Below are 57,671 nucleotides of genomic sequence, written 5' to 3' on the forward strand. Positions count from 1 at the left end.
TGCGGCCAGGGTACTGGAGCCGCCCCCATCGAGATTGATCGCTGCATGCGCGCCGAGTTGCTCGAACACGGCGGTGAGCGCGTCCAGTGTCATGCCGGCGCTGTAGCCGGGCTGGCGCCCGTCGGCCACCACCATCCACAGGGTGTGGCCGCTGCGGTCCAGGCCCACGGCGCTGCGCGGTTCGGGGCCATCGTAATAGGCGGCGCGGCTGGCTTCGCGCGGTTGGCGCTTGCCATCGAGCAACAGCAAGGGACCTGCACCCACGCCCAGCCGCGATCCGGCCGGGCAGCTGCCGCGCACGATGCGCACCGCCTCGCGCTGGCTGACGCACAGCGCCGCGTTGACGCGGGGGTCGCTGGTGGCCGCCGCCGAATCTGTGCGGCCGGCCTCGATGGCCAAGCCTTCGGCGGTAACGCCCTGGCCGGCGGCCGGTACGAACGGCTTGTCCAGCAGATGGCCGCCATCGAAGGGCAGGAAGTAGTCGGCATTGATCGCCAAGGCCAGCGCGCCGTCGCGCACGAACGCGGTGGTCGGCGTGGCGCGGAATTCGCCGCCGTCGCTGCGGTCGCCAGGGGTGCCGACCAGCTGCAGGCCCGGCGTGGTGAGGTCGATCTGGGCGATGTGCAGCATCACCGGCTGTGCCCCGCCGATGGCCTGCCGCCAATAACGCACCCCCGGTGCCAGCGTGAGCGGTGCGGTGGGTGCGGGCACCGGCGCCACCAGCGGCTCGATGGTGACGCGCGCACGCGCCTGGGCCTGATCCAGCACCGCCAACACGTTGTCCAGTTGCGCCGGCGGCACGCGCAAGAGCAGGCGCTGGGTGGGCGCCAGCTGCAGCACCTGCAACAGCCCGGCGCAGCGCGCGCCCGTGCAGGGCGTGGCATCCATCCCCACCCGCGCCGGGCCGCGCGCGTCATCGCGCACCTGCAACGCGAGGCGGTTGCCTTCGGCCGCTTTGCAGCGGCTCACCGCCGCCAGCACATCCTGCGGCCACTGGCCCCAGCAGTCGCCGCTGACCACGGTTTCGATCGGCACGAATGGCACGCTGGCAGCGGGCGCGTTGGTCTCGGCACCGGCGGCAGCGCTGATCGGGGTCAGCAGTGCGCATAGCAGCGCAGCGGCACGCGACGGGTCAAAACGCATAGTCCACTCCAAGGTAATAGGCACGGCCGTTGTCGAGCTGCTCGCGCATGAGTTGTTGCTCTGCACCGATCACGCGGGTGAGCCGCGCATTGCTGAGGTTGCGGCCCTGCAGGGTGAGCCGCAGCTGCGCGCTCAGGCGCCAGGCCAGCTGCGCGTCGTAGCTGGTGATGGCGTCGTAATAGCGGTCGTTGACGCGGTTGTCGGTGGCTGCGGAAATCAGCTGCGCGCCGGTGTAGTTGGCGCTGATGCGCGCACTGAACGGGCCCACGTCGTACAGCAATGACGCGTTGGCGCTGCGCTTGGGCGATTCCATCAGCCCGGGCAAGCCGCGCTGGCTGCCATCGGCCATCTGTATCTCGGCCGTGCGCGGGTCGAGCACGGTGAGGTTGAGCATCGCGCCCAGGTTGGACCAACCGCCGGGCAGAAAATCGAAGCGGCTGTCGATGGCGGTGAACTCGATGCCCTGCACCTGCGCGGTGCCGGCATTGATCGCCTGGGTGGTGGTCACCTGGTAGGTGCCGCTCAACCCGCCGGGATCGCGCTGGGTGTCGGTGCTGGTGGTGCGCACGATCTCGTCGTCGATGCGCTTGTGGAACAGCGCCACCGACAGTTGCGAGTCGCGGTCCGGGTACCACTCCAGCGACAGATCCAGGTTGTCCGAGCGGCGCGGGCGCAACTGCGGGTTGGCGATGCTGCGGTTGATGGTGAAGCCGGTGACATCCACCACCGGGCTGCTGTTCTGGCCGATGTCGCCATAGGTGGGCAAGCCAATGGTGCGGCTGCCGGCCATGCGCAGCTTGAGTGCCTGCGTGATGTCCCAGGCGAAGTTCGCCGATGGCAGCAAAAAGCGGCGGTCGCTGTCGGCCGATTGCTGGACGTAGTTGCTGGTGCTGGTCAACGGCTGCGGCACCGCGCTGAGCACGGTGCGTTGCAGGTACTCGTTGCGCAGGCCCAGCGTGGCCTGGGTGCGTGCGCCATGCCAGACACCCATCGCGTAGGCGGCGCCATTGCGCTCGTCGATGCGGAAATCACTGATGGCGCTGTTGCGCGCGTTGGTATTGGCCAGCACGTAGGCGCCAGGTGCAGCGGCGGCGAATGCGGCCACCTTGCCGGGGTCGACCAGCAGCAGGCAGTTGAAATCGGCGAACGGGCAGATGCGCGCGTCATCGGTGCCGACAGTGGCCAGCGTCACGCGCCCGGATGGATTGCGGCGCACTTCGTCCAGGTTGTAGCGCTGTTGCAGATCGCGGTACTGCAGGCCGGTGCGCAGCCCCCAGCCTTGCGCGTCGGCATCGGCGTTCTGGCTGTAGTCCAGCTTGACCGTGGTGGTGTCGGTGCTGCTCTTCTCAGTGCGGGTCAGGAAGTACGACTGCGTGTAGTTGGCAGGGCTGGCGTAATACGCCGGGTCGGCCAGCGTGATGGTGGGCCGCGTGTCGCTGCCCAGCGCATAGCCAAAGCCCAGCCGCGCGGACGCGGCCGCCGCAAAGACGTCTTCGCGGGTGTCCTGCACATAGCGCCCGGTGGCGCGGTTGAGCACAAGGTCCACATGGCCTTCGGGATTGAGCCGGAAGCTGCCGCCAAGCTGGGCGTAACGCAGCGTGCGGGTCTGGTCGAAACGGTTGGCATCCACCTGCGCGCTGCCCTGTGCGAACCGGCCGCTGTCGGCATCGGTTACCGCCGCATTGCCGACACGGTTGATCCACTGCGAACGGCGCTGCTCGTCGTTGCTGTGCTCGAACACGCCGGCGCTGAGCGCAAGTTTCAGACTATCGCCATCGTCGTATTCCAGCTTGCCGAACGCGCTGCGGCGCTGGCGCACATTGTCGTAGCTGAGCGGGCGAAACCGGTCCGGCGCGATCGCCAGACCATCGGTGTCCAGCGCCGGGGTGAGGTCCTGGCGGCGGCCGTTGGCGTAGTAGCTGTAACTGTCGATGGCAGTGTTCAACGACGACGAATCGCGGCGGAAGTAGTCCGCAGACAACACCACGCCGAAGTGGTTGTCCGGCCCGAAGGTCTGGCTGAAACTGCCCTGCACCTGCCCGGACGGCGTGCTGCCCTGCAGCTGCCGGCGGTTTTCCCAATCGGCCACATTGGCCCGCACGGTGGCGAAGCGGCCGTCGTGATCGAAGGCGCTGCGCGTGCGCAACGCAGCCATACCGCCAATGGCATTGCTGTCCATATCGGCATTGAAGGTCTTGTAGATATCCACCTGCTGCGCCAGCGAGGCGGGAATGACGTCCAGCGATTGCACGCGCCGGCTGGTTTCGGTGGACGGCAGCGCCACGCCGTCGATCAGCACCGTGTTGTAGTCGGGATTGAAGCCACGCAGGCTCATGAACTGCGCTTCGCCGCGGCCGTTGTTGACCACCATCGACACGCCGGGCACGCGCTGCAGCGCCTCGCCCAGGCCGAAGTCCGGGATCGAGCCGATGTCATCTGCCGCCACGCCGTCGGAGACCACCGCCGCCTCGCGCTTGGCGCCAATTGCCTGGCGGATGGACAGGTGCTGGCCGGAGACCTGCACGGCATCCAGCTGCACCGGGGCGGTCTCGCCCCCGGCCGCGGCAACCACGGGTTCGGCGGCCTGCGCGCTCAGGCTGGCCGCAACACCCAGCGCCAGCAGACTGCGACAAGGGCAAAGAAAGGTGCTGAAACGTGACATGGCGCAACCAATGAGGGCAGAAGCTGCCAATTTAATAACTTACTGTGAATTAATTATTTCAGCCGCAGCGGCTATGCTTGCGCGTTGCTCCCCCGCCCTGCTCGCCCATGCCGTCCTCGACCGCCTTCGCCGCGCCCGCGCACCGCCAGCCCTTCGAAGGGCTGAGCCTCAATGAGCGCGACATGCTCAACCGCCTGCGCCTGGCCGGCGTGCTGACCCGCGCCGACCTGAGCCGCGGCACCGGGCTGACCGTGCAGACCGCGGTGCGGTTGATCGAAAGCCTGCAGGCGCGCGGCATGGTGCGCATGGGCGAGGGGCTGGCGCGGCCCGGCCGCGGCAAGCCGGGCATCGCCGTGTCGTTGCGCCCCGGCCACGGGCACACGCTTGGGGTCTCGATTGCCACCGACGCGCTGACCCTGGCGCTGATGGACTTCGCCGGGCAGGTGCTCGGCGTGCAGGAGCTGCCGCTCACCGATCCCAGCGCCGCCGGCGTGCTGGCGCAGCTGCAGGCCGGCGATGCTGCGCTGCTGGCCAGCCTGCCGCACGCGCCCGGCCCGCGCCTGGGCATCGGCGTGGCGATGACCGGGTTTTTCACCGGCCAGGACGGGCGCATCAATCCGCCCGACCCGCTGCGTGCGCTGGGCGAGTTCGCCCTCTGCCCGTGGCTGGCGGAGGCCTGCGCGCAGCCGGTGTGGATGGACAACGACGGCAGCGTGGCCGCCGCCGGCGAGGCGATGCTGGGGATAGGCCGGCGTCATCGCGACTTCGCCTACCTGTATCTCAGCTACGGCCTGGGCGGCGGCCTGGTGATCGATGGCCAGGTACTACGCGGCGCACGCGGCAACGCCGGTGAATTCGCCGGCATGCTGCCCGCGCAGCGGCTGGAACGCGCCACGCTGGAATTGCTGCGCGAGCTACTGGCCGAAGACGGCGTGGAGCTGCCGGATATCCGCGCACTGCTGGCCGCCTACGACCCGCGCTGGCCGGCAATCGAACGCTGGCTGGCGCGTAGTGCCCCGGGTGTGTCGCTGATCGTCTCGGCCATCACCGCGGTGTGCGACCCGGAGGCCATCGTGTTCGGCGGCCGCCTGCCGGCAGATCTGGCGCACCGCCTGATTGCCGCGGTCCGCATCGACAACCAGCCACGCCGCGGGCAGGCGCGCCCGATGCCACTGCTGCTGCCGGCCGAAGCACCGGCCGATGCCTGCGCGATCGGTGCGGCGACATTGCCGTTGCAGGCGCGCTATTTCGGTTGAGTGGCTGCACCACGGTTAGGTGCGTCATCTAGGTGCGTCATCGGCTGCGCGACGACAGCAGGCATCGAAGATCTCCCACGCCAGGGTGCGTGCCTGCGCGCCCTGCTGTTCGCTCAAACCGTCGAGCAGTTCCTCCTCGCCTTGCAACGCTGTGGAAGCATCGTGCGATGACCCCGCAGGTTGGCGCGCGGCCAGGCGCCAGGCCGCGGCATACCCCGGGTCAGGCGCACGCAGCAGTGGTGATGCCACCACCTGCGCCAGGCTCTCGATGGCATCGGGCTGCCCCTGCAGCGCCAGCAACTCCAGCGCGCTGACGATCGAGGCCATCTCTCGTTCGTCATTGGGCGCCAGCCGTGCCTGCTGGCCGGCGGGTGTCGCGGCGGCAGTGGCTTGCATCACCTGCGCGGCACGTTGCGCCAACAGATAGCGCTGCGCGGCCAGGTCGCCACGCGCTGCCGCCGTACGCAGCAGCGCGTCGACCTGTTCTGGCGGCATCGCCGTGCACAGCGCCTGTGCAGGCTGCGCGGTTGCGCCACGGGCGATCTGCGCCGTGCGTTGCTGCAGCCGCTCGGTGCAGGCAAGCGCCTGCATCGCAGTGTCGAACAGGTCGCCTGATGTTGCGTGTCGAACGGGCGCACGAGCGGCGACCTTCACCGCCGCTGGTACGGCCACGACGGCTGCAGCACGGCCCGCGGAGTTCGCCGCACCGTGCATGCACCACGCCACCACCAGCGCGGCGACTGCCAACACGGCCGCCAACACCCAGCGTGATCTGCCGACGGCAGCGCGCGCACCGGGGACGGACATCTCCATCGGTTCCTGCCTTTAGCGCAGCGCCGCTTCCAACGCCGCATGATCGAACTGCAACGGGTTGGCCTGCCGCAGTCGCTCCAGCGCGGCCGTCGCCGCCTGCTCACGCAACTGCACCTCGATCTGCCCGCGTGCAGTCTCCAGCGTGGCGGGGATGCGCGCGTCCACACGGATCAGGTGATAGCCCTCTGGCCCACGCACCGGTGCCGATACGTCGCCCACGCCCAGCGCCTGGACCGGGGCAGCGAAGACATCGGCCACGTTGCGCAGGAAGATCGACGACAGCTCGCCGCCCTCTGCGGCCGTGCTGCCATCGTCGGATTCGCGCTTGGCCAGTTCCTCGAACGGCGTGCCGCTGTCCAGCTGACGCTTGAGCTGCTGTGCACGGGCCAATGCCTGCGCATCGCTCAGCGGCGTCCCGCGGCGGGCATCGCCTTGCGGCTGCAGCGCCACGAACACATGGCTCAAGCGGACTTCGTCATAGTCGTGCGGGTGCGCGTTGAATTGCGCCTGCACTTGCGCTGCATCGATGTGGGCCGTGGTGCGTGCGCGCCGCTGCATCGCGTCGGCAAGGATGGCGTCAGTGGCCTGGCGGAGCTGCACAGCGACCACCGGGTCGTCTTGCAGGTGCACCTGACGTGCCTGATCCAGCAGCAGCCGCCTGTCGGCAAACGCGCGGACAAATGCCGGGTCAGCCGCACCGGCCGGGTTGGCGCCCCGCGGCAGATCAGCCAGCGCAAGCGCGCGATATTCCGGTGCAGTAAACGCCTGCTTGCCGATCTGTAACACCGTGGTGACGCTGTGGGATACGCCGGAATCGGCGGTGGCGGCCTGCGCCGACGGCACGCCGGCAATCAGACCCAGCGCAAGCGCGCCGGACAAACAAAGGGACTGCAACATGCAAGAGATCTCCGTGATGACAGGCCCCGACGACGGGCAATGCCGGCGTCGGGGCCACTGGCCCGCATGGGCCGGGAAAGGCACCAGTTAGTCGTGCTTGTGGGCTGCCTGCAGATACCGGATCGCGGCCTTCGGATCATCGGTGGTGATCAGGCCGAAGGCCTGGCTGTGGACGATGTAGTCCAGATTGCCGCGGTTGTCTGCGGTATCGCGGCCACCGGAATAGGAGAAATACAGATCCGACAGGGCGTAGCAGCAGGCGCCGCTGTTCTGATAAAACTTGCCGGCAGACGGGCCGTCCGGAATCGCCTGGAACACGCCGACACGATAACCACGCTCGCGGATGAAATCGGCATCGCTCTGCAGCAAGCCACCGAGTTGCTTGACGTTGATCTCCATCGTCTGGTGACCCGAACTCATCCATGCCGAGATCGTCTGGCGCACATTGATCTTGCCCAGCATGTTGGTCGTGAACACTGGAATGCCGACCATGCCGCTGCATCTGCACGGTAGGCATCGCGACTGGTATACAGCGTCGCATTGACCTTGGCGGCGACGTAGCTTGCGGATGCCACGTCGAACTGGCTCTCGGCGGCCTTGCGCACCGCGCGTACCGTGGCCGCATCCTTGATGTCGAACACCATCGGGGTACGCAAGTTGTGCTGCTTGTAATAGGCGAACAGCTCGTCCACGCGCGGCACGTGATAGCCAGTGGTGGTGCGGCGGTCCGGAGTCAGCAGGAATAACTGGCTGACCTCCGACCATGGGGTGACCAGAATGGATGGATTGACGCCCTGGTTGGTGATCGGGTCGTACTTCACCCCCGGATGGTGCTGCCACACAGTGGTGGTGCGGCCCAGGTTGTAGTCGTGCAGCAGCACCGGCACGCCGTCACTGGTGAGCTTGACGTCAAGCTCCACGCCGTCCATGCATTGGTCGTTGGCAATTTGCAGCGAGCCGCGCGAGTTTTCCGGCATGTCGGCGATACCGGCGTATTTGCCCCACAGGCCGCGGTGTGCCAGCACCACGGTGTTGGAGGAGTTGAACAGGATGCGTTGCATCTTGAGGTCGGAGCTGTCGTTGCAGGCCGCCAACGCCAGCTGCGGCAGTGCAGCCAGCAGGGCCAGTGCGCCGAGCAGGCGGCAGGCGCGGGCCAGCGGATGTGGAGCAAGGATGGTAGGCATGGTCTCTGTGTTCCGGTTCGTAGGTGCAAGAAGGGCAAGGGATGGACGAGAGCCGATGGGTCGACGCAATCGGCGAACTCGCTTGCAGCGCACTCGCCAGCCGGTCGATACCGGGGGAGAGGCCAAGCCGGGCGTGATCAGGGTTCGGCTTGCGGGCCAATTTAGTCACTCTCGATGACTTAATTTCTTCGCTGGTGTTGCCGTTTTCTACGACCACGCAGCAGTGGCGCGAAAAACGAAGTAGATGACGGCATCACCCGAATCGGCGCGAGATGAGGCGACGCCTGACCGCATGCAGATGCGTGCACATCGGGCATCGCGCGCCGACGTCGACGGTCAGGGGTGTGGTGGTCAGGATCGGGACTTTCGGCCTTCGATCCGCAACAGTCGTCAGATACGTGCATCGCGTGCGCGCTGCGCAGACAGTCGGCTTCTGGAGAAGGGTTCGGCTGCGCCTTTGCACAGCGCAGCCGCCGGTGGACGCGCAGGCGCTCATGAACCGATCGACGCGAGGTATCGCAATACGCCGGTAGCGTCGGTCGCTCTCATCTGCCCCAAACGCAAGACGCCGGCACAAGGCCGGCGTCTGCGTGACAGCACTCAGTGATGCGGTGGATCAGTGACCGGAGGCACCGGACGCACCCAGGCCGGTTTCGGCACGGATCTGCTGTGCCTTGAACGCGGCGCGCTCGTTGGCCGCCTGCGGGCTGCGGTCCAGGACCGAGAACAGCCAGATACCGACGAACCCAATCGTCATCGAGAACAGCGCCGGCGAGGTGTACGGGAACGGCGCCGAACCGGCCGCGTTACCCAGCGTGTCCACCCACACCGACGGCGACAGCACCGTGAGCACCAGCGAGGAGATCAGGCCCAGGAAGCCGCCGACCACCGCACCACGCGTGGTGCAGTTCTTCCACAGCAAGGACAGGATCAGCACCGGGAAGTTGGCCGAGGCAGCGATGGCGAAGGCCAGCGACACCATGAAGGCCACGTTCTGCTTCTCGAACACGATGCCCAGCAGCACGGCGATCACGCCCAGCACCAGGGTGGTGGCACGCGAGACCTTCAGCTCCGAACCCGGCGCCGGGTTGCCCTTCTTGATCACCGTGGCGTACAGGTCATGCGACACCGCCGAGGCGCCGGACAGGGTCAAACCTGCGACCACCGCCAGGATGGTGGCGAAGGCCACTGCCGAGATGAAGCCCATGAACACGTTGCCGCCCACCGCATTGCCGACCAGCACCGCCGCCATGTTGGCTGCACCCTTGCCGCCGTGGATGGTGCCGGTGGTGACATCGGCGAACTGCGGGTTGGTCAGCACCAGTGCAATCGCGCCGAAGCCGATGATGAAGATCAGGATGTAGAAGTAGCCGATCCAGGTGGTGGCCCACAGCACCGACTTGCGTGCCTGCTTGGCATCGGGAACGGTGAAGAAGCGCATCAGGATGTGCGGCAGGCCGGCGGTACCGAACATCAGTGCCATGCCGAAGGAGATCGCCGAGATCGGGTCTTTCACGAAGCCGCCCGGCCCCATGATCGACAGGCCCGCCTTGGCTGCATCCTCAGGCGATGCACCGCCATTGGCCGCAATCGCGGTCTTCACCCGCACGCCCTCGGCAAACAACGCCTCGAAGCTGAAGTTGAAGTGCCACATGATCGCCACGGCCATGAAGGTCACGCCGGTCAGCAGCAGCACCGCCTTGATGATCTGCACCCAGGTGGTGGCGGTCATGCCGCCGAACAGCACGTAGATCATCATCAGCACGCCGACCAGGGTGACCGCCACCCAGTAGTCCAGGCCGAACAGCAACTTGATCAACGCACCGGCGCCGACCATCTGTGCAATCAGATAGAACAGCACCACCACCAGCGTGCCCGATGCGGCAAAGCTGCGGATGGCGGTCGGCGCGAAGCGGTAGCCGGCCACGTCGGCGAAGGTGTACTTGCCGAGGTTGCGCAGCCGTTCGGCCATCAGGAAGGTCAGGATGGGCCAACCGACCAGAAAGCCGATCGCGTAGATCAGGCCGTCGTAGCCGTTGGCCATCACCGCCGCGGTGATGCCCAGGAACGAGGCCGCCGACATGAAGTCGCCCGCGATCGCCAGGCCGTTCTGAAAGCCGGTGATGCCACCGCCGGCGGTGTAGAAGTCAGAGGCCGACTTGGTCTTGGCGGCCGCCCATTTGGTGATCCACAAGGTGCCCAGCACGAAGAAGCCGAACATGCCGATCGCCACCCAGTTGGTGGGTTGCTTGTCGACCTGGCCCATGTCGCCGCCGGCAGCCAGCGCGAGGCCGGCCGGCAGCAGGCCGGCCAAAATCAGGAGAAGGCGCGAAGTCTTGCTCATTTGCGGGCTTCCTCCAGGATCTGCGCGGTCAGCTGGTCGTAGGTGTTGTTGGCACGACGCACGTAGATGGCGGTGATGATGATGGTGAACACCATCACCCCGATCGCGATCGGGATGCCGACGGAGGTCACGCCGTCGCCGATGGGTTTGGCCAGGAACGCCTTGTCGAAGGCGATCAACCCGATGTAGCCGTAGTAGGCCAGCAACATCAGCGCAGTGAGGGTCCAGCCCAGCGTGTTGCGCTGGCGCTTGAGGGCGTGGTACTTCGGATTGGCATCGATCTTGGCGATCAGTGCGTCATTCGAGACGGTCATGGTCAGTCTCCAGTGCTGCGGGGGCGGTACGGCCCCTGCCACCGCGGTGGGAGGGGCGACCGATGGGTGAAACTTAGAAGCTGTACTTGGTGGTGAACTGCAGGCGCGAGATGTCGCCGCTGTCGCCGTTTTCGGCTTCGCGGCGGCCATACATCAGCTCTGCGCCCACATCCACCTTGGGCAGTGGCGAATAGAAGACGTTGGCGCGGATGCTCTGCTGCGACTTGCTCGCCAGCGCGCCGGTGTTGGCAATGTCGTGGTCGTAGTTCACGCGCGAATACATGATCGTGCTGCGCAGCTTGGCGTTGTAGTCGTGGCGCCAGGCCACCCAGCCGGCAAGCGTGCTGACGGTCTGGATCTTGCCGTCGATGTCGATCTCCACGTCCGAGCCGTTACCCAGGCCCAGATACCGCCCCAGGCCTTCGCCGTAGCTGAGCTGGTAGCGCAGATCGTTGTTGGCATTGATGATCCAGCGGCCACCGCCGGCGATGGCGCCGCCGAAATCGGTGTCGTTGGTCAGCGCGCTGCGCGTGCGGTACTGGCGCGCAATTGCCGACAGGCCGAAGGTGCCCCAGGTGCCCTTCCAGTTGTAGCGCGCGGTCAGGTCCGGCATGGCGCCGTGGTCCGAGGCCAGGATGGTGTTGCCGCCCTGGTAGGGCGTGGTCAGGGTCTCGGGGTTTTCTGCCGACACGCTGAAGGCGCCGCGGGTGTAGCGGATCTGGGTCTGGCGGCTGAACAGCGCGCCGTCGGTCGGCCCGACGATGTCGGCCGCTTCGGGCAGGATCGTGGCATCGACGAAGTTGGACCAGGTCTGACCGGCCAGCCAGTTGTTCCAGCTCATGTAGGCGTGCCGCAAGGTGCCGCCGTACAGATTGTTGACCTGGTTGGCCAGCGCGTTGCCGAAGAAATCCAGCTCGATGAAGCCGGTGAGCTTGTCGCCGTTCTCGGTGACGGTGTCCACGCCCAGGTTGAAGCGCGAGAACTTGGCATGGAAGTCGGTGTCCGTGCTCGAGGCCTGTCCCCCGACAGGCGTCTGCGTCGGGATATACAGGTACCGCCCCACCGCGCCTTCGGGCAATGCGCCGTCGGAGGTGCGGGTGGTCATGAAGTCGGCCTTGATGAAGCCATCGAAACGAAACGTCGTCCCCGGCAACGCATTCGGCGTAATGCTGGTCAGCTGGATCGGCCGCTTGCCCGCCGGCAGTGCCGGGGCCGCAGGCGCCTGTGCCTGCGCCGCACGCACCTCGCCGACCTGGGTCTGCGTCTGGGTGATCTGGCCCTGCTGTTGCTGCTGGGCGGAGACCAGCATCTGGACCTGGCGTTCCAGATCGGCAATACGTGCTTCCAGCGCCTTTTCCTTGGAGGTCTGCGCGAACGCGACACCCGGCAGGATGGTGGCCACGAACAAAGCGGCAGCCAGCGGTTTGCGCACCAACGGTGCTTTACGGTGTTTCATGGAACCCCCTCCCCGGTGAAGGCATCGCGCATGGACGGCGACGCTAGGCGGAGCGTGCGGCAGGCCACGCTTTGCCGCCTATTCGCCTTTGGTCGTAGCTGCAATGCAGCATTTCGCAAGGCGACCGACTGTCGCAGCGGCAGTTACGACCATGGTCTAAGACTCCGTTGACCGCCGGGACAGAATGGATGCGGCACACTGATTGTCTACGGGGCACGCGCAAGCGGCCCTCTTCCGACAAGTTGATCGCAAGTGAGGGTGCCATGGCTGATGTTTATCCCGTCGATCCCGCGTTCGCCGCCGGTGCGCGCATCACGCGGGAACAGTACGCAACGCTGTACCGCGAATCGATCGAACACCCCGAGCAGTTCTGGGGCAAGGCCGCGCAGCGGCTGGACTGGTTCAAGCAACCCACCCAGATCAAGGACGTCAGCTTCGCGCTGGATGACTTCCACGTGCGCTGGTTCGGCGACGGCGAGCTCAATGCCAGCGTCAACTGCCTGGACCGCCAGCTGGCCACCCGCGGCGACAAGACCGCGCTGCTGTTCGAACCCGACAGCCCGGATTCGCCGTCCTACCCGGTCACCTACCGCGAGCTCTATGAGCGCGTGTGCAAGCTGGGCAACGCGCTGCGCAACCTGGGCGTCAAGAAGGGCGACCGGGTCACCATCTATCTGCCGATGATCGTCGATGCGGCCGTGGCGATGCTCGCCTGCGCGCGCATCGGTGCGGTGCACTCGGTGGTGTTTGGCGGCTTTGCGGCCAACTCCATCGCCGACCGCGTGATCGACTGCCAGAGCAAGCTGATCATCACCGCCGACGAAGGCCTGCGCGGCGGCAAGAAGATCCCGCTCAAGGCGAACGTGGACGCGGCGCTGAAGATCCCCGGCACCAACACGGTCGAAACCGTGCTGGTGGTGCGCCACACCGGCGGTGCAGTGGACATGCAGGCCCCGCGCGACCGCTGGTTCCATGACGTGGTCGATGGCCAGCCGGCCGAGTGCGAACCCGAGCGCATGAACGCGGAAGACCCGTTGTTCATCCTCTACACCTCCGGGTCCACCGGCAAGCCCAAGGGCGTGCTGCACACCACCGCCGGCTACCTGCTGTTTGCCAGCTATACGCATGAAGTGGTGTTCGATCTGCGCGAGGACGACATCTACTGGTGCACCGCCGACGTGGGCTGGGTTACCGGCCACAGCTACATCGTCTACGGCCCGCTGGCCAACGGCGCCACCGCGGTGATGTTCGAAGGCGTGCCGAATTACCCCAACGTCTCGCGTTTCTGGGAAGTGATCGACAAGCACCAGGTCACCATCTTCTACACCGCGCCCACCGCCATCCGCGCGTTGATGCGCGAAGGCGAAGCACCGGTCAAGAAGACCTCGCGCAGCAGCCTGCGCCTACTCGGCAGCGTTGGCGAGCCGATCAATCCCGAAGCCTGGCGCTGGTACTACGAGGTGGTCGGCGACAGCCGCTGCCCGATCGTGGACACCTGGTGGCAGACCGAAACCGGCGGCATCCTGATCTCGCCGCTGGCCGGCGCGGTGGACCTCAAGCCCGGCTCGGCCACCCTGCCGTTCTTCGGCGTGCAGCCGGCGCTGGTCGATGCCGAAGGCAAGATTCTGGAAGGCGCCACCGAGGGCAACCTGGTGCTGCTGGATTCGTGGCCGGGCCAGATGCGCACCGTCTACGGCGACCACCAGCGCTTCATCGACACTTACTTCCGCACCTACCCCGGCAGCTACTTCACCGGTGACGGCTGCCGCCGCGACGCCGATGGCTACTACTGGATCACCGGCCGCGTGGACGACGTGATCAACGTCTCCGGCCACCGCATCGGCACCGCCGAGGTGGAAAGCGCGCTGGTCTCGCACCCGAAGGTGGCTGAAGCGGCCGTGGTCGGCTTCCCGCACGACGTCAAGGGCCAGGGCATCTACGCCTACGTGACCCTGATCGCCGGCGAGACGCCCAGCGAAGAGCTGCACAAGGAACTGGTGAGCTGGGTGCGCAAGGAGATCGGCCCGATCGCCTCGCCGGACCATCTGCAGTGGGCCCCAGGCCTGCCGAAGACCCGCTCGGGCAAGATCATGCGCCGCATCCTGCGCAAGATCGCCGAAAACGCCCCGGATCAGCTGGGCGACACCTCCACGCTGGCCGATCCATCGGTGGTGGATTCGCTGGTCAATGAGCGGCTGACGCGCTGAGGAGCTGGGAGTGGGGAATCGGGAGTGCGGAATCGTGAGAGCGGTTCCCTGGGGGCTGGGGAGTTAGGGCGCGAGGTGGGGATTGGTGAGACGCCGATCCCTGTTCGCGCACCTCCTCTTCGGCGCCCCGCTCCCGCCGCCTTACACGCCCAACGCCAGATCGCACGCCCTTCGCTTTCCGCTGTTGCTTTTGCAATTCCCGATTCCCCACTCCCGATTCCCGGCCCCAAAATGACCACCCTGCTGATTGCCGACGACCATCCCTTGTTCCGTGAAGCCTTGCGCGGGGCGGTGCAGCGGGTGATGCCGGGGGTGGAACTGTTCGAGGCCGACAACGTGGACGCGCTGTATACCCTGGCCGATGCGCAGCCCGATGCCGACCTGTTGCTGATGGATCTCAACATGCCGGGCGCGCAGGGATTCAGCGCGCTGGTGCATATGCGCTCGCTGCATCCGCAGCTGCCGGTGGTGGTTGTGTCTGCACGCGAAGAGCCCACGGTGATGCGGCGTGCGATCGACCATGGCGCGTTCGGATTCATCCCCAAATCCGCCGACTCGGACACTATTGGCCGCGCCCTGGCCACGGTGCTCGATGGCGAACGCTGGATTCCGGCCGAGGCACAGAACCTGCCGCCGACCGACAGCGAAGAACGTGAGGTTGGTCAGCGCCTGCGCGATCTCACCCCGCAACAATTCCGTGTGCTGCAGATGCTGGGCGCCGGCCGCCTCAACAAGCAGATCGCCTACGACCTGGGCGTGTCCGAAGCCACCATCAAGGCACACGTCACCGCGATTTTGCGCAAGCTTGGCGTTACGAATCGCACCCAGGCGGTGCTGATGGCCGGCAAGCTCGCCATCGATGCCGACGGCATCGTGCTGCCGCCGCCGGAAGACGACTGACGCGCGCAAGCGTGCGTGTGCGGCGTTGGGTTGGTCGGGGGAAGCCCTGTCGCGCCCGAGCGCGCTCCTACGTGTGATCCCGCTACCCTTTGCCGTCGTTGTTGTTGGGTTAAACGATAGAGTTGCGATGCCGCACAACGCAACGCCGCACCAGCGCAGGAGCGCACCTGGACGCGATGGGCTTTCTCGGCGAAGCCGCGTGTTGCAGAAGAACCCTGATACGCATTGGCGCGTACGACTGTGGTGGGCGTTACTAGTAAGGCCCCGTCGCGCCCGGGCGCGCCCCTACATGTGATCTCGCTACATTTGCAGTCGCCTTCGTTGCTGGGCAATCGATAGAGTTGCTATGCCGCGCAACGCAACCCGCACCAGCGTAGGAGCGCACCTGGGCGCGAAGGCTTTCTCGGCGAAGCCGCGTGTTGCAGAAAAGCCCTGATGCGCATTGGCGCGTACGACTGTGGTCGGCGTTACCGGTAAAGCTCCGTCGCGCCCGGGTGCGCGCCTACATGTGGAGCTCTGCCGTCTATTCCGGCGCGCGCACGAACAAGATGTTCAGATCGCGCATCGGTACGAAGTTGGCCTGCTTGAACTGGAAGGTCAGCAGGTCGATCTTTTTCAGCTCACCATCGAAGCACAGGCTGAGGATGTCGCTGGCGGCCTGCTTGCGGATGGTCAGCTGGAAGTCCTTGATCGGGCCGTTCCAGTTCTTGCCGGTGGTGAGCACGTAGCGCAAGTTGGCCCAGGCCAGGCCGGACTGGCCTTCGCGGCGTTGCATGCTGGTCTTGGTGCCCGGTTCAATGCAGGCGTCCTTGGCATAGGACTCCAGCAAATACGTGCTGGGCTGCGGCACGCCGGTGGACAGGCTGGGCGCATACGCATGCCGGATCTGCACGCTGCGGCGCGCCGGAAAAGCCTGTTGCCACACGAAGTACTCGTTGAGGGTGAAACGCGGTTGCGCGTCGGCATCGACCCAACGCGCGGGCAACGGTTTGCGTCCCTTGGGTGTGGTGCCGGATTCGGTGAAGGCGGCCACATCGTCCTGGGTCCAGCCGGTGGCAACGAACGCCTTGGAGATGTCGCTGCCGTCGTCCAGCAACACCACCAACTTGCGCGTGGTGGCAATCGGCTTGCCGTCCGCCCACAGTTTGAAATCGGTGAGTTCGCTGTGGTCGGCCATGCCGAAATACATCGGCGGCATCGGGAAGGCCACCGGCACGCTGAGGTCGCGCTCGCTGTTGTTGGTGAACACGTAGTCCACCTGTACGCGCTCCTCGCTCAGGAACAGCACTTCCTTGTCCATGCTGATGTCGGGCTGGTGCAGCAAGCGGATGGTGCCGTTGTCATCGCCAAAACTGCTGTCATTGGCCTGCGCGCTGGCGCAGACAAGCACGGCCAGCGCCAGCAGGCGGCGTGCGGAAAAGAGCGTATGCATGGGTCCCCTGGTACCGGCGCGCACCGGCGCGCCGCAGAGCGCTAGCATGCCATGTCATCTCCAGGCGCAGCAGACCCAAGCGCCACATCGCTGCGACTGCTCGCAATCGGGTACGACGCGCTTGCTCACCTTTGCCGGCCGCCAGCGAACCCACACGTTCTGCAACACGACCTGTTGGCAACATGCGCACCGCGCGCCAACCGCGTGCACTTGCGCAACTAACGGCTACGTCACGCAAGAAGACTGGCAAGCCCAAGCGCTGCGGCGTGATCGCTTCCACAGCCAGGTATCGCGCGCCATCGCAGTTGTCGATATCACCATTGACCATCTGCTGATGCCTGGACAAGGCTCGTGCTCACGCGATGCAGCAGGAGCACAGATGGCGCGACGTTTTCCATGGCTATGGTTGGGCTTGCTGGCGGCGTGCATCCTGGTGGCGGTGCTGGCGTGGCAGAACCAGCAATTGCGCACGCAGCAACATTGGCTGCAGACGCGCGTGACTGCGCCCTACGCCGGCATGTACGTGCCGACCATCGCTGCCCCGGGTGTGGATGGACGCAGCTATACGTTGGGCGCCGCGCAAGGTCAGCCGCAAGCGCTGTTTTTCTTCACCACCACCTGCCCGTATTGCCGGCGCTCGGCGCCGACGGTGGTGCGTGCGGCGCGCCAGTTGCAGGCCAACCTGCCGGGCCGTCCGCAATTGCTGGGCGTCTGCCATTGCGATCCGGCGCAGGCTGCGCGCTATGCGCACGTGCATGGTTTCGATTTTCCGGTGGTCACGCTGACCGACCGCCGCGCGCTGATGCTGTTTCGGGCGCCCAATGTGCCATTGGTGATGGCCGTCGATGGGGAGGGGCGCGTGCGCCATTCCCATGTTGGCCTGTTCGATACCACGGAGCGGGTGCAGGACCTGGTCGCCGCGTTGCGCCGCACGGATGCGCCAGCGGCATTGGCAACGGTGAAGGAGTGAGTGCATGAACAAGCGTTGGTTATCTGTACGCAATGCGTTGGTGGCAGCGGCGTTCCTGGCCAGTACCGGCTTCGGCGCATTCCAGGTCATGGCAGGCAGCAACACCCAGCCGACGGCCGAGGCCTGCAGCGCATGGCAATGCGCGGCCGAGTGTCCGGAATTCGGCGGTCAATTGGGGCAAGGCAACGTGTGCTATTGCTGCGGCTAAGCCGCCAGGCGGGGCCACGTGGCCCCGCTTTTTTGCACGCACGAACTGTGAGGCGCACTGCGTGCAAGGCAGCAAGCACCTGGTGGATATCGCATTAGACGGCGCGCGTGATGTGCGCTGTTTTTCTCGGCGTTGCAATGTAGTGACGTGCGCATGCGCTGAGTGCGTAGGTGATAGCGCTGCCTCAACGTGTTCCTGCATGTCCTCGCGCATGCTGTCCACACGTGCGCATGCACTGGCAATTCACCCAAGCGCAGCCAGCCGCATCAACCCAGCGCGCGATAGCGGAAATCACGTAGCACCACGCTGCCCTCCTGCGCGGCGTAGATGCCCAGCTGCAGACTCAGAAAGCCACCGAACACGTTGTGATGCATGCCGGAGACTTCCATGCGGGTGGGATGGCGCACCCAGTTGCGGCCCTCATCGAACGAATAGTGGTAGGTCACCACTTGCTGATCGTTGGTCAGGCGCAGGCGGATGTGGCGCTGCGTGGTGGGCGCGCGTGCCCACACCAGTCTTCGGAATATTCGTAGGTTTTCATGGTGTCGGCGGTGAAGCCAATCCCGACGAACGCCTTGTGGTTGTAGAACAGCAGGATGCCGCCTTCGGCATTGCCTACCAGCTCCAGTGAGACCTCGGCCGCGTAGGCATGATCGGGGACGCCGCAGGTCAGCGGTGCGCTGTCTGCCGGCGATGTGCCGGCGCAGGCCAGCGTCAACGCCTGGTTGGCCCGCCGCACGCGCGCCTGCTCGCCGGGCTTGGGCGCATGCAGGCTCCATTGGGTGCCGAGCTTGTCGGTGGAAAAGTCGTCCGACAACGCGAAGCCTGTCGCCATCGGTGCCGCCGCCGTTGCCGGATGCGCCGGCGTGCGCAACGGCCTGGACAGATCACCGCCGGTGGCACGGAACCAGCCATCGGCGGTCCATTCGATCGGCTCCAGCAAGGTCTGCCGGCCCAGCGTGCGGAAGCCGTTTTCGTAGCCGTGATAGACCATCCACCAGTCGCCGCGTGGGCCTTCCACCAGCGTGGCATGGCCGCGCGACCACCACGGCTCCTGCGGTGATTGCGTGAGCACCAGTGGATTGTGCGGGCAGTGTTCCCACGGCCCATGCACCGAGCGCGAACGTGCGGCGATCACCATGTGCCCGGTCACCGGCCCGGCGGTGCCGCCGACCGCGGTGACCAGATACAGCCAGCCGTTGTGCCAGGTGAGCTTGGGGCCCTCGGGCGCGAAGTTTTCCACCACCCAGTCGTCTGGATAACGCCACGGCGCGTATGCCGGTTCGAGCGGGCCGTCGGTGGCCAGGCCATCGGCGCGTAGACGGATCTTGCGGATGCCGTTGACGAACAGATAGCGCGCGCCGTCTTCGCCCACCACGTGGCCCGGGTCGATGCAGCCGGCGATCTTCAAATCGATCGGCGCGCTCCACGGGCCACGGATGTCATCGGCCCAGATCACGAAGATCGACCAACCACGGTCGTCCGGATTGGCCGGGATGTAGATGAAGTAGCGACCGTCGTGTTTGCACAGGTCCAGCGCCCAGATGGTGCCGAGCTGCTGGCGCAGGGCCGGGCCGATCGGCGTCCAGTTGAGCAGGTCGGTGGAATGCCACAGCACGATGCCCGGGTAGGAGAAGAACGACGAAAACGTCATGGAGTAGTCGTCGCCATCCTTGAGGATGGTTGGGTCCGGGTGGTCGCCGGCCACGATGGGATTGCGATAGGTGCCGTTGCCCAGATCCGCAGTGCGCTGGCCCTCGACTCCGCGCCCCCACTGCAGGAGTTGCCCGCAGGCTGCGGCCGGCGGGGCTGCGGTGGCGCCCAGCGCCGCCGGTGCCACGGCGGCACCGGCACTTGCCGCCAGCAGCTTGAATACGTCCCGCCGGGTGGGGGTTGGCACGCAGGGCCTGTGGCGTCATGAGGACCTGGTATCTAGCCCCAGCACCTGCATGCAGGCAACAGGGATTTGCCCTGCTATAGGAACCTCGACTGGCAGGCACGCCTGCCGGCATATGCTGCACTGCAGCGTGCCCTGTTTACTTATGATTGCGATATTCATATGCGAACAGCCCGGCCCCACCGGCTGCTGGATGTCCCCGATGTCGCATTACCGCTGTGCCGATCACGTGCGCCCCCTTGCCGCCCGCGCCCTGCGCACCCGGTGGCCGGCATGAATGTGCCGCGCCAGCGTGTGGGCAGCACTGCGGTGCAGTTGTCGGCACTGGGCTTTGGCGCGGCGCCGATCGGCAATCTGTACAGCGCAGTCGACGAGGGCGACGCGCTGGCCGCGGTGACGGGCGCGTTCGAGGCCGGCATCCGCCATTTCGATACCGCGCCCTACTACGGCTACGGGCTGAGCGAGGCGCGCCTGGGCCGTGGGCTGGCCGGCGTGCCGCGCGCGGACTACACGCTGTCGACCAAGGTGGGCCGCTGCGTTTATGACGACGCAACGGCCGTTGCCGGGCGCGACGGCTTTGCGGTGGCGGGCCGGCGCGCCGAGTTCGACTACAGCGCCGATGGCGTGCGGCGCGCGTTCGCCTCCAGCCTGGAACGCCTGGGCACCGACTACATCGATGTGCTGTTGCTGCACGACATCGGTGCGCTGACCCACGGCGACAACCACGCCAACGTGCTGCGCCAGGCCTTGGAGGAGGCCTTGCCGGCGATGGCGGAACTGAAGGCGGCCGGTGCGTGCGGGGCGATCGGGCTGGGCGTCAACGAGCAGGACGTGGCACTGGAGGTGCTGCCACGGTTTCCGCTCGACTGCGTGATGCTGGCCGGCCGCTACACCCTGCTGGAACAGCACGGCGCACGCGCGCTGCTGGACCAGGCGCAGCAACGCAACGTGGCGATCCTGTCGGCTGGCCCATACAGCTCGGGCCTGCTGAGCGATGCGCGCGGCCCTGGCGCAACCTATAACTACGCGCCGGTGGATGCAGCCACGCTGGACCATGCGCAGCGCCTGTACGCCGCCTGCGCCGCGTTCGGCGTGGATATCGGTGCGGCCGCGTTGCAGTTCCCGCTGGCGCATCCGGCGGTGATCACGGTGGTGGCAGGCATGCGTAGCGTGGCCGAAGTGCAGTCGGCCAGTGCGCGCCTGCAGGCGACGGTGCCGGCCGCACTGTGGCAGCGGCTGCGCGACGACGGCCTGCTCGACGCGGCGTTGCCCACGCCATGAGCCGGGTCGATGCGCACCTGCATTTCTGGCACCTGGGCCGTGGCGATTACGACTGGCTTACGCCGGAGCTGAGTGCGCTGTACCGCGACTTCGGTCCGGACGATGTGAGCGCCGCGCTGGATGCGGCCGATGTCGACAGCGTGGTGGTGGTGCAGGCCGCCGCCACCGAGGCGGAAACCTGCTACCTGTTCGAGCTGGCGCGCGACACCCCGCGCATCGCCGGCGTGGTGGGCTGGGTGGATTTTGCCGCGCCCGATGCACCGGCGCGGATCGGCGCATTGGTGCGCGCCGGCGGTGGCCTGCTCAAGGGCCTGCGCCCGATGGTGCAGGACATTGCCGATGTGCAGTGGCTGGCCAGCCCCGCGCTGGATGCCGCCTTCGACGCACTGATCGCGCACGACGTGGCATTCGATGCCTTGATCCGCGCCGCGCACGTGCCCGCGTTGCAGGCGCGCCTGCAGCGTCATCCCGGCCTGCGCGTGGTCGTCGACCATGGCGGCAAACCGGCGATTGCCGCCGGCGAATTCGTTGCCTGGGCCGCCGGCATCGCGGCGCTGGCGCAGCATCCCGGCGTGCACTGCAAACTCTCCGGCCTGCTCACCGAAGCGGCGCGCGGCGCCACCGCGCAAACGCTCGAGCCCTATGTGGCGCATCTGTTCGCACGCTTCGGCGGGCAACGTGTGCTGTGGGGTAGCGACTGGCCGGTGCTGACCCAGCGCGCGGACTACGCACAGTGGCTGCAGATCGCACAGCAGCTGGTACAGCAGTACGCCGACGGCCACGCCGCGGCGGTGTTCGGCGACAACGCACGCACGTTCTATCGTCTGCCACGGCCGGCGGCCCCCACCCACGGAACCTTATCGGTATGACAGTCTCCATTCCCACGACGCCCAACACCCGCCTGCAGGGCAAGCGCTGCCTGATCACCGCCGCCGGCGCCGGCATAGGCCGCGAAAGCGCGCTGGCCTGCGCACGCGCCGGTGCGCACGTGATCGCCACCGACATCGACGCCGCCGCGCTGAAGGCGCTGGCCGCCGAATCCGACGCCATCACTACCCAGTTGCTGGATGTCACCGACGCGGCGGCGATCACTGCGCTGGTCGCGGCGCACGGCCCGTTCGATGTGTTGTTCAACTGCGCCGGCTACGTGCATCAGGGCAGCATTCTGGACTGCGACGAGCCGGCCTGGCGCCGCTCGTTCTCGATCAATGTCGATGCGATGTACTACACCTGCAAGGCGGTGCTGCCGGGCATGCTGGAGCGCGGCCGCGGCAGCATCATCAACATGTCCTCGGTGGCTTCCAGCATCAAGGGCGTGCCGAACCGCTTCGTCTACGGCGTGACCAAGGCCGCAGTGATCGGCCTGAGCAAGGCGATCGCCGCCGATTACGTGGCCCAGGGCGTGCGCTGCAATGCGATCTGCCCTGGCACCATCAAGACGCCGTCGCTGGGCCAGCGCGTGCAAGCACTCGGCGGCGACGAGCAGGCGGTGTGGAAGAGCTTCACCGACCGCCAGCCGATGGGCCGCCTGGGCGACCCGCGCGAGATCGCGCAGCTGGTGGTGTACCTGGCCTCGGACGAATCGTCATTCACCACCGGCCAGACCCACATCATCGACGGCGGCTGGTCCAACTGAGCGCGGCAACGCATCAAGGTGCCGCTCACCACATCGTGGACGCGGCCAGTGCCAGATGCGGTCTGTATCGCGCGTCCGACTTGATTTGAGCACCCCGTCCTTATCCACCCGATGCACGCGCGCTAGGTTTGCTAGCCGCTCCATTCCTCATCTGCAAAGGAAGACTGCATGAAACTCGTACGCGTAGGCGCCCCCGGCCACGAACGTCCCGGCCTGATCGACAGCGACGGCAAGCTCCGCGACCTGAGCGGCGTGATCAGCGATGTGGCCGGTGAGCACATCACCAACGCCGGTCTGGACACGTTGCGCGCGCTGGATGTCGCATCGCTGCCGCTGATCGAAGGCGAGCAGCGCTACGGCGCGGCGGTTGGCCAGATCGGCAAGTTCATCTGCGTTGGCCTGAACTACGCCGACCACGCCGCCGAATCGGGCATGGAAGTGCCCAAGATGCCGATTCTTTTCATGAAAGCCACCACCGCGGTGTGCGGCCCCAACGACACCGTGATCATCCCGCGCGGCTCGGTGAAGAGCGACTGGGAAGTGGAGCTGGGCGTGGTGATTGGCGATGTGGCGCGCGATGTCTCGGTGGACGAGGCGCTGAACCACGTGGCCGGCTACGCGGTGATCAACGATCTGTCCGAACGCGAATTCCAGCTCGAACACGGTGGCCAGTGGGTCAAGGGCAAGAGCGCAGACACCTTCGGCCCGATCGGCCCGTGGTTGGTGACGCGCGATGAGATCGCCGACCCGCAGAACCTGTCGATGTGGCTGGAGGTCAACGGCCACCGCTACCAGCACGGCAGCACCCGCACGATGGTATTCGGCGTGGCCGAACTGGTCAGCCACATCAGCCGCTACATGACGCTGATGCCGGGCGATGTGATCAGCACCGGCACCCCGCCGGGCGTGGGCCTGGGCCAGAAGCCGCCGGTGTACCTCAAGCCGGGCGACGTGATGGAGCTGGAGATCGAAGGCCTGGGTCGCCAGCGTCAGCCAGTGGTGGCCCATCCGCGTGATGCGGCCTGAAGCTGTCTAAAGCCTTCCCTCTCCCTTCCCGGGATGCTGGTCCCCTGGGAGCGAGCTTGCAGTCAAGACAGGTAATGATGCATCCGCGCGATGCAACTCAAGCCCCTCTCCCCGCGGGAGAGGGGTTGGGGTGAGGGTACGTAGCGACGTATCCAAGCAGTTCGTCGCAATGTGTCTTTGTTGTTAGGCCTGACATGTCGGCACGTGTGTCGATGCGTCATGCGCAAATTTTTATATGCGGGGTGCGAGGGCGTTGAACTTCCAAGCGTCGCAGCGCGTCGATACCGACGCGCAGTGAGTCAGGAAGTTGATTTAGAGCGGCTAACAAAACGTAGCGAGCAGTCGTCAGGTGGGTGCGGACGGCGCGGAGGAACCGGAATGTACGTGGGTACATGCCGATTCCGAGCACCGGCCGCGCCCGCCTGGCGGCTGCGCAGTAGTTTTGATAGCTGCTCTTACTGATCTGCGTTGCAAGCGCATGGTCATTGCAGCGCTTCAGTATCTCCGGCGCTTTGCGTCCGTACCCTCACCCCAACCCCTCTCCCGAGGGGAGAGGGGCTCAAGCGCACCGCTTCGCTCACGTTTTTTCAACCCATTTTCCTATTCCCCGTTTCCATCGCCCAGGACTTCCATGCGCACCATCATCGCCCTCGAGACCCACGACGTCCGCTTCCCCACCTCGCGCGAGCTCGATGGGTCGGACGCGATGAATCCCGATCCGGATTACTCGGCCGCCTATGTGGTGCTGCGCACCGACGGTGCGGAAGACCTGGCCGGTTACGGCCTGGTGTTCACCATCGGCCGCGGCAACGACGTGCAGACCGCCGCCGTGGCCGCTTTGGCCGAGCACGTGGTTGGCCTGTCGGTGGACGAAGTGATCGCGGACCTAGGCGCGTTCGCACGCCGCCTCACCAACGATTCGCAGCTGCGCTGGCTGGGCCCGGAAAAGGGCGTGATGCACATGGCGATCGGCGCGGTGATCAACGCCGCCTGGGACCTGGCCGCGCGCGCCGCCAACAAGCCGCTGTGGCGCTTCATTGCCGAGCTCACGCCCGAGCAGTTGGTGGACACCATCGACTTCCGCTACCTCAGCGACGCCCTCACCCGCGACGAAGCGCTGGCCCTCCTGCGCGATGCACAACCGCAGCGTGTAGCACGCATCGCCACGCTGATCGAACAGGGCTATCCGGCCTACACCACCTCGCCCGGCTGGCTCGGCTATTCGGATGAAAAGCTGGTGCGCCTGGCCAAGGAAGCGGTGGCCGATGGCTTCCGCACCATCAAGCTCAAGGTCGGCGCCAACGTGCAGGACGATATCCGTCGCTGCCGCTTGGCGCGCGCCGCGATCGGCCCGGACATCGCGATGGCGGTGGACGCCAACCAGCGCTGGGACGTGGGCCCGGCAATCGACTGGATGCGCCAGCTGGCCGAATTCGACATCGCCTGGATCGAAGAACCCACCAGCCCGGACGACGTGCTGGGCCATGCCGCCATTCGCCAGGGCATCACCCCGGTGCCGGTCTCCACCGGCGAGCACACCCAGAACCGGGTGGTGTTCAAGCAGCTGCTGCAGGCCGGCGCGGTAGACCTGATCCAGATCGATGCCGCGCGCGTGGGCGGCGTCAACGAAAACCTCGCCATCCTGCTGCTGGCCGCCAAGTTCGGCGTGCGCGTGTTCCCGCACGCCGGCGGCGTGGGCCTGTGCGAACTGGTGCAGCACCTGGCGATGGCCGACTTCGTCGCGATCACCGGCAAGATGGAAGACCGCGCCATCGAATTCGTCGACCACCTGCACCAGCACTTCCTGGACCCGGTACGCATCCAGCACGGCCGCTACCTCGCTCCAGAGGTGCCCGGCTTCTCGGCGGAAATGCACCCCGCCTCGATCGCAGAATTCAGCTACCCCGACGGCCGCTTCTGGGTCGAAGACCTGGCAGCCAGCAAGGCGAAGGCATAAGCAGCGTCAACGCACCGCGTGTGCAGCAGTGCGCGGTGCAATAACGGCTTCAATAGCGACAGGCAGTTTTCGCTGAGCCTGATCGCGACTGAAGCCGTTTCTCGTTGGTTTGCAGTGGACCCCGCGCGTGGACCGAGCGGTGCGTTGACAAACACAGTTGGGTGGTGCGAGGGCGCTGCTCTATGCCTACACAGTATGCAGGTGTGGAGTCACGCACCTCCAAAGCGGCGAGCGGCGACAACGCGCAGCATTCCACAACAGCTCCACGCCGATCGGCTGCCCAAGAGGCGCGGCCGGCACTGCGACCGCCACAGCAAGAAACGTATCTTCGGTGCGCAACGTCAGCACCGAAGCAACAAGGCAACACGACAACAAGTCCAGGACAGGCCAGGCACATCGCGCAAGCGTCACCACGCAACGTGACCGCCTTCTTCGCGCTGTTCTTCAGCGCCTTGGCAAACCGGGTCGGGAAACTGACGTTGATGTACAGACCTTCTGGCACCTGGTATCGCTTACCCATCCGCGCTTCCGGCGATCGACGCGACCGCGCACCAGCAACCGGCGAGAACCTACTGCCCTCGCCCCCCAACTGAGCCGTCGTTATTGCTTGGCTATTGTTGCTTTGGCACTGCTGCACTGCTTGCTGCACCGACTTTTTTTGCTTCGAGCGTGGCTCCGAATGTTGCGCTGAGTCTCGCTCTCACTCGCTCACTCGCTTTGGCTTTGGCTTTCGCTGTTGCTCTTGCTTTGCCATTCCGCTTCCGGGGCCCCATACCGCAGCGGCAAGGCTGGCAGATACAACCCGCAGGGCGGCGCGCATGGATGCGCGACGTTTTTGTAAGGGACATGGATGTCCCTTACAAAAATTTCTGCCGGGCTTGCGCACCCGTCGCGCGCAGCGCGCCGGGCGCGAGGACGGGGTGTGCTTTCTTTTGGTTACTTTTCTTTGCACAAGCAAAGAAAAGTGACTCGCGCCCGAGAGGGCGTGAAAGCCCTTGAACTTCCGAACGCGAGTTCAGAGAAAGGGTGTCAAGTAAAGCGAAAAGGTGCCCACCCCATTCAAGGGCAAGAGTTCCAGTCAGCGCAAGCGCAAAAACACTGCGGCCAAGCAAGATCACATTGGACCAAAGCGCTGAAATTCCGATCAAGAAATCGGCAACGCCTTAGAATCAACAGCACTCAACCCTGCTGCACACTCACCGCCTCACTCAACGCAAAAATCCGCCCAGCCTCCCGCCACTTCTCCCCAGGCGCACTCCCAGGCAAGGCTTTCTGAAACCGCCACATCAGCTCCTCCCATGCCTGGATGCGCGGATCCCCCGCATCACGTGCGGCCTTGGCCGCCGGATCGTAGTCCTCACCGACCGTCATCAACATCACCAAGCGGTCACCGCTGCGAAAGATCTCCAGCTCCGCGATCCCGGCCTGCTGCAACGACGCCACCACCTCCGGCCACACCTCGCTCGGCCGATGCCAACGCTCGTACTGCGCAATCAACGCCGCATCGTCGTGCAGATCCAGCACATAGCACAGCCGCTGCATGCTCATGCCCCCGCCACCACAGGCGCAGCGCGACGGGCACGCAACGCGAACAGCAGGATCACGCCGAAGCACACGCCGGGCACCACCATCGCCCAATGGATGCCGGCCATGTCCGACACCGCACCCATGAGCGCAGTGAGCAAGGCGCCACCAATGATGGCCATCACCAGCAACGAAGACCCCAGCTTGCGTGCGTCATCGTGCATGCCATCCAGGCCCAGCGCGAAGATGGTCGGGAACATCACCGACATGAACACGCTGGCCGCAACCAGCGCATACAGGCCAGTCCAGCCGGGCAACGCGATCGCGACTGCACACAGCAGCAGATTGATCGTGGCAAAGCTGGCCAGCAACTTGGCCGGCGCCAGATAGCGCAGCAGTGCGGTGCCGATAAAGCGCCCGGCCATGAACAGCACCAGCGAGATGGTCAGATAGGTGGCCGCGCTTTTTTCCGGTGTACCCGGCACCGCATCCTGCAGGTAGCGGATCAAGTAACTCCAGATGCCGACCTGCGCGCCCACGTAGAAGAACTGCGCCACCACCGAAAACACGAACAGCCGGTTATGCAGCAATTCGCCGAACTTGGCACGCTTGGGGGCCGCCGCGCCCACGCCGGCATCGCCGGTCGGGAAGCGCACCAGCGCGATCAGGATCGCCCATAGCACCACCACGACGCCGATGATCAGATAGGGCATCTGCACGGCTGAGGATTCGGTGGCAAAGAAGGCCTCGCGCGCGGCCGGCGCCATCGCCGCCAGTTCGGCTGGGGTGTGCTCCACGCCGGAGAAAATGAAATGCTGGCCCACCAGCACGCCGGTGATCGAGCCCAGCGGATTGAAGGCCTGCGCAAGATTGAGCCGCCGCGCCGCGCCGTCGGCTGGGCCCAGCACGGTGACCAGCGGATTGGCGGTGGTTTCCAGAAACGCCAGGCCGCTGGCGATCACGAACAACGCCAGCAGGAACAGCCAGTAGGTGTGCACCTGCGCGGCCGGATAGAACAGGAACGCGCCGCAGGCATACAGCAGCAGGCCCAGCACCACCGCCGCCTTGTAGCTGTAGCGGCGCATGAACATCGCCGCCGGCATCGCGAACACGAAATAGCCCAGGTAGAAGGCGCTTTGCACCAGCCCGGCCTGCAGGTCGGACAGTTCGAAGGCCTTCTTGAACTGCTTGATCAGGATGTCGTTGAGGTTGTTCGCCATGCCCCATAGAAAAAACAGGCTGACGATCAACAACAGGGGCACCACGGCGGTACGCGCCAGGTTGCCGCGCGGTGACGCGGCGGTATCGCTGTAATGCATGCGACCTCTCCCCTCCCAAGGCTGTGGCGCTTGCGCAAATTGTGCAGGCGAGCGTACTGCGCGCCGCAGTGGCATGCAAATATAAAAACTTTGTTTATATTTGCACCGAGTGGCGTTGGCGAGCCTCCAGCCGATGCCTGTACCCTGACGCGCCGCATCGTGCCTGGAGTTGCAAACGGATGAGCATCGAACCCGCCAAGTACCGTGCCCCCGCCCTGGACAAGGGCCTGGACATCCTGGAGCTGCTGGCGCGCCAGGCGCAGCCCATGAGCATGGGCGCGATCTCGCAGGGCATCGGCCGTTCGCGCGGGGAGATCTTCCGCATGCTGCAGGTGCTGGAAGAGCGCGGCTACCTCACCCGCGATGGCGAAGGCGACTACGTGCTGACCAACCGGTTGTTCATGCTCGGCATGCAGCAGCCGCAGGTGCAGACCATCACCGATGCCGCGCTGCCGGTGATGCGCCGGCTGGCCGATGCGATCTTCCAGCCCTGCCATTTGGTGGCGCCCTCCGGCGACCAGATTGTGGTGATCGCGCAGATGGACGTGCCCAGTGACCTGGGCCTGGTGGTGCGGCCCGGGCATCGCCGCCCGCTCGCCCATTCCACCTCGGGCCTGGTGCTGTTCGCCTTTCAGCAGCCGGAGGTGCAGACCCGCTGGCTGGAGCAGCTGGACGCCAGCGACGTGCCCTACAACCGCGCGCAGTTCCTGCGCGATGCCGAGCAAACCCGCCAGGCCGGCTACGCGATGCACGCCAGCGAGGCGGTGGTGGGCGTGGTGGACCTCACCGCACCGATCCTGCAGCGCGGCAGTGCCACCTACACGCTCACCGTGCCCTTCATCGAACGCCGCCCGGAGCTGGTCGGCCCGCAGGCCGCATTGAGCGCGCTGCGTGCGGCAACTGCCGAGATCTCGGCCGGGCTGCATTGACACACCGTTGTTGCGAGGCTGCGGAGATGGCTGCACGCACCTGATGCACCGCGCCGCGGACGCGGGCCTATACTCGGCGCGATCGGCACAGCGGGATGACATGTCCAGCATCAGTTTCGGGATGTGGAGCACCAGCCTGCTGCTTGGCAGCGCACACGGCGTGATCGGCGCGGGCCTGCTGCTCTGGGCGCCGCGCAACCGCATTGCCAACCGCTGTCTGGCCGCCCTGCTGCTGGTGGTGGTGGCGCTGATCACGCCTTATACGCTCGGCTACGCCGGTGCCTACGACGCCTATCCCGACCTGACCTACGCCCCTTTGTTCTGGGAGCTGGCGATTGGCCCGCTGGTCTGGCTCTATGTGCGCCAGTTGGCGCGCGCGCATCTGCCACGCCGGTGGGCGCTGCACTTGCTGCCGGCACTGCTGCAGGGCGGCTACTACGCCTGGCTGTTCACCTGGCCGCTGCAGCGCAAATGGGCCTGGGACGCCGCCGTGCAGCGGCCCTGGGTTACGCCGCTGCAGGACGCGCTGGTGCTGCTCTCGCTCGGCGTGTATCTGCTGATGGCCTGGCGCGAATATCTGAGCTATCAACGCTGGCTGGAGCATCACAGCGGCGCGCGCGAGGAACTACGCCTGCCGTGGCTGCGCGGCTTCCTGCTGGCGGCCAGCGCGCTGCTGCTGTTGCGGCTCGGCTTCACGGTCAGCGACCGCTGGTGGCACCGGCTGTCGTACTTCGACGAATTTCCGCGCTACCTGGCCACCGTGGCAGTGGTCTATTACCTGGGCCTGGAAGGCTGGCGCCATGCGCGGGCCCGGTATCCGCGCCGCGATCTCCTGCTGAGCGGCGATGCGCCGGCACGTGCAGGGTCCGCGCCACCCGCCGTTCCGCTGCCGGAGCACGCCAGCGCCCCGGCGGGGCTGGCAGTGGTCAGCGCGACCCAGGAAAAAGACTGGCACGCGTTTGGCGCGCGCATTGCGGCCGAGGTCGATGCACATGGTTGGTGGCGCGAGCCGGACCTGAGCCTGCCGGAGCTGGCGCGGCGCATGGGCACCAACAGCAACTACCTCTCGCGCGGCCTCAACGAGGGGCTGGGGCAGACCTTCAGCGGGTTCATCAATGGGCTGCGGATTGCCGAGGCGCGGCGTCTGCTTGCCGGCGACCAGGACATCCTCACCATCGCACTGGCGGTCGGCTTCGGCTCCAAGGCCAGCTTCAACCGCGTGTTCCGCGCCAGCCTGCAGTGCACGCCCAGCGACTACCGCCGCTCGCAACGTCCCATCGCCTGAAAATCAACGCGCAATTGGGCCGTTGAGTCGTCTGGTGCAGCAGCGATCAGCAGGCTGGGGGCTCCCTATCAAGGAGTCGCCATGTCCCGTCGCCTACGCCTGTTGTTGGTCGTGGCACTGCTGAGCTGGCAGCCGGCTGGCGCCACCATTGCAGCCCCTGCGCCACCGGTGCGCAGTGATAGCGTCCTGCCCGGCCCCGCCCTGCTTGCCGACATCGCGGTGCTGGAGCAGGCCTACGCTGCGCTGCATCCCGGGCTGTATCGGTATTCCAGCGAGCAGGCGGTGGCGCAACGCTTTGCAGCGCTGCGCGCCGAACTCGGCCAGGGCGCCACCCTGGCCCACGCCTATCTGGCGATCTCCCGCCTGACCGCCAGCGTGCGCTGCGGCCACAGCTTCCCCAACTTCGTCAATCAACCCGAGGCGATCCAGCACGCGCTGTTCGACCACGACCGCCATCTGCCGTTCTACTTCCGCTGGCTGGACGGGCGCATGGTGATCAGCCGCAACGGCTCGAACCAGCGATCGCTGGTCCCCGGCACCGAGGTGCTGGCGATCGACGGCGTGCCCGCCGCGCAGATCCTGTCGGCCCTGATGAGCGTGGCACGCGCGGACGGCAGCAACGACGCCAAGCGCATCGCGCAGATGGAGGTGCAGGGCTTCGCGCGCATCGAGGCGTTCGATGCCTACCTGCCGCTGCTGTTTCCGCAGATCAGCGCCGAACCGCTGCTGCGCGTGCGCGGGCCTGGGGGTGGCGCACTGCGCACGTTGCAGGTGCACAGCCTGACGGCGGCGCAACGGCGGGCAATGACGCCGATCCAACCGCGCGACAGCACCGCGCCGGCATGGCGCCTGGAAATGCCAGACGCGCGGCTGGCGATCCTGCGCATGCCCGATTGGGCCTTGTACGACAGCCAGTGGGACTGGCGCGGATTTCTGGCGCAGGGTTTTTCCACCCTGGCCGCGCGCAAGGTCCCCGCGCTGGTGATCGACCTGCGTGGTAACGAAGGCGGGCTTGATGTGGGCAGTATGCTGCAGGGATATCTGTCCGCGCGTGCGCTCGGTGTGCCGCCGATGCGCAAGCGGGTGCGCTACCGCCGCCTGCCCGCGTCGCTGGCACCGTTTGTCACCACCTGGGACACCTCCTTTCGCGATTGGGGCGCGCGGGCGGTTGAAGACGCTGACGATGCACGCTTCTACACACTGCATGACGCGGCCAGCGACGATGCATCTACCAAGACGTCAACGCAGATCGCGCCGCGCGCGCCGCATTTCGCCGGCAAGGTGTTCGTGCTGATCGGCGCCGAGAACAGCTCGGCCACGTTCGAATTCGCCCAACGCGTGCAAGCCAATGGGCTGGCCACGCTGGTCGGGCAACCCACCGGTGGCAATCTGCGTGGCATCAATGGCAGCGCGTTCTTCTTCGTGCAGCTGCCCAACTCCCACATCGAAGTGGACCTGCCGCTGGTGGGCCAGTTCCCTTTGACCGCACAACCGGATCGCGGCGTGCTGCCCGACATCACCGTGCGGCCAAGCGCTGCGGATCTGCAGCACGGTACCGATGCGGAAATGGCGGCGGTCACCGCGTTGCTGCCCGGTGCGTGAGCCGGGTCAGTCGCCTTCCGCAGTGCTGCCACATAGCTTCGGCTATAAAGATCAGACCGACCTTCGCGTGCAGGCAAAACGCGCTGATCCGTGGCGCACGTTGGTACACTGCGCGCCCCCTTGGGGAGTAGCCTGCTTCCAGTCGATGGAAGCGCCCGCATCAACATACTCGGCCGTTGCGCCGTGGTGCGGGCAACCACTCTTGGTTTGGCGAGACCAGCGGCATGCGTGCACAACGATGGTTGGGCGCGGGCGCATGCCGTTGTGATCGTGCCCAACCCGAGGTTGTCGATGTCTCCGCTCTCTATCGTGTTGCTTGGTTTTGCGATGTCCACCGACGCGTTTGCCGCGGCCATCGGCAAGGGCGCGGCGATGCGGCGGCCGCGCTGGCGTGATGCCGTGCGTGCCGGGTTGGTGTTCGGTTGCATCGAAGCCATCACCCCGGTGATCGGCTGGATGCTCGGACGCGCGGCCTCCGATTACCTCGCCGCCTTCGATCACTGGATCGCCTTCGGCCTGCTCGGCGCGCTGGGAGCGCACATGATCGTGGCCGGGCTGCGCAACGAGTCCGAGGTGGATGAGGCACTGCGCGATACACCCAAGCGCTATGGCTTGCTGGCACTGGCCGCCACCGGCTTTGCCACCAGCATCGATGCGATGGCGGTGGGCGTGAGCCTGGCGTTTCTGGATGTGCACATCGGCGTGGTGGCGGCCGTGGTCGGGCTGTGCACGTTGAGCATGGTCACCGCCGGCGTGATGCTCGGCCGTGCACTGGGCGCGCTGATCGGCAAGCGTGCGGAGATCCTGGGCGGCGTGATCCTGATCCTCATCGGCAGCACCATCCTGTACGAACACCTCAGCGGCGCGGCGTGAGCAGCGTGATTGCCGTGGTAGGAGCGCGCTTGCGCGCGATGGGGCATTATCGGTGATGTGGCGTTCTCGGTAACGCTTCATCGCGCGCGAGCGCGCTCCTACCGAGTGTGTGGTCTGCAAGCAGCGCGATCGAGTCAGGCCTCCGCGTATCAACGCATCATGTCGTGATACGCACTTAAGACGTGCGCACGTCGAGATCAGCGGACTGCTACCTGCGCGCAGACTTTATATCGGCCCGGGCACTGGTAGGAGCGTGCTCGCGCGCGATGGGGCGTTCCCGGTGATGTGGCGTTCTCGGTAAAGCTTCATCGCGCGCAAGCGCGCTCCTACGGAATTTGCGTCTGCTGTAAGCAGGATGGTGCATCTATAAACCCCCGCGTATCAGCGGATCATGCGCAATAGGCACTCAGGGGCGCGCGCGTCGAGATCAGTGGAAAATTGCCTGCGGGCAGACACCGGTACCGGCCTGGGCACTGGCAGGAGCGCGCTCGCGCGCGATGGGGCGTTCCCGGTGATGTGGCGTTCTCGGTAACGCTTCATCGCGCGCGAGCGCGCTCCTACGGTGTTGGATGTTCTGTAAGCAGCGTGGTGCATCAAAGATGCCGCCGTGCATCAACGCATCTTGTCGCGATGGGCGCTCAAGAATGCGCACGGCGACATCAGCGGACCGTTGCCTGCGCACAGGCTCCTGGATCAGGGCGCGACTCACTCGTAGGAGCGCGCTCGCGCGCGATGGGGCAGTCCCGGTGATGTGGCGTCCTCGGTAACGCTTCATCGCGCGCGAGCGCGCTCCTACGGTGCTGCGTGTTTTATAAGCAGCGCGGTCAAGCCACAACTGGCGCACGTCACCGCATGGTGTCGTGATACGCACTCAAGAACGCGCGCAATGACGCCGGTTTGACCGGTTTGGTGAGCAGACGGTAGCCGCGTTGGCGCGCCAGTTGCTTGAGTTCGTCGCGGCCGTCGGCGGTGAGCAGTGCGCCGGCGATCGGGTCCACGGCGGCGGCCTGCAAGGCGTCCAGGGTGTCCAGGCCGTCGAGGCGGTCGTGCAGGTGGTAGTCCACCAGCATCACGTCCGGGCGCTCGCGGGCACGCTCCAGCGCCTGGTCCACGGTGCTGGCGGTGATCACCTCCACCTGCCAGCGGCCGAGCAGCGCGCGCATGCCGTCCAGAATCTCGCGGTCGTTGTCCACGCACAGCACCCGCAGCCCGGCCAGCGAATCGCCGCTGGCCTGCGGGCGCACCGCCAGCACCGGCACCGGTTCGGCCGGCACCGCGTCCACACGCGGCAGCAGGATCGAGAACATGCTGCCCTGGCCGACCTGGCTACGCGCGCTCAGGTCGTGATCGAGCAGGCGCGAGATGCGCTGGCAGATCGACAGGCCCAGCCCCAGCCCCTGCTCGCCCCAGTCGAACGGCTGCTGGTAGCGGCGGAATTCCTCGAAGATCTGCCGCATGTGGTGCTCGGGAATGCCCGGGCCGGTGTCCCACACCTGCAGCTCCACCTGCGCGCCGCGCCCGCGCATGCCCAGCACGATGCGGCCCTGGCGGGTGTAGCGCAGCGCGTTGGCCAGAAAGTTCTGCATCACCCGGCGCAGCAGGCGGCGGTCGCTGCGCACCCACAGCGCGCGGGCGTGCACCTGCAGCCGCAGCCCGCGGCTGGCCGCCACCGGTGCGTACTGCGCGGCCAGCTCGTGCATCAAGGCACTGGCATCGAAGTCTTCGACCGTGGGCCGCAAGCCGCCGGCATCCAGCCGCGAGACGTCGAGCAGGCCGTCCAGCAACTCTTCGGCTGCACGCAGCGAGGCATCCACGCGCTCGGCCAGGTGGCGCTGCTCTTCGTTGTTCTGGTGGCTCTCGCGCAATGCCGAAGCAAACAGCCGCGCGGCGTTGAGCGGCTGCAACACGTCGTGGCTGATCGCCGCCAGAAAGCGCGTCTTGGACTGCTGCGCCAGCTCGGCCTCGCGCGAGCGGTCGGCCACGCGTTGCTCCAGGTTTTCGTTGGCGTCCAGCAGCGCGCGCTCAGCGCGCTTGTAGTCGGTGATGTCGTTGTAGCTGGTGACGTAGCCGCCGCCGGGCAGCGCCTGGCCACGCATTTCGATCACCTTGCCGTCGCTGCGGGTGCGCTCGAACACGTGCGGCGAGCCGGCGCGCATGTGGCGGATGCGGCGGTCGATCTGGTCTTCGATATCGCCCTCGCCCAGCTCGCCGCGCTCGGCGTTGTAGCGGATCAGGTCCGCCACCGGGCGGCCGACGTAGAGCATGCCGTCGGGGTAGCCGAACAGCTGCTGGTAGCGGCGATTCCACGCGGTCAGGCGCATGTCCGGGTCGACCACGCTGACTGCGGCGCTGATGTTCTCCAACGTGGTGGAGAGAATTTCGCGATTGAAGCGCAACTCCTGGCCGGCCTCGTCGAGCACCGCCACCACCTCGCCCAGCTCCATGCCCGAGCCACGCAGCAGACTGGTCAGCACCAGGCGCGCGGACGCGGCGCCAATGGACGCGGCCAGCAGGCGCTCGGTGAACTGCACCCAGGCGCGGTCGGCCACGGCGGTGGGCTGCAGCTCGCGTTCCAGCAACTGCGCCTGATCCAGAAACGCACGATGCGCATGCCGCTCGCCCACCACGCGCTCGGCCAGCGCCTGCAGGTCGGCCACATGCACGTGGCCAGGCCATTCGCCGGCCACCGCTGGCCGCTGCGAATACGGGTCCAGGAACGGCGCTGCGCGCAGGCGCTCGTCCACACCGGGCCGCCAGCGCGCCGACACCACCATCATGGTGCCGGTATTGATCAGCAGCGACCAGAACGTGCCATGCGCCAGCGGGTCCCAGCCGCTCATGCCGAACAGTTGCTGCGGCTGAAGCCAGCCGATGCCGAACGGGCCATCCACCAGCCACTCCGGCTGCAGCCAGCCGGCGCGCGTGGCCGCCGGCAGCAGCAGCGTGTAGATCCAGGTCATGAAGCCCAGCACCATGCCGGTCTCCACGCCCTTGCGGCTGGCGCCGCGCCAGTACAGCCCGCCGATCACGCCCGGCGCGAACTGCGCCACCGCCGCGAACGCCATCAACCCGTAGGCGGCCAGCGTGGTGTCGTTGGCCACGCTGCGGTGGTAGCCGTAGGCGACCAACGCCAGCAACAGGATCGCCACCCGGCGGATCCACAACACCCGCGAGGCCACGGTGGCGCGCGCATCGGCACTGCTGCGCCGGCGCAACAGCACCGGCATCACCAGGTCGTTGCTGACCATGGTGGCCAGCGCGATGCTGGCCACGATCACCATGCCGGTGGCCGCAGAGAACCCGCCCACGTAGGCCACCAGTGCCAGCACGGTGTTGCCCTGGCTCAGCGGCAGCGCCAGCACCACCGCATCGTCCACCACCGAGCTGTCCTGGCCGAACAAGGCCACACCGGCCGAGGCGATGGGCACCACCATCGCCGAGATGATCACCAGGTAGGCGCCGAACAGCCAGCGCGCGCGGCGGATGTCGCCGACATCGCTGCATTCCACCACCGCCACATGGAACTGCCGCGGCAGGCACACCACGGCCAGGAAGCTGAGCAAGGTCTGCGAGATGAAGCCTACCGATGGCGTGTGCTGGAACAGTGTGCGCGCCGAATCGGCGATGTGCAGCTGGTGATCACCCAGCCACAGCCAGGCGAACACGCCCACCGCCACGATCGCCACCAGCTTGATCACCGACTCCAGCGCAATCGCCAGCATCATGCCGTGGTGATGCTCGGTGGCATCCACCTGGCGGGTGCCGAACAAGGTGGCGAACAACGCCATCAGCAGCGCCACGTATAGCGCCGGATCGGCAAAGATGCCGCGCCCGGCGCTGCTGTGGCCGGTGAGCACTTCCAGGCTCATCGCCACCGCTTTGTACTGCAGGGCCAGGTAGGGAACGATGCCGACCAGCGCGATTACCGCCACCAGCGCCGCCAGCCGCCGTGAGCGGCCATAACGCGAGGAAATGAAGTCGGCGATGGAGACGGTGTTTTCGGCGCGCGCGATCAGCGCCAGCCGCTCGATGATGCGCCAGCCAAACAGCAGCAACAGCAGCGGGCCCAGGTAGATCGGCAGGTAGCCGATGCCGTTGCGCACCGCCGAGCCCACGGCGCCGTAGAAGGTCCACGACGAGCAGTACACCGCCAGCGCCAAGCTGTACACCGCCGGCCGCAGCCACGGCCGCTCCGGGTACAGCGGGCGGTGATCGCCCCACCACGCCACCCCGAACAGCAGCGCGGCATATCCCAGCGAGACCAGCAGCAGTATCCAGCTCGAGACCAACGGGCTTCCTAGGCGGGAATGCGAGGGGGGAGTTTACGCAGTGGGGTCGGGAATCGGGAATCGGGAATCGGGAATCGGGAATGGGGAATGGGGAATGGGGAGTCGGGAATCGCAAGAGCGGCTGGCTGGGGCGCGGTGGAGGGTGATGGCTATGGCGGTGGATGCCGGTTATCCGCGCAGGGCACTGGCCGGCGTCCGCCAGCTCTCGTAGGAGCGCGCTCGCGCGCGATGGGCTTTACCGGGACGCCCATCGTGCTCCTCGCGCCCACGCTGCGCCGTTACCGGTGCAATTAGGCCGGGCAAGCAGCTGCAGCTGGACCGTAGCTAGAGCTGCTAGGTGAGGCGCTTTGCCGGACGTGCGTGCCCTGGGGAACTAACAGCCGCGGTGAGCCGGCGCTATGCGTTCGGCGTATCGGGACAGCTTCATCGCGCGCAAGCGCGCTCCTACAGGGCGTTGTGATCGTGGCGACTGGCTGGTGGCGGCCTGCGGGGGGCATCGAGAACCGTAGGTGCTGTCGTATCGAAACCCGCGTGCGTATCGAAACCCGCGTGGCCTATCCGTTGGCGTTTAACGGGACGGCCCGGCCGATGGCGCCCATCCGCACAGGAACGATCTGGCCAACGTCCGCTGGCCCGCTCCCGTAGGAGCGCGCTCGCGCGCGATGGGCTTTACCAGCGATGGGCCTCACCAGGAACCCCATCGCGCACGTCGCCCCAACGCTGCACCGTCAAACGCTCCACCGTCACCGGGCGCCTAGCCCGGCAGCCGTACCTGGAGCTGGTAGGTGCGTCCGGCGACGATGCCGTGCACGCGCTGGTCCGGGCTGACCACGCCATCCACCTGCACTTCCAGCTGGGTGCGGCCTGGCTCGCGGGTCAGGGCCACCTCGAACTGCGCGCCGCGGAACTGCCGGGTCACCTGCGCCTGCGGCCAGTGCGAGGGCAGCTGCGGGCGCACCGCCAGTGCATCGCCGTCACCCACCAGCCCGAACAGGCCCTCGAGCACGCAGCGGTACACCCAGGCCACCGTGCCGGTGTTGAAGAGCTGGCTGGAACGCCCGGCGGTACGCGGATACTGGTGCCAGGCACCGCGGTAGTAATTGGGCAGCGACACCGGCAGATGCCCGCGTTGCAGCGCATCGGCCATGTCCGGGCCCGGCAACATGGCGCGCAGGATCTCCCAGGCACGATCGGCGTCGCCGATCTGGTACAGGCTGTAGAGATAGAACGCCACCGCGTGGTTGTAGACCGCACCGTTCTCCGCGGCGCCCGGCCATTTCTGGGTCAGGCGGCCCACGTCGTCGCGCATGTGCGTGTACGCCGGCGCCAGCATCACCGGCCCGTACGGGGTATGCAGTTGCTCGCGCACCGCGTCCAGCAGTGCCGTGCGTTGTTCGGCATCGGCGGTCCCGGCCAGCAGCGCCCAGCTCTGTGGATTGAGATAGATACGGCCTTCTTCATCGTCGGCGATGCCGAAGCGCACGCCATCATCGGTGATGCCGCGCGCATACCAGTGGCCGTCCCACAGCTCGCGGTTGGCGGCAGCGTTGACCTCCTCCACCGCCTGGCCGAACTGCGTTGCCTGCGCGCTGCGCCCGTTAGCGGCGCAGATCCCGGACCACAGCCGCAGCGCATAGGCCGTGGCCACGGTCAGCCAGCCGGACACCCCCACGCCGCGCCAGCCCACCATGTTCATCGGGTCGTTCCAATCGCCTTGCGCGATGAAGCTCAGCCCGCGTGCGTCGCGCGCATCCAGCAGCCATTGCATCGCTGCGTCCAGCCGCTCGGCCACGCTGAGCGCCTGCCCGTCGTGCGTGCGCACCACCGCATCCAACACCGCCACATCGCCGGTTTCGGCCAGATACGCATCCAGGAAGATCGGCAGCCACACGCAGTGGTCGGTATGCGGCACCTGGTTGATGTATTTGAGCTCGGCGCCTTCCACCAGCAGGATGCCGTCCGGCATCGCACCGCTGGGCTCCTGCTGCGACAACGCATGCAGCAACGCCGCGCGCGCGGTGGCCGGCTGCAGATAGGCCATGCCCATGTGGTCCTGCAGATAGTTGCGCGTCTGCGGATCGGTGGTGAGGCGATTGACGTCGCCGTGATAGAACACCTGGCGCGGCAGCCAGTGATTGACCAGGTTGTCCAACGCCGCATCGGGCGTGGCGATCTGCACGCAGCCGCGCCCGGCCTGCAGATACTGCGCGTAGTCCTGTGCGGCAGCGGCGAAGCCTTCGGCCGACAGGTACCGCGCACGCAGGGCCGCAATCTCCGCATCGTCCTTGGCCGGGCCGAACGCAAAGCGATACACCGTTGCCGCATCCGGCTCCAGGCTGAGCCGGTACTGCAGCGCCGCGGCGGGGTTTTCGTAATGCGCGTCGTGGTTGCCTAACTGCTCGGCCTGCACCGCCGACGGTGCATGCAACCCACCCTCGCCTTCGAACGCCATCTGCTGCGCGTCCCAGGCCACCGGCGGCTGCTCATGCAGCAAGAACGTGCAGTCCTTGAAATCGCGCTGACGGAAGTAGTCATCCACCTTTTGATACGGCGTCACGCTGCGGCAGACAATGCCACCCAGCTCCGGCGAGTAACCGCCGCTCTGGTGCATCCACGACATGTAGCCGATCGGGAAATACGGATACAGGCTGAGCCGCCGCGTACGCCCGGACTGGTTGTGCACGCGGCATTCCCACAACTCCACCGCATCGTCGGTGGGCAACGACACGCACAGCTCCACCACGATGCCGTCGTGGCGCACCCGCCAGCGCACATCGTGCTTGCCGGCGGAAAACTCGAACGCTTCCGCCGGCGCACGCACCGGTTCATGCGGCACCGAATACAGCGCGCCGGTGTCTTCGTCCTTGAGGTAGAAGAAGCGCCCGGGATGATGCGCGTAGTACGGCTGCTCCGGCATCATGAAATTGCGCGCTTCCAGCAGCGGCGCATGCGCGTACTTGGCCGGCTCCGGCTGCATGAATTGCGCGGTGGCGTAACCGCGGCAGGTGAGCTGCACCATCATGCGGCGGTTCCACAGGAAGCCGCCGGCCGTGGGCATGGCGGTGGGGCTGTAGAGCGCATAGCGCATGCCGTCGGTGCTGGGCGCCATCAACGTGGCGAGATCGTCGGGTGCGGGGGAAGCTGCAGACACGGTCAGGAGTGCTCCGGTTCGTCGCGCTTGCGCGCGGCCAGTTCAAGCTGGATGCGGCGTAGCAGGCCGTCGTCCAGCGGGTAAAAACGCATGGTCCAGGCGGCCAGCAAGGCCACCACGCCGGGGATCACCGTCAACAGCAGCACGATGCCGGTCAACGACGCTTGCGACTGCGCGCTGTTGGCGACATAGCCCATGCCGGCCAGCACCCAGGCGATGCCGGCCGAGGCCAGCGCGCCGCCAAGCTTTTGCGAGAACGTGGCCGCGGCAAAGGTCATCGCGGTGGCACGCCGCCCGGTGCTCCATTCGGTGTAGTCGGCGCTGTCGGCATACATCGAGAACGCCAATGGCGATTTCGGCCCCAGCGCCACGCCGATCAGCATGTTCAAGGCGAAGATCGCCCACACCATGTCGGCGGGGATGAAGAACATCAGGCAGCTGAGCAGGCCCACGACGGCCATCAGCGCAGTCATCAGCGTTCGCTTGTCCCAGTGACGCGTCAGCAGCGGCGTGATTGCCGCACCCACCGCCAGCGACACCGAATAGCCACCCAGAAACAACCCGGTGAGCTCCGGGCGCTGCACGTAATACTTGAGGTAGTACACGCCGGCGCCGCCGCGCATCACGATGGTGATCATGATGATCAACGACAGCACGAACAGCACACACCACGGGCGGTTGTGCAGCAGGTCGGCGATGTCCTGGCGGATCGGCGAGCGCTGCTGCGGCGGTGGCTGCACACGTTCGCGCGTGGTCAGCGCCACGGTGACGAACAACGCCACCGCCACCGCGCCGTACAGCATCATCGTGCGTTGCCAGCCCAGCGCATCGTTGCCGCCGCCGAACCACTTCACCAGATCCATCGTGCAGTAATTGACCAGCGTGGTGCCGGCAAAGGCGGCGATGAAGCGCAGGCTGATCAGACTGGTGCGCTGGTTGCTGTCGGCGGTGATCACGCCCGACAACGCCGAGTACGGAATGCTCACCACCGTGTAGGCCAGCATCATCACCAGGAAGCTGATCGTGGCCCACCACATGCGCCCGTTCTGATCCAGCGCCGGCGTGGTGTAGGCGAGCACGCCGGTCACCGCCATCGGGACGGCGCCCCACAACAGATACGGGCGGAACTTGCCCCAGCGGCTGCGCGTGCGGTCGGCCAGCGCGCCCATCGCCGGGTCGGCGATCGCATCGGCGATCTTGGTGAGCAGGATCATCGTGCCCACGGCCGCGGCCGGTAGGTGCATGGTGTCGGTGTAGAAGATCAGCAGGAACGCGGAAATGTTGGCCCAGTACAGATTCAGGCCCAGATCGCCGGCACCGTAACCGAGTTTTTCGCGCAGGCGCAGTGGCGCCAACGGCGGAGGCGTTGCAGGCGATGACGTCATCGACAGACCTTCGGATGCGTTGAACCCGGCGGAGCGCCCCGTTACGCTGCTGGACCGCTCACCTGGCAAGGAGCGCCGACGCTACACCACGCATCGGCCTGCCGCCAACGTGAAATCCGGCAACATGCCGAATCGATCCGGAGATATAACCTGACGTGATGGAGACTGCAGCAGCTGCCACGCCCGCGTCCGCTTCGCCCCTGGCCATCGTGGTGATGGGCGTTTCGGGCAGCGGCAAGACCACCATTGCGCAGGCCCTGGCCACGCACTACGGCTTCCGTTTTCTCGATGCCGACGACTATCACAGCGTGGCCGCGCGCGCGCAGATGGCATCCGGGCAACCGCTCACCGATGCGATGCGGCTGCCCTGGGTGGAGCTGCTGTCGGCGACCTTGCGCGACTGTGTGCAGAGCGGTGAATCGGTGGTGCTGGCGTTCTCCGGATTGCGCGGCACGCACCGCCAATTGCTGCGTCGCAGCGGGGTTCCGATGCGCTTTGTGTTCCTGCATGCCGCGCCACACGTGATCGCCGCACGCCTGAGCGCGCGTGCGGGCCATTTCATGCCGCCGAGCCTGCTCGACAGCCAGCTGCAGACGCTGGAACTGCCGCTGGACGAAGCCGACGTGGTATCGGTGGACGTGGATGCCACCGTGCCGGAGGTGGTGCAGGACGCGATCGCGCAGCTGGCATTGGAGTAACGCAAACGCGTTGCAGCGGTAGTGGCTCCGTTGGTTCGCCTGCGTGCACGGCGGCGTGCGTGCGATAACGCCGCTGCAGCGCCAACTCAGGTGCGGTGACGGCGTGATGCGTGGCAGCTCGTGGGGTCCGCCGCACAGCATGTAGCTTCAACTTGCGGATACGATAGAAATTGCTGCCGCAGAACGCGCTGCTGACGCTGCGGCGCACGGCACTTTGCAGCAAACGGCACCATCGCGTTCGCGTTCGGCGACGATGCGCAGCTGGCTGCTTCCACGCCATCCAACTCAACGCGCCCTCGCATATCCGGGGGCATGCGCCAATACGTAATCGGTGCACGCATCGAACCCCACCGTGACCGGCGCACACGCAGCGCGTTGCACCGCTAAAGGATTGAACGCATCGAGCCGCTTGAAGCGCGGCGTATTGGTGGTCTGCAGATGCCGCGATACAGGGCAGCTCACGCGTGTGCCAGGCGTCACACAGGATGCGCAACGTGGCCAGGTTACTTTCAGTAGACCGCTGTTTTACAGGGGTTTGCGTGATCGTCCGATTGAATCATTTTGTCTATCGCAGCCCGCGCAGATCGTGATGCATCATCAGTATTTGTGCGAATAACGAACGCGCTGAACAGAATTTTTCCAAGCTGGTACTACCAGACACAACCAGACCCGACCGCGACATGAACACGGCGCCACCGATGGGTTGCACGGTCATCGCAATCGGCGATCTTCACCACGCAGATCCGGGGGGATTCAGCGCTTTCCTTCACCAATGGACACGCCGTGATGACCAATTCTCTTCGCCGCTTGCGGTTTCGCAGTTTGACGCTCATCCCCTGCCTGCTCGCCAGCGCAGTGGCTTTCGCCCAGTCCGGCACAACCGTCCCACCGTCGGTGTCCTCCCTGGATACCCGCGCCTTTGCAGCGTCCGGCCAGGTCTGGCGTTCCTTTGGCAGCAATCTTCCGTTTGCCAGCCCAAATAATTGGCCTACCGCCGGTGGCGGTTATTTCAACAGCCGCTTCGCGCCTGGCGAATGGAAGATCAATCGCACCACCGCCCCGACCCTCAAGCCGGCGTGGACCTTGACCACCACTGGCGATATCTCGGCGACGCCGAGCGTAGAAGGCGGCACGCTGTACGTGCCCGACTGGGGCGGCACGCTGTATAGCGTGGACACGCAGAGCGGCAAGCCGAACTGGCAGGCCAAGCTGTCCGACTACACCGGCAACGCCAACTCGGTGACCCGCAATACCCCAGCCATCAGCGGCAAGAGCATCATCGTTGGCGACCAGGCCTCCGGTACGGTGATGGCAATCGACAAGAAGACCGGCAAGTTGCTGTGGAGCAGCGTGGCCGAATCCAATCCGCAGGCACGCATCACTTCTTCGCCGGTGATCTACGGCAACCGTATCTACGTAGGTATTTCCTCGGGTGACTGGGGCAACCTGGCCGCCAACCACACCTTCAGCTTCCGCGGCAGCGTGGTGGCACTGGATCTGAACACCGGCAAGAAGGTGTGGCAGTTCTACAACGTGCCCGAGGGCTATACCGGCGCATCGGTGTGGGGCCAGGTGGCAATCGATCCGATCAGCCGCCGCCTGTATTTCGGCACCGGCAACAACTACAACATCCCCGCTGGCGTGGGCAATTGCGTCTCCAATGCGCGCTCCTACCTCGGCAGCGAACTCACCGTGCAGGATGAGTTGAACTGCATGGCGCCGGACAACTACGTCGACTCGGTGGTCGCCTTGAACCTGGACACCGGCAAGCTGGCCTGGGCCGACCGCGCGCAGGGCTACGACGCCTGGAACCTGTCCTGCATCGTGGCGCCCACCAATGGGCTGTGCCCGAACACGCAGGCCACCAACCTGACCGGGCCTGACTACGACTTCGGTGGCGCCGGCGTACAGCTGTTCACCGTCTGGCGCGACGGCAAGCCGCAGCAGTTGGTCGGCGCCGGCCAGAAGAGCGGCATTTACTGGGCCTTCGACGCCAGGACTGGCGCCAAGGTGTGGTCCACGCAGGTGGGCCCGGGCGGCACCACCGGCGGCGTCGAGTGGGGCACCGCGTTCGACCCGTACAAGTCGCAGGTCTATGTGGCCATCAATAACAGCTCCAACGCTACCTACACCCTGGGGCCGGACAACACCGTCAGCCACAACGGCGGCTCGTGGGCGGCGCTGGATGCGGCCACCGGCAAGATCAAGTGGCAGGTCAAGGTGCCCGGCGTGAACAGCGTCAACCCGAACGTGCCGGCCGGTGGTCAGGGCTCGCTGACCGTGTCGCCGAACCTGCTGTACGCCGGTTCGATGGCCGGCAACATGGTCGCCCTGGATACCGACACCGGCGCCACGTTGTGGAACTACAACGCCACCGGTTCGGTGATCAGTTCGCCGGCAGTGGTCGATGGCGCGCTGTACTGGGGCGCGGGCTATGGCCGCTTCAACTTCGGCACCGCCGCCACCAGCAACCAGCTGATCAAGTTCGTGCCAGAGAGAGGCGCGGCCAAGTAACCGGCAAGTACGTGCGCTGCGTTGAATGACGCGCAGTGACAGCAAAACAACGACGCCACCTTCGGGTGGCGTCGTTGTGTGTGGCGCCAAGCGACGGGCCACATCTGATGTGCATGTGCACTTGATCGGCGCCCTCATTGCTGCACGTCCCACACCGGCCTTGCTTCGAGCGCGACCACGCCCTACAGCCGCGTGACCTGGCATAAGCGGATCTGTCCCGCCTCCAGCCCATGCGCTTCGGCCGCGCGACGGCGCAACGCGCACACCAGTTCTACGGCATCCAGCACACCATCGACAGGTACCTCCACGCTGTGGGCCAGTTGCCCCCACAGCACCGGCCGACCATCGCAATAGCCTTCGTAGTCGGCGAAGTAATGCAGCAGCTGCCGCTCAGGTGCCAACGTGGACATCGCCCTGAATCTCCGTGCAGCCCAGATGTTCCAGCGCGATCTCCAGCCCAAGCAAATAACTCTGCGCGCAGTAGCCGCGCACGATGGCCACCCGCTGGCCCAGGCCGGCGGGCAAACAAGGCTCCGGTCGGTCCGTGCTGTCGTCGTGGGCTTCTACATACGGATACGCCAGCCCGGCGAGCACGCAGTGCAGCCGCACGCTATCCACGCAGCTGCCCGGATCGATCAGCGCGATCTCCATGCGCGCCTGCCCGGCCACGCGTAAGGCATCCAGCAACTCCTGCTCCGACCCACAGGCGCGCAGCGCCACCGTCTTGCCCGCATCCCCGGCGCAGCGCACCAACTGGGTGATCACCGCACGTGGCAATGCCTGCGGCCCACGCACCAGTGACGACGCCGCTTCCGGCCCACGCAGAATCATGATCGACATGTCGGCGGCCTCAGACAGCCACGCGCATCGGCGCATGCAGCGCCGGCAAACACCGCGCCGCAATGCCGAGTGACATCGCATACGCACGCGGCGCATCGTGTGGCGTAATCACCACCGCCAGCGGCGCATGCTGCGGATGCAGCCACGGCTCCAGCTCCTGCCCGGCGTCGGCATGCAGCTCGATGTACGGCGTGGGCAAGGCATCTACTGCCGCACGCAGTGCCGTTGCACACGTCCGCTCGGACAGCGGCAGATCGCCGGAATCAAGCAGCACCAATTCCACCTCGGCATCGCCACCGGCTGCCTGCAGCCCGGCGATCAAGCTCGCAAGGTCAGCACACGCCAGCATGCGCAGCTCACGACCGGCACACAGCGGCAGCGGCGCCATCGGCATTGCATCGGACTGCGGGCCACGCAAAATCAGGATACACATCGTCTTCGACTCAACGCACCAGAGTGCGGGAGTGCCAAAGTAGGCCTGCCGGGCATAAAGGCGCTATTTGCGCCGAGGCCACAGACCATAAAAAAGGCGTAAGCGGCCAGGTAGGTAGGCGACAGACGCGCGACGATCAGTGTCGTGGGAACAGTCAACTACCCGTCATCACATATGCAGCGCGATGAGATCCATCGCGCCGCATATGTGGTCGGCAGAACACAGCGCGCAGCAGGCGCTCGCCTACTTCTCACGCCGCCAATTGATCGATCCCTTGGTCTCCACCGTGCTGGATTCGGCTTCCACATCGAAGCCGCGGCTGAGCAGATATTTCAGCGTCAATACCGAGCCGCTGCCGACCATCGAGACGCCGTAGCCGACGTAGAGTTTGGGCGAGAGGTACTTGCCGAAGCCCACGACCGAGCCGACGGTGCTGGATTCGCTCACGCCGGCTTCGTCGAGGCCGAGCTTGGCGCCGATCTGCGAGGCAATCAGGCTGCTGCCGGCCGACAGGGCCGCCGAGGCGGCGCTGACCTGCTGGGTTTCGTCGCTGCTGGCGGTGGACAGGCCGCGGCCGAGCACCAGGTACGACAGCGCTTCGGATTGCGACATCGCCGGCTCCGACCACACATCTGCACGCGGCGATTCGGCGCGGCCGCTGACGTCGATGCCGGCGGTGACGTCGCCGATCTTGCGTTCGGCGCGCAGGCTCACGCGCGGGTCGGAGACGATGTTGTTGTTCCAGGTCAGCTGGCCGCGGCTGATGGTCAGATCCTGGCCATAGGCCTTGTAGCGGCCGCGCACATCCAGCCCGCCATTGGCGGTCATTTCGCGGCCCGGGCGCGCGCGGATCTGCATCTGGCCGCTTAGCCCGCCTTTCAGGCCGAAACCGCTCATGTTGACCTTGTCGCCGAGCACGATGGCCAGGTCCATATCCAGTGGCGAAGCGGGTGCGGCTTCCGGGTCCACCGGGTCCAGCACCACCACGTCCTCGGACACCGAGGTGCCGCGGTCGAGCCGTTCCAGATCGATGTCGGCCTCGGGCACGGTGACCTTGCCGCGCAGCTGCATGGTGGTGTCGACGATGCCGAACTGCATGTCCGGGTTGGCGACGATGCGCAACTCGCTGGTGTTGTAGGCCAGCACGTTTTCACCGCGGATATTGAGCAGCAGCGGCGTACTGGTGCCGAACCACGACAGCCCGCCATCGATGTTGAGCGTGCCGTCGCCGGACTTGGCCGAGGCGGTGATCTTGGCCGAGCCATCCGGCAGCGCGTCGAAGCGGCCCTTGCCCTCGCTCAGGGTCAGGCCCATCGACGGGTATTCGGCGGTGAAATCGCTCAAGGTCGCATCGCCGCCAAGCAGCGGTTTGTCGCGGGTGCCGCGCAGGCTCACGTGGCCTTCGACCAGCCCCTTGGGCCGCACCACATCGGCCACCACCAGCTCCAGCCAATACAGCCGCGACATGTTGAGATACAGCTCGCCGTTGAGCGGCGCATACGCATCCCAGCCGGTGTTGAACTTGGCATCCACAAAGCCATTGCCCTGGAAGCCCACGCCGAGCTTGCCCTGGATCTGTTGCGGGGTGAAATCGGCCTGCACGCTGAACTGGTCGTAGCGCAGCAACTCGCCACGATTGGGATTGCCGGCTACCGCCGCGTAGCGGTTCTCGCCCAGGCGCACGCCGCCTTCCGGCGAGGTAATGCGGAACGAGCCTTCCCAGGCATTGCCGCGTGGCTTGAAGCTGCCGTCCAGGGTGAGGTCACCGCGCAGATAGATCTGCCGGCCTTCCTGCTTGGGCAGCCACGGCTGCACCAGCGACAATGGCAACGCGTCGCCATGCACCACCATGCCCTCACGCGGCCAGTTGGCGCTGGCGCACAGCGCACCGCCGGTGGCTGCACCCAGGCAGGTATCGGACAAGGTGAAGGCCGCACCCTCGGTGCTGAACTGCGCCGGCTGGCGCAGCGCCCAGGCATCGCCCTTGGCCGGCACGATGCGCAGCGTGCTCACCTGCCCCTGCCAGCGCGCGCCGTTGCGGCGCACATCGCCCTGCAGCGCGACGCTGGCCATGCTGTTGGCGATGTCCGCATCCAGCCGCAGCGCTTCCACCGCACCGCGTGCCTGCACGCGCACGCTATCCAGCACCACGCCCGCTTCGATGGCGGTGCCCTGCAACGCCAACTGCCCGTCGCTGCCGCTCCATGGCAGGCGCCCGCGCAGGCTCACGCTCTGCGCGCTGTAGTCGTTCCAGCGCAGGCCAGTGCCGGCCAGGTCGGCGGTGATGGTCGGCGCATCGCGGCGGCCGTTGACCTGCAGCTGCCCACGCACGGTGCCGGTGGCGCCGGGCAACAGGTCGTCCAGCTGCAGCGGCTGCAATTGCGCGGCGATGTCGAGCTGATCGCCCACGGTGCCCTTGGCGTCGATGCGGCTGCTGCCCAGTGCCAGCTGCAGTTGCCCTTCGCCCTGCGTGCCGCGCAAGGCGAACTTGCCATTGGCCGACAGCGCGCGTTGGCGCAACTGGCCGCTCAGGGTCGGGATGTCGGCGGTGGCCTCGTAGCCCGGCGAGACGCCCCCGGCCGGTGCCGGCAACTGGCGGCCCTTGGAGGCCACCTGGCCGGACAGATTGCCGTTCCAGCCCGGCACGAAATAGCCCGGGTCGAACTTGGCCAGCTGCGCGGTGAGGTCCCACTGCAGTGCGGGCGCCCAGGCCACCTCGCCGGTGAGATCCAGCGAGCCGCCCGGGGTCTTGGCCTGCACCTGCTTGAGCTGGGCACGCTGATCGTTGCCGCGGCTGTCGAACACCAGTTCGGCCTGCTGGCCATCGCGCTGCACGGTGGCCCGCCCGATGGCGGCCCAGGCCTTGAGCGTCCCGGCCAGGCCCAGGCGCGCGTCGGTGAGTTCCACCGGCACCGCCGGCGCGTCCGGGGTGGCGGGGTCTGCTGCAGGCGTAAAGCGCAGGCCGCTGGCATTGACCGAAAACCGGAAGCTGGCGTTGTCGGGGTCGCGGAAATCGGCGCTGCCGCGTAGCTGGGTGCGGCCTTCGAACGCATCGATGATCAACGGCTCCACCGTGAGCACCTGGTCTTGCAGGCTCACGTGCGAGGACTGCAAGGTGGCGCTCAACTCGCCTTGTTTGACGCTGCCACGCAAGTCGGCCTTGCCGCCCTTGCCCGAGGCCTGCAGGTCCAGCGCGATCGGCGTGGCCGGCGGGGTCTCCTGCCCGGCGGGCGCCGGTATCAGCAGTGAGGTATCCAGGGCCTCGGTCACCGCCTTGAAGGCCCAGGTCGGGTCGTCGCGGCCGGTGAACACCAGGCTGGCGCGTAGCGGCGCCGGCGCACGCCCGGCGATCGCCACTTCCATCTTGTCCAGGTCACCGCGTGCCACCAGGCCCAGGCTGGCCGGCGTGCGCCCACGTGCGGCCGGCAACACCGCGGTGGCGGTGAGGTCGGCGCGGTAATCGTCACTGGGCACGTAATCGCCGTTGAGGCGGAAGTCGCCCATGTCGGTATCGACCACCAGATTGCGCGTGCGCAATTCGCCGGTGGCCACTTCCAGGCCGCCCTGCACGCGGTGCAGGGTGATCATGGGCTGTTGCAGCTGGGTGATACGCAGGTTGTCCACGCCGATGTGGTCGGCCTGGATCGCCAGCGGCACGTTGATCTGCGGCAGCGACTCCGGCCAGCTCGGCAGGGTGAAGGGCTCGTCGCTCTTGCCCAGGTTCAACGTGGCATTGCTGACCTGCACCGCATCCAGTTGCAGCTTGCGGCCCAGCAGCGGGCGCAGGTCGGGTTCCAGGTACACGCGCTCGGCGGTGAAGTGGATGTCCTGATACCTGAAGTCGACATTGCGCAGGGTCAGCGGGCCGGCCACCGGGCCTTCGACGCTGCCATAGGTGAAGCTGGCACCCACCGGCAGGCGCGCGGTGACCTGGGCCAGCAACACATCGCGCCCGGCCACGGTCTGCAGCAACCAGTACAACGCAATCAATGCCAGCAGGCCCAGGCCGAGCACGGTCAGGCCGGAGCCCACCCAGAACCGGCGGCGCCGGTAGAAGCGCGGGCGCGGCGCGGGGCTGGTGGGGGGCGTTGGTGTATTCACAGGTTCGCCCCGATGTCGATGTAGAGCTGGAACTGCGAATCGGGGTCGTTCAAGCCGTGCGCAATATCCACCCGCACCGGTCCCACCGGCGAGCGCCAACGCAAGCCGAAGCCAATGCCGGTGCGCCAGTCCGGGGTGTCATCGAAGGCACTGCCGCTATCGACGAACACCGCACCGCCCCACGGCCCGCCCTTGAGGTAATGCTCGTATTCGGCGCTGGCGGTGACCACGTTCTTGGCACCCAGCGCGAATTCGTCCGGCTTGGGCGTGCGCGGGCCCACTTCGCGGAATGCATAGCCGCGGATGCTGTTGGGGCCACCGGCAAAGAACCGCAGGCTCGGCGGCATCGCCACCAGATCGCTGGTCCAGGTGGTGCCACCTTCGCCACGCAGGATCACCCGGCCGTTGTCGCCAGCGCCCAGGAACCACCGTAGCTGGCCGTAGAGCTGACCGAAATTGGTGTCCGACCCGGCGCCCTCGGCGCCGCCGCGGATGAACATCTGCCCGGACACGCCGCTGCGCGGGAACAGCCGGTCATCGACGTTGACGTAGTTGGCCTGCAGCTGCGGATAGATCAGCGTGGAGGTCTCGTACACGGCATCGGTGAAATCGCTGCCGCTGCTGAAACGCCAACGCTCGCGCAAGGCGTTGATCGAGGCGATCGCACTCCAGCGCTCGTTGATCTGGCCACTGCGGCTGCCGGTGAGTTTGACGTTGCGCAGGTCGATGTATTCGGTCTGCTCGTCGTACAGCCGCGCCGAGGCGGTGTACCAGCCATCCAGCCAGCGGAACGCCGGCACCCGGTAGCTGGTGGTCAGGCTCTTGCGGTTCTGCGCGTAGTCCAGCTGCGTGTCCATCTTGTGGCCGCGCGAATTCACATAGCGCCGCTCCACGCCCCCGCGCACACCGGCGCCGCTCTCGCTGCCATAGCTCAGACCGGAGGTGTATACGGTGCGCTTGGCACGGGTGAGTTTGACGTCCACCGGTACCCGGCCCTGGTCATCGGCTTCTTCCGGCTTGGGCTGGATGTCGATGGTGCTGAAGTAATCGAGCTTGGTCAGCGACTCGCGCAGCCGATCCAGCTTGCCTTCGTGGTAGTAGCTGCCCTCGTCCCAGTACACCAGCGGCTCGAACAGCCCCGGGCGGAAATAATCGTAGTCAAAGCGCACGGTGCCCATGTCGTAGCGGCGGCCACTGTCCCAGTTCAGATCGATGTCGGCGGCATGCTCGGCACGCGTCACCGCCACCCGGCGCTGGGTGAAGTCGGCATCGAAGTAGCCGCGCTCGGCCAGGCGGCGGGTGATGCGCACCTTGCTGGCTTCGTACTGCGGATGGCTGAAGACCTGCCCTTCGCGCGGCTCGAACTGCTTGAGGTCCTGGCCCAGGTAGCGGTCTTGCTCGGCCCAGCCGGTGATCGAAATATGCGACTGCCGCACCCGCACCGGCTCGCCACGGTTCACCGTGATCACCACGGTCAGGCGCTCGCCATCGCGCGGCGCGGCGATGTCGATGGTGGGCGAGTAATAGCCAAACGGCTCCAACGCCTCGCGCGTCTGCCGCTCCGCCTGCGCCAGCAGGTACTCCAGCCGCGACTCGCCCTGCTCCTTGCCGACAGCCTCATACAACGACAAGGACACCTCGATGTTCTCGATCATCTCGGCGTCGTCGTCGCCGTCCAACCCCTTGATCTCGACCTTGTCGATGGTTCCGCGGGCAAAGGCAGAACCGGCCAGGATGCACAAGAGCAGAAAAACGGGACGAACCCGGAGAATGAATCGCATCGGCGCAGGATACCGGGAGGACCGCGAGGGTCTGTTAATGGGGCGTCTAGGCGTCGAGAGTGCCATGCCGTGTGTCATATAGGCATGCACATCATGGACATACATGCACAGGTCTTCGCATGGAAGGCGGTCGGGGCGTCTCACCCGGTGCGGCAAATGCCGGGTTTCGGGGTGTTCGGGCCTGCTGTGTTGGGCGCGAGCGCTGCTGTGGCGTGCAGGCATGCGGCATCTGCAGCGGGAATGGCACAGCAGCCTCGTGGCAGCGGCTACCGATGAACCAGTCAGCATTCGCCAGCCCTGTCCGGCACGCGATAGTTGCAGCGCCATCGCGCGCGGTTCGCATCAGCTGGACAGATGCTCGATGGCGGCCACGCTGCCCAGGCGGTCGCCGAGCTTCTTCAGCAGGGCGAGCCGGTTGGCGCGTAGTTGCGGGTCGTCGGCATTGACCATCACGCCGTCGAAGAACGCATCCACCTGCGGACGCAGGCGCGCCAGGCGGGCGAGCACGGCGACGTAGTCGTGGCGGTGCAGCGCATCGCCGGTGTCGCCGATGGCCGCTTCCACTGCTTCGGCGAGGGCTTCTTCGGCCGGTTCGCGCAGCAGCGTGGTGTCGATGTCGCCGGGGATTTCACCTTCGACCTTGCGCAGGATGTTGCGGATGCGCTTGTTGGCTGCAGCCAGCGCTTCGGCCTCAGGCAAGGTGGCGAAAATGCCGATGGCGTCGATGCGGCGGTCGAAGTCGTAGAGGGAGCCATGGGTCGCGCCCAGGTGCGCTCCTACGCCGAGCGCTGTAGGAGCGCCCTCGGGCGCGACCGAGAACAATCCGGCGACTGCGTTGAAATGCGTAGCAGGGACGCCTTTGTCTGCGTAGTAGCCTCGCAAACGGTCGAGGATGAAGTCGAAGATTTCTTGGGCAAGCTGCGCGTACTGCGTGGTGTCGATATCAGAAATCGATTCTTCGCTCGTCAGCTTGGCTTTTCTGACAAGGCGATCCCACGGCAGCAACTTGACCGCAGTTACCAGCATCGCCTTCAAATCAAGATCAAACCCACTCTCAATCACCGTCCGCGCCAATCCCAGCGCATTACGCCGCAACGCAAACGGGTCCTTGTTGCCAGTCGGCTTCAGGCCGGCCGCAAAGCCACCAGCCAAGGTATCCAGCCGCTCGGCGATCGCCAGCACCTTGCCCAGCGGCGAGAGTGCGATGTCATCGCCGGCAAAACGCGGCTGGTAGGCCTCGTCGATCGCCAGCGAAATTTCGCTCGGCTCACCGGCAGCCTTGGCGTAATGCCGGCCGGCGATGCCCTGCAGTTCCGGGAACTCGTTGACCATGCGCGACTGCAGGTCGTTCTTGGCCAATTGCGCAGCGCGACACGCCTGCACCGGATCGGCACCGACTTGCGGCGCAATTGCTTCCGCCAGCGCCGCTACACATTCAACCTTGTCGGCCACCGTGCCCAGCTTGGCCTGATACGTGACGCTGGCCAGGCCCGCGCCCATCGCCTCCAGCCCCTGCTTAAGGTCTTCGTCGAAGAAGAACTTGGCATCGGCAAACCGCGGACGGATCACCCGCTCGTAGCCCTTGGCCACTTCCGCCACGTCCTTGGAGACGATATTGGCAATGCCGATGAACTGCTCGGTCAACTTGCCGCCGTCGTCCAGCACCGGGAAGAATTTCTGGTTGATCTCCATCGTCTCGATCAGCGCTTCCTGCGGTACCGCCAGGAACGCGCGCTCGAAACTGCACAACACCGCCGACGGCCATTCGACCAGGTTGACCACCTGCTCCAGATTGTCGTCGCTGATGCGTGCGCTGCCGCCGGCCTGCCTAGCCGCCGCATCGACTTCTTCGACGATGCGCGCACGACGTGCGTCCGCATCCACCAGCACGTGCGCGGCGCGCAGCGCGTCGATGTAATCGCCCGGCGCCGCCAGCGCGATGTCGCCGTCATGCATGAACCGATGGCCGCGGGTGATGCGGTCGCCACGCACGCCTAGCAGCTCGGCAGGAATCACCGCGTTGCCGAACAACAGCACCAGCCATTGCACCGGCCGCGCGAATGCGTATTCGTGTGCGCCCCAGCGCATCGGCTTGGGGATCGGCATGGCGGCAATTGCTTCGCGCAGGATCTCCGGCAGCAGTGCGGCGGTCTGTGCGCCTGGTGTCACCGCACGGTGCACGAAGCGCTCGCCCTTGGCGTCGCTGGTGCGCTCCAGCGCGGTCCAGTCGATCCCCGCCTTGGCCGCGAAACCGGCCAGCGCCTTGGTCGGCTTGCCCTCGGCATCGAGCGCGATGTTGAGATACGGGCCCAGCACTTCGGAGCGTTGCTCCGGCTGCTCGGTGGCCACGCCCGGCAGCAGCACCGCCAGGCGCCGCGGGGTGGACAGCGGCTTGGCATCGCCACGGGTGACGGCGACGCCGCGCTTTTCCAGCCCGGCCAGTACGCCGTGGAAGAAGGCCTGCGCCAGGCCCGGCAGCGCCTTGACCGGCAGCTCTTCGGTGCCCAGTTCGATCAGCAGGGGAAGTTGTTCGCTCATAAGACGTGGACCTTGACGTGTTCCCTTCTCCCGTCGGGAGAAGGTGCCCCGAAGGGGCGGATGAGGGTACGGGCGAAGCTTTGCGGAGTTTGGATGCACGAGGGCTACGCCCCGTACCCTCACCCCAACCCCTCTTCCGGTGGGAGAGGGCTTGCTGGTCCATTCTCCCATCGGGAGAAGGTGCCTCGAAGAGGCGGATGAGGGTACGGGCGAAGCTCTGTGGAGTTTGGGTACACGAGGGCTACGCCTCGGACCCTCACCCCAACCCCTCTCCCGGTGGGAGAGGGGCTTTGAGTTACTTCTTCACGCCGGGAAAGCCCAGCTTCTCGCGCTGCGCGTAGTAGGCCTGCGCCACGCCCTGCGCCAATGCACGCACCCGCAGGATGTAGCGCTGGCGCTCGGTCACGCTGATCGCACGGCGCGCATCCAGCAGATTGAAGGCGTGGCTGGCCTTGGTGACCTGCTCGTACGCCGGCAGCGGCAGGCCCACCTCCACCAGATGCTTGGCTTCGGCCTCGCAGGCGTCGAAGCGGTGGAACAGCTCTTCCACATTGGCATGCTCGAAGTTGTAGGCGCTCTGCTCCACTTCGTTCTGGTGATACACATCGCCATAGCTCACCGGGGTGCCGTCCGGGCCGTAGGTCCACACCAGGTCGTAGACGTTGTCGCAGCTCTGCAGATACATGCACAGCCGTTCCAGCCCGTAGGTGATCTCGCCGAGCACCGGCTTGCACTCCAGCCCGCCAGCCTGCTGGAAGTAGGTGAACTGGGTCACCTCCATGCCGTTGAGCCAGACTTCCCAGCCCAGCCCCCAGGCGCCCAGCGTGGGCGATTCCCAGTTGTCTTCGACAAAGCGCAGGTCGTGCACCAGCGGGTCGATGCCCAGCGCCTTGAGCGAACCCAGGTACAGGTCCTGGATGTTGTCCGGGTTGGGCTTCATCGCCACCTGGTACTGGTAGTAACGCTGCAGCCGGTTGGGGTTTTCGCCGTAGCGGCCATCGGTGGGACGGCGCGAGGGCTGCACGTAGGCCGCATTCCACGGCTCCGGTCCCAGCGCGCGCAGGAAGGTGGCCGGATGGAACGTGCCCGCGCCCACTTCCAGGTCCAGTGGCTGGATCAGCACACAGCCCTGCTCGGCCCAGTACTGGTTGAGGGTCTGGATCAGGCCCTGGAAAGTGATTGGAACGCGCCGGGAATCGGACATGCAGCAAAGGCCGTGCGGAAGGGGTGCGCTAGTATACCGGCCGACCCGCAGCGCTTTGCCGCGGGAGCACCGCCGCAGGGGACTACAGCAGATGGAACAGCGGCGCCCGGCCGATCCCAGCACCTCCGCACCGCTGCCGCGCGGACGCCTGATGTTCGATCCGGTGGCCGCCGCGCTGCTGGCCGATGGCATGGTGGTGCCGCACGAACACGAGCGCGTGCAGTTCTCCGCCGCCGGCGTGCGCAACGCCAGCGAAGTGCATCCGCTGGTGCTGCTGGCCAACCTCAAGCTGCACGCCGCGCAGCCCCCGGCCGGTGAATTGGGCCTGGAGCGGCTGACCGAATGGCTGGCCACCCGCACCGGGCTGCGCTACCTGCGCATCGACCCCACCCGCATCGACGTGGCCGCGGTCACCGGCGTGGTCTCGCATGCGTACGCACGCCGCCACCGCATCCTGCCGCTGGCACTGGACGCCGAGCGCGTGCTGGTGGCCACCAGCGAGCCGCTGGCGCTGGACTGGCTGGCCGACGTGCAGCACCTCAGCCGCCGGCGCATCGAGCTGGCGCTGATCAACCCGCTGGATCTGCACCGCTACACGATGGAGTTCTTCGGCGTCACACAATCGGTGCGTGGCGCGCGTGGCGATGCGCGCAGTGCCGAACCCGGCTCGGGCCTGCCCAGCTTCGAACAACTGGTGGAACTGGGCCGCGCCGGTGACGTCAACGCCGACGACCACCACATCGTGCATATCGTCGACTGGCTGCTGCAGTACGCCTACGAACAGCGGGCCAGCGACATCCATCTGGAGCCGCGCCGCGAAGCCGGGCGCATGCGTTTTCGCATCGACGGTGTGCTGCACAAGGTGCTGGAAGTGCCGCCCACGGTGATGACCGCGGTGGTCAGCCGGATCAAGGTGCTCGGGCGCATGGACCTGGCCGAACGCCGCCGCCCGCAGGACGGCCGCATCAAGACCCGGTCGCCGGGCGGGCGCGAGGTGGAAATGCGTCTGTCCACGATGCCCACCGCGTTCGGCGAGAAGTGCGTGATGCGTATCTTCGACCCGGATTCGGCATTCAAGAGCATCGAACAACTCGGCTTCAGCGCCGAAGAAGCCGCCGGCTGGAGCGCGCTGGTGGAGCGCCCGCATGGCATCGTGCTGGTCACCGGCCCGACCGGCTCGGGCAAGACCACCACGCTGTATTCCACGCTCAAGCGCCTGGCCACGCCGGATGTGAATGTCTGCAGCGTGGAAGACCCGATCGAAATGATCGCCCCCGAATTCAACCAGATGCAGGTCCAGCAAAACATCGACCTGGATTTCGCCAGCGGCGTGCGCACGCTGCTGCGGCAGGACCCGGACATCATCATGATCGGCGAAATCCGCGACCTGGAAACCGCGCAGATGGCGGTGCAGGCCTCGCTCACCGGGCATCTGGTGCTGTCCACCCTGCACACCAACGACGCCGCTTCGGCGATCACCCGCCTGCTCGATCTGGGCGTGCCGCACTACCTGGTCGCCTCCACCCTCAACGGCGTGCTCGCCCAGCGCCTGGTGCGCACGTTGTGCGTGCATTGCAAGCGCCCGCACACGCTCAGCGAGGCGGATTGGGCGGCCATCCAGG

Annotated in this window: 37 protein-coding genes, 1 other RNA gene, 2 pseudogenes and 1 riboswitch (2 of these 41 cut by a window edge); of the genes and pseudogenes, 17 read left to right on the top strand and 23 right to left on the bottom strand. The window is 66.4% G+C overall.

The genetic code is table 11. From position 1 onward, the window contains the following. A protein-coding gene (locus tag ACD584_RS11385; protein ID WP_175611461.1) for a phosphodiester glycosidase family protein crosses the window boundary here: on the bottom strand, nt 1-1,143 show its 5' portion. 111 nt of this gene lie to the left of the window's left edge; only the first 1,143 of its 1,254 coding nucleotides appear in the window; it begins with the start codon at nt 1,141-1,143; the stop codon falls past the left edge of the window. After that, nucleotides 1,133-3,805 carry a TonB-dependent receptor gene (locus tag ACD584_RS11390; RefSeq protein ID WP_175611460.1) on the bottom strand — a complete coding sequence of 891 codons (2,673 nt, stop codon included), beginning with the start codon at nt 3,803-3,805 and terminating at the stop codon, nt 1,133-1,135. The genes ACD584_RS11385 and ACD584_RS11390 overlap by 11 nt, the downstream gene beginning before the upstream one ends. A 107-nt stretch (nt 3,806-3,912) precedes the next feature. On the opposite strand from ACD584_RS11390, the gene ACD584_RS11395 reads away from it, so the two are divergent. Further along, complete coding sequence (locus tag ACD584_RS11395; RefSeq protein WP_076035751.1) at nt 3,913-5,061, top strand: ROK family transcriptional regulator; 1,149 nt, start codon at nt 3,913-3,915, stop codon at nt 5,059-5,061. 24 nt (nt 5,062-5,085) lie between these two features. Here ACD584_RS11395 and ACD584_RS11400 read toward each other — a convergent pair whose 3' ends face one another. From ACD584_RS11400 to ACD584_RS11425, 6 genes and pseudogenes are all read right to left on the bottom strand, one after another. Continuing rightward, entirely contained in the window at nt 5,086-5,652 is a 567-nt protein-coding gene (locus tag ACD584_RS11400; RefSeq protein WP_372355519.1) for a hypothetical protein, read from the bottom strand. Between the two features lie 234 nt (nt 5,653-5,886). Further along, entirely contained in the window at nt 5,887-6,771 is an 885-nt protein-coding gene (locus tag ACD584_RS11405) for a peptidylprolyl isomerase (RefSeq protein WP_175611459.1), read from the bottom strand. A gap of 87 nt (nt 6,772-6,858) precedes the next feature. Next, nucleotides 6,859-7,865, bottom strand: a pseudogene (locus tag ACD584_RS11410) (glycerophosphodiester phosphodiesterase family protein). 706 nt (nt 7,866-8,571) lie between these two features. Further along, nucleotides 8,572-10,299 (bottom strand): cation acetate symporter, encoded by a 1,728-nt coding sequence (locus ACD584_RS11415; protein ID WP_116891245.1) that lies wholly within the window; start codon nt 10,297-10,299, stop codon nt 8,572-8,574. After that, entirely contained in the window at nt 10,296-10,613 is a 318-nt protein-coding gene (locus tag ACD584_RS11420; RefSeq protein ID WP_011039127.1) for a DUF485 domain-containing protein, read from the bottom strand. Before ACD584_RS11420 ends, ACD584_RS11415 begins: the two co-directional genes overlap by 4 nt. Nucleotides 10,614-10,686: 73 nt before the next feature. Beyond that, nucleotides 10,687-12,069 (bottom strand): DcaP family trimeric outer membrane transporter, encoded by a 1,383-nt coding sequence (locus ACD584_RS11425; RefSeq protein WP_012439602.1) that lies wholly within the window; start codon nt 12,067-12,069, stop codon nt 10,687-10,689. A gap of 263 nt (nt 12,070-12,332) precedes the next feature. Here ACD584_RS11425 and acs point away from each other — a divergent pair, with 263 nt between their 5' ends. Together acs and ACD584_RS11435 are read left to right on the top strand one after the other, a co-directional pair. Then, complete coding sequence (acs, locus tag ACD584_RS11430; RefSeq protein ID WP_014506105.1) at nt 12,333-14,276, top strand: acetate--CoA ligase; 1,944 nt, start codon at nt 12,333-12,335, stop codon at nt 14,274-14,276. A gap of 231 nt (nt 14,277-14,507) precedes the next feature. Further along, nucleotides 14,508-15,176 (top strand): response regulator transcription factor, encoded by a 669-nt coding sequence (locus tag ACD584_RS11435; RefSeq protein WP_011039130.1) that lies wholly within the window; start codon nt 14,508-14,510, stop codon nt 15,174-15,176. A 523-nt stretch (nt 15,177-15,699) separates the two neighbouring features. Here the strand turns inward: ACD584_RS11435 and ACD584_RS11440 are convergent. Next, entirely contained in the window at nt 15,700-16,608 is a 909-nt protein-coding gene (locus ACD584_RS11440) for a DUF4424 domain-containing protein (RefSeq protein ID WP_076035748.1), read from the bottom strand. 406 nt (nt 16,609-17,014) lie between these two features. On the opposite strand from ACD584_RS11440, the gene ACD584_RS11445 reads away from it, so the two are divergent. Both ACD584_RS11445 and ACD584_RS11450 read left to right on the top strand, forming a co-directional pair. Continuing rightward, nucleotides 17,015-17,578: a peroxiredoxin gene (locus ACD584_RS11445; RefSeq protein WP_175611785.1), complete on the top strand. Its 564-nt coding sequence runs from the start codon at nt 17,015-17,017 to the stop codon at nt 17,576-17,578. A gap of 4 nt (nt 17,579-17,582) precedes the next feature. Next, on the top strand, nt 17,583-17,786 hold the full coding sequence (locus ACD584_RS11450) for a hypothetical protein (RefSeq protein WP_014506100.1): 204 nt from the start codon (nt 17,583-17,585) through the stop codon (nt 17,784-17,786). 266 nt (nt 17,787-18,052) lie between these two features. On the opposite strand, the pseudogene ACD584_RS11455 reads toward ACD584_RS11450, so the two are convergent. Beyond that, nucleotides 18,053-19,686 (bottom strand): annotated as a pseudogene (locus ACD584_RS11455) (family 43 glycosylhydrolase). A gap of 270 nt (nt 19,687-19,956) precedes the next feature. Here ACD584_RS11455 and ACD584_RS11460 point away from each other — a divergent pair. The 4 genes from ACD584_RS11460 to ACD584_RS11475 all read left to right on the top strand — a co-directional run bounded on the left by ACD584_RS11460 (nt 19,957) and on the right by ACD584_RS11475 (nt 23,626). Next, nucleotides 19,957-20,964, top strand: coding sequence for an aldo/keto reductase (locus ACD584_RS11460; RefSeq protein ID WP_040942071.1), 1,008 nt, complete (start codon nt 19,957-19,959; stop codon nt 20,962-20,964). Further along, nucleotides 20,961-21,833, top strand: a complete 873-nt coding sequence (locus ACD584_RS11465; RefSeq protein WP_076035746.1) for an amidohydrolase — start codon at nt 20,961-20,963, stop codon at nt 21,831-21,833. The genes ACD584_RS11460 and ACD584_RS11465 overlap by 4 nt, the downstream gene beginning before the upstream one ends. Then, entirely contained in the window at nt 21,830-22,600 is a 771-nt protein-coding gene (locus tag ACD584_RS11470) for an SDR family oxidoreductase (RefSeq protein ID WP_175611458.1), read from the top strand. Before ACD584_RS11465 ends, ACD584_RS11470 begins: the two co-directional genes overlap by 4 nt. 168 nt (nt 22,601-22,768) lie before the next feature. Next, entirely contained in the window at nt 22,769-23,626 is an 858-nt protein-coding gene (locus ACD584_RS11475) for a fumarylacetoacetate hydrolase family protein (protein WP_076035744.1), read from the top strand. Between the two features lie 319 nt (nt 23,627-23,945). Here ACD584_RS11475 and ACD584_RS11480 read toward each other — a convergent pair. Continuing rightward, nucleotides 23,946-24,020, bottom strand: a non-coding RNA gene (locus ACD584_RS11480) — sX9 sRNA. A gap of 237 nt (nt 24,021-24,257) precedes the next feature. Here ACD584_RS11480 and ACD584_RS11485 point away from each other — a divergent pair. Next, nucleotides 24,258-25,583, top strand: a complete 1,326-nt coding sequence (locus ACD584_RS11485) for an L-fuconate dehydratase (RefSeq protein ID WP_076035743.1) — start codon at nt 24,258-24,260, stop codon at nt 25,581-25,583. Between the two features lie 1,179 nt (nt 25,584-26,762). Here the strand turns inward: ACD584_RS11485 and ACD584_RS11490 are convergent. Together ACD584_RS11490 and fucP are read right to left on the bottom strand one after the other, a co-directional pair. Next, the gene (locus ACD584_RS11490) at nt 26,763-27,131 is read right to left on the bottom strand and encodes an L-fucose mutarotase (protein WP_076035742.1); all 369 of its coding nucleotides are present in this window, start codon (nt 27,129-27,131) and stop codon (nt 26,763-26,765) included. Further along, nucleotides 27,128-28,426, bottom strand: a complete 1,299-nt coding sequence (gene fucP / locus ACD584_RS11495; protein ID WP_076035741.1) for an L-fucose:H+ symporter permease — start codon at nt 28,424-28,426, stop codon at nt 27,128-27,130. The genes ACD584_RS11490 and fucP overlap by 4 nt, the downstream gene beginning before the upstream one ends. Before the next feature lie 179 nt (nt 28,427-28,605). Here fucP and ACD584_RS11500 point away from each other — a divergent pair, with 179 nt between their 5' ends. The 4 genes from ACD584_RS11500 to ACD584_RS11515 all read left to right on the top strand — a co-directional run bounded on the left by ACD584_RS11500 (nt 28,606) and on the right by ACD584_RS11515 (nt 33,115). Further along, nucleotides 28,606-29,355 carry an IclR family transcriptional regulator gene (locus ACD584_RS11500; protein WP_011039141.1) on the top strand — a complete coding sequence of 250 codons (750 nt, stop codon included), beginning with the start codon at nt 28,606-28,608 and terminating at the stop codon, nt 29,353-29,355. A 121-nt stretch (nt 29,356-29,476) separates the two neighbouring features. Next, nucleotides 29,477-30,640 carry an AraC family transcriptional regulator gene (locus ACD584_RS11505; RefSeq protein WP_175611784.1) on the top strand — a complete coding sequence of 388 codons (1,164 nt, stop codon included), beginning with the start codon at nt 29,477-29,479 and terminating at the stop codon, nt 30,638-30,640. A gap of 81 nt (nt 30,641-30,721) precedes the next feature. Further along, nucleotides 30,722-32,242, top strand: coding sequence for a S41 family peptidase (locus tag ACD584_RS11510; RefSeq protein ID WP_228437983.1), 1,521 nt, complete (start codon nt 30,722-30,724; stop codon nt 32,240-32,242). Nucleotides 32,243-32,357: 115 nt separating this feature from the next. Continuing rightward, nucleotides 32,358-32,529, top strand: a riboswitch (yybP-ykoY riboswitch). A gap of 4 nt (nt 32,530-32,533) precedes the next feature. Beyond that, nucleotides 32,534-33,115, top strand: coding sequence for a manganese efflux pump MntP family protein (locus ACD584_RS11515; RefSeq protein ID WP_011039144.1), 582 nt, complete (start codon nt 32,534-32,536; stop codon nt 33,113-33,115). A gap of 845 nt (nt 33,116-33,960) precedes the next feature. Here the strand turns inward: ACD584_RS11515 and ACD584_RS11520 are convergent. The 3 genes from ACD584_RS11520 to ACD584_RS11530 form a co-directional block, all read right to left on the bottom strand. Beyond that, the gene (locus tag ACD584_RS11520) at nt 33,961-37,404 is read right to left on the bottom strand and encodes a PAS domain-containing hybrid sensor histidine kinase/response regulator (RefSeq protein WP_076035739.1); all 3,444 of its coding nucleotides are present in this window, start codon (nt 37,402-37,404) and stop codon (nt 33,961-33,963) included. A gap of 754 nt (nt 37,405-38,158) precedes the next feature. Continuing rightward, on the bottom strand, nt 38,159-40,513 hold the full coding sequence (locus ACD584_RS11525) for a GH36-type glycosyl hydrolase domain-containing protein (protein WP_175611783.1): 2,355 nt from the start codon (nt 40,511-40,513) through the stop codon (nt 38,159-38,161). 44 nt (nt 40,514-40,557) lie between these two features. Beyond that, entirely contained in the window at nt 40,558-41,940 is a 1,383-nt protein-coding gene (locus tag ACD584_RS11530; protein ID WP_068574250.1) for an MFS transporter, read from the bottom strand. Between the two features lie 158 nt (nt 41,941-42,098). Here ACD584_RS11530 and ACD584_RS11535 point away from each other — a divergent pair, with 158 nt between their 5' ends. Together ACD584_RS11535 and ACD584_RS11540 are read left to right on the top strand one after the other, a co-directional pair. Further along, nucleotides 42,099-42,638: a gluconokinase gene (locus ACD584_RS11535; protein WP_012439617.1), complete on the top strand. Its 540-nt coding sequence runs from the start codon at nt 42,099-42,101 to the stop codon at nt 42,636-42,638. Between the two features lie 786 nt (nt 42,639-43,424). Then, a complete protein-coding gene (locus tag ACD584_RS11540) occupies nt 43,425-45,152 on the top strand; it encodes a PQQ-binding-like beta-propeller repeat protein (RefSeq protein ID WP_175611457.1) in 1,728 nt (575 codons plus the stop codon). Nucleotides 45,153-45,334: 182 nt separating this feature from the next. On the opposite strand, the gene ACD584_RS11545 is transcribed toward ACD584_RS11540, so the two are convergent. From ACD584_RS11545 to glyQ, 7 genes are all read right to left on the bottom strand, one after another. Beyond that, nucleotides 45,335-45,562 carry a hypothetical protein gene (locus tag ACD584_RS11545; protein ID WP_076035737.1) on the bottom strand — a complete coding sequence of 76 codons (228 nt, stop codon included), beginning with the start codon at nt 45,560-45,562 and terminating at the stop codon, nt 45,335-45,337. Then, the gene (locus tag ACD584_RS11550; RefSeq protein ID WP_175611456.1) at nt 45,543-45,992 is read right to left on the bottom strand and encodes a 3-dehydroquinate dehydratase; all 450 of its coding nucleotides are present in this window, start codon (nt 45,990-45,992) and stop codon (nt 45,543-45,545) included. Before ACD584_RS11550 ends, ACD584_RS11545 begins: the two co-directional genes overlap by 20 nt. A 10-nt stretch (nt 45,993-46,002) precedes the next feature. Continuing rightward, nucleotides 46,003-46,425: a hypothetical protein gene (locus tag ACD584_RS11555; protein ID WP_076035736.1), complete on the bottom strand. Its 423-nt coding sequence runs from the start codon at nt 46,423-46,425 to the stop codon at nt 46,003-46,005. Between the two features lie 243 nt (nt 46,426-46,668). Then, nucleotides 46,669-50,526 carry a translocation/assembly module TamB domain-containing protein gene (locus tag ACD584_RS11560; protein WP_076035735.1) on the bottom strand — a complete coding sequence of 1,286 codons (3,858 nt, stop codon included), beginning with the start codon at nt 50,524-50,526 and terminating at the stop codon, nt 46,669-46,671. Continuing rightward, a complete protein-coding gene (locus tag ACD584_RS11565) occupies nt 50,523-52,307 on the bottom strand; it encodes an autotransporter assembly complex family protein (RefSeq protein ID WP_228943580.1) in 1,785 nt (594 codons plus the stop codon). Before ACD584_RS11565 ends, ACD584_RS11560 begins: the two co-directional genes overlap by 4 nt. 342 nt (nt 52,308-52,649) lie before the next feature. Beyond that, the gene (glyS, locus tag ACD584_RS11570) at nt 52,650-54,845 is read right to left on the bottom strand and encodes a glycine--tRNA ligase subunit beta (RefSeq protein ID WP_076035733.1); all 2,196 of its coding nucleotides are present in this window, start codon (nt 54,843-54,845) and stop codon (nt 52,650-52,652) included. 295 nt (nt 54,846-55,140) lie between these two features. After that, nucleotides 55,141-56,049 (bottom strand): glycine--tRNA ligase subunit alpha, encoded by a 909-nt coding sequence (glyQ, locus tag ACD584_RS11575; RefSeq protein ID WP_014506073.1) that lies wholly within the window; start codon nt 56,047-56,049, stop codon nt 55,141-55,143. A gap of 91 nt (nt 56,050-56,140) precedes the next feature. Here glyQ and ACD584_RS11580 point away from each other — a divergent pair, with 91 nt between their 5' ends. After that, nucleotides 56,141-57,671: the 5' portion of a GspE/PulE family protein gene (locus ACD584_RS11580; RefSeq protein WP_011039157.1), read on the top strand. The gene runs 281 nt beyond the window's last position; the window shows 1,531 of its 1,812 coding nt (coding positions 1-1,531); its start codon is at nt 56,141-56,143; its stop codon lies beyond the right edge, outside the window.

The organism is Xanthomonas sp. NCPPB 2922 (assembly GCF_041520885.1).
GTDB classification, from domain to species: domain Bacteria; phylum Pseudomonadota; class Gammaproteobacteria; order Xanthomonadales; family Xanthomonadaceae; genus Xanthomonas; species Xanthomonas campestris.

What these genes read in the sequence shown, in the direction of transcription:
- ACD584_RS11390 (WP_175611460.1), bottom strand. Translation starts at nt 3,805, where the DNA reads ATGTCACGTTTCAGCACCTTTCTTTGCCCTTGTCGCAGTCTGCTGGCG.
- ACD584_RS11395 (WP_076035751.1), top strand. Translation starts at nt 3,913, where the DNA reads ATGCCGTCCTCGACCGCCTTCGCCGCGCCCGCGCACCGCCAGCCCTTC.
- ACD584_RS11400 (WP_372355519.1), bottom strand. Translation starts at nt 5,652, where the DNA reads ATGCAGGCGCTTGCCTGCACCGAGCGGCTGCAGCAACGCACGGCGCAG.
- ACD584_RS11405 (WP_175611459.1), bottom strand. Translation starts at nt 6,771, where the DNA reads ATGTTGCAGTCCCTTTGTTTGTCCGGCGCGCTTGCGCTGGGTCTGATT.
- ACD584_RS11415 (WP_116891245.1), bottom strand. Translation starts at nt 10,299, where the DNA reads ATGAGCAAGACTTCGCGCCTTCTCCTGATTTTGGCCGGCCTGCTGCCG.
- ACD584_RS11420 (WP_011039127.1), bottom strand. Translation starts at nt 10,613, where the DNA reads ATGACCGTCTCGAATGACGCACTGATCGCCAAGATCGATGCCAATCCG.
- ACD584_RS11425 (WP_012439602.1), bottom strand. Translation starts at nt 12,069, where the DNA reads ATGAAACACCGTAAAGCACCGTTGGTGCGCAAACCGCTGGCTGCCGCT.
- acs (WP_014506105.1), top strand. Translation starts at nt 12,333, where the DNA reads ATGGCTGATGTTTATCCCGTCGATCCCGCGTTCGCCGCCGGTGCGCGC.
- ACD584_RS11435 (WP_011039130.1), top strand. Translation starts at nt 14,508, where the DNA reads ATGACCACCCTGCTGATTGCCGACGACCATCCCTTGTTCCGTGAAGCC.
- ACD584_RS11440 (WP_076035748.1), bottom strand. Translation starts at nt 16,608, where the DNA reads ATGCATACGCTCTTTTCCGCACGCCGCCTGCTGGCGCTGGCCGTGCTT.
- ACD584_RS11450 (WP_014506100.1), top strand. Translation starts at nt 17,583, where the DNA reads ATGAACAAGCGTTGGTTATCTGTACGCAATGCGTTGGTGGCAGCGGCG.
- ACD584_RS11460 (WP_040942071.1), top strand. Translation starts at nt 19,957, where the DNA reads ATGAATGTGCCGCGCCAGCGTGTGGGCAGCACTGCGGTGCAGTTGTCG.
- ACD584_RS11465 (WP_076035746.1), top strand. Translation starts at nt 20,961, where the DNA reads ATGAGCCGGGTCGATGCGCACCTGCATTTCTGGCACCTGGGCCGTGGC.
- ACD584_RS11470 (WP_175611458.1), top strand. Translation starts at nt 21,830, where the DNA reads ATGACAGTCTCCATTCCCACGACGCCCAACACCCGCCTGCAGGGCAAG.
- ACD584_RS11475 (WP_076035744.1), top strand. Translation starts at nt 22,769, where the DNA reads ATGAAACTCGTACGCGTAGGCGCCCCCGGCCACGAACGTCCCGGCCTG.
- ACD584_RS11485 (WP_076035743.1), top strand. Translation starts at nt 24,258, where the DNA reads ATGCGCACCATCATCGCCCTCGAGACCCACGACGTCCGCTTCCCCACC.
- ACD584_RS11490 (WP_076035742.1), bottom strand. Translation starts at nt 27,131, where the DNA reads ATGAGCATGCAGCGGCTGTGCTATGTGCTGGATCTGCACGACGATGCG.
- fucP (WP_076035741.1), bottom strand. Translation starts at nt 28,426, where the DNA reads ATGCATTACAGCGATACCGCCGCGTCACCGCGCGGCAACCTGGCGCGT.
- ACD584_RS11500 (WP_011039141.1), top strand. Translation starts at nt 28,606, where the DNA reads ATGAGCATCGAACCCGCCAAGTACCGTGCCCCCGCCCTGGACAAGGGC.
- ACD584_RS11505 (WP_175611784.1), top strand. Translation starts at nt 29,477, where the DNA reads ATGTGGAGCACCAGCCTGCTGCTTGGCAGCGCACACGGCGTGATCGGC.
- ACD584_RS11510 (WP_228437983.1), top strand. Translation starts at nt 30,722, where the DNA reads ATGTCCCGTCGCCTACGCCTGTTGTTGGTCGTGGCACTGCTGAGCTGG.
- ACD584_RS11515 (WP_011039144.1), top strand. Translation starts at nt 32,534, where the DNA reads ATGTCTCCGCTCTCTATCGTGTTGCTTGGTTTTGCGATGTCCACCGAC.
- ACD584_RS11525 (WP_175611783.1), bottom strand. Translation starts at nt 40,513, where the DNA reads ATGGCGCCCAGCACCGACGGCATGCGCTATGCGCTCTACAGCCCCACC.
- ACD584_RS11530 (WP_068574250.1), bottom strand. Translation starts at nt 41,940, where the DNA reads ATGACGTCATCGCCTGCAACGCCTCCGCCGTTGGCGCCACTGCGCCTG.
- ACD584_RS11535 (WP_012439617.1), top strand. Translation starts at nt 42,099, where the DNA reads ATGGAGACTGCAGCAGCTGCCACGCCCGCGTCCGCTTCGCCCCTGGCC.
- ACD584_RS11540 (WP_175611457.1), top strand. Translation starts at nt 43,425, where the DNA reads ATGACCAATTCTCTTCGCCGCTTGCGGTTTCGCAGTTTGACGCTCATC.
- ACD584_RS11545 (WP_076035737.1), bottom strand. Translation starts at nt 45,562, where the DNA reads ATGTCCACGTTGGCACCTGAGCGGCAGCTGCTGCATTACTTCGCCGAC.
- ACD584_RS11550 (WP_175611456.1), bottom strand. Translation starts at nt 45,992, where the DNA reads ATGTCGATCATGATTCTGCGTGGGCCGGAAGCGGCGTCGTCACTGGTG.
- ACD584_RS11555 (WP_076035736.1), bottom strand. Translation starts at nt 46,425, where the DNA reads ATGTGTATCCTGATTTTGCGTGGCCCGCAGTCCGATGCAATGCCGATG.
- ACD584_RS11565 (WP_228943580.1), bottom strand. Translation starts at nt 52,307, where the DNA reads ATGCGATTCATTCTCCGGGTTCGTCCCGTTTTTCTGCTCTTGTGCATC.
- glyS (WP_076035733.1), bottom strand. Translation starts at nt 54,845, where the DNA reads ATGAGCGAACAACTTCCCCTGCTGATCGAACTGGGCACCGAAGAGCTG.
- glyQ (WP_014506073.1), bottom strand. Translation starts at nt 56,049, where the DNA reads ATGTCCGATTCCCGGCGCGTTCCAATCACTTTCCAGGGCCTGATCCAG.